Origin of the sequence: Fluviicola sp. (assembly GCF_039596395.1) — a bacterium.
GTDB lineage: Bacteria > Bacteroidota > Bacteroidia > Flavobacteriales_D > Crocinitomicaceae > Fluviicola.
Window position 1 is genome coordinate 980,414 of the sequence record NZ_JBCNJT010000001.1, and the last position, 57,671, is coordinate 1,038,084.

Annotated in this window: 55 protein-coding genes and 1 riboswitch (2 of these 56 running past the window's edge); of the genes, 33 read left to right on the plus strand and 22 right to left on the minus strand. The window is 43.1% G+C overall.

The window, feature by feature from the left end:
- Positions 1-348 carry the start of an exonuclease domain-containing protein gene (locus tag ABDW02_RS04065; protein WP_343632355.1) on the minus strand. The gene continues 1,029 nt to the left of window position 1, outside the view, so only the first 348 of its 1,377 coding nucleotides appear in the window; it begins with the start codon at positions 346-348; its stop codon lies beyond the left edge, outside the window.
- 112 nt (positions 349-460) lie between these two features.
- Between ABDW02_RS04065 and ABDW02_RS04070 the strand changes: the two genes are divergently transcribed.
- Positions 461-718 carry a hypothetical protein gene (locus ABDW02_RS04070; protein WP_343632357.1) on the plus strand — a complete coding sequence of 86 codons (258 nt, stop codon included), beginning with the start codon at positions 461-463 and terminating at the stop codon, positions 716-718.
- A gap of 201 nt (positions 719-919) precedes the next feature.
- Here ABDW02_RS04070 and ABDW02_RS04075 read toward each other — a convergent pair whose 3' ends face one another.
- Positions 920-1,399 (minus strand): GNAT family N-acetyltransferase, encoded by a 480-nt coding sequence (locus ABDW02_RS04075; protein ID WP_343632359.1) that lies wholly within the window; start codon positions 1,397-1,399, stop codon positions 920-922.
- The gene (locus tag ABDW02_RS04080) at positions 1,396-2,511 is read right to left on the minus strand and encodes an acyltransferase (protein WP_343632361.1); all 1,116 of its coding nucleotides are present in this window, start codon (positions 2,509-2,511) and stop codon (positions 1,396-1,398) included. The genes ABDW02_RS04075 and ABDW02_RS04080 overlap by 4 nt, the downstream gene beginning before the upstream one ends.
- A gap of 94 nt (positions 2,512-2,605) precedes the next feature.
- Between ABDW02_RS04080 and lhgO the strand changes: the two genes are divergently transcribed.
- The 16 genes from lhgO to ABDW02_RS04160 all read left to right on the plus strand — a co-directional run bounded on the left by lhgO (position 2,606) and on the right by ABDW02_RS04160 (position 21,204).
- The gene (lhgO, locus tag ABDW02_RS04085; RefSeq protein ID WP_343632363.1) at positions 2,606-3,817 is read left to right on the plus strand and encodes an L-2-hydroxyglutarate oxidase; all 1,212 of its coding nucleotides are present in this window, start codon (positions 2,606-2,608) and stop codon (positions 3,815-3,817) included.
- Between the two features lie 429 nt (positions 3,818-4,246).
- Positions 4,247-4,669, plus strand: a complete 423-nt coding sequence (locus ABDW02_RS04090; RefSeq protein ID WP_343632365.1) for a hypothetical protein — start codon at positions 4,247-4,249, stop codon at positions 4,667-4,669.
- Between the two features lie 61 nt (positions 4,670-4,730).
- On the plus strand, positions 4,731-8,093 hold the full coding sequence (locus ABDW02_RS04095; protein WP_343632367.1) for a gliding motility-associated C-terminal domain-containing protein: 3,363 nt from the start codon (positions 4,731-4,733) through the stop codon (positions 8,091-8,093).
- Between the two features lie 127 nt (positions 8,094-8,220).
- The gene (gene yaaA / locus ABDW02_RS04100; RefSeq protein WP_343632369.1) at positions 8,221-8,985 is read left to right on the plus strand and encodes a peroxide stress protein YaaA; all 765 of its coding nucleotides are present in this window, start codon (positions 8,221-8,223) and stop codon (positions 8,983-8,985) included.
- Positions 8,986-9,122: 137 nt separating this feature from the next.
- A complete protein-coding gene (locus ABDW02_RS04105) occupies positions 9,123-10,547 on the plus strand; it encodes an L-serine ammonia-lyase (protein WP_343632371.1) in 1,425 nt (474 codons plus the stop codon).
- 175 nt (positions 10,548-10,722) lie between these two features.
- A riboswitch (SAM riboswitch) is annotated at positions 10,723-10,860 on the plus strand.
- A gap of 151 nt (positions 10,861-11,011) precedes the next feature.
- A complete protein-coding gene (gene metX / locus ABDW02_RS04110; protein ID WP_343632373.1) occupies positions 11,012-12,067 on the plus strand; it encodes a homoserine O-acetyltransferase in 1,056 nt (351 codons plus the stop codon).
- Position 12,068: 1 nt separating this feature from the next.
- Entirely contained in the window at positions 12,069-13,316 is a 1,248-nt protein-coding gene (locus ABDW02_RS04115) for a homoserine dehydrogenase (protein WP_343632375.1), read from the plus strand.
- The gene (locus tag ABDW02_RS04120; RefSeq protein WP_343632377.1) at positions 13,313-13,726 is read left to right on the plus strand and encodes an OsmC family protein; all 414 of its coding nucleotides are present in this window, start codon (positions 13,313-13,315) and stop codon (positions 13,724-13,726) included. Before ABDW02_RS04115 ends, ABDW02_RS04120 begins: the two co-directional genes overlap by 4 nt.
- Positions 13,723-14,892 (plus strand): O-succinylhomoserine sulfhydrylase, encoded by a 1,170-nt coding sequence (locus ABDW02_RS04125; protein ID WP_343632379.1) that lies wholly within the window; start codon positions 13,723-13,725, stop codon positions 14,890-14,892. The genes ABDW02_RS04120 and ABDW02_RS04125 overlap by 4 nt, the downstream gene beginning before the upstream one ends.
- A gap of 70 nt (positions 14,893-14,962) precedes the next feature.
- On the plus strand, positions 14,963-15,424 hold the full coding sequence (locus ABDW02_RS04130; protein WP_343632381.1) for a GNAT family N-acetyltransferase: 462 nt from the start codon (positions 14,963-14,965) through the stop codon (positions 15,422-15,424).
- Positions 15,425-15,480: 56 nt separating this feature from the next.
- On the plus strand, positions 15,481-16,272 hold the full coding sequence (locus ABDW02_RS04135) for a helix-turn-helix domain-containing protein (protein WP_343632383.1): 792 nt from the start codon (positions 15,481-15,483) through the stop codon (positions 16,270-16,272).
- A gap of 72 nt (positions 16,273-16,344) precedes the next feature.
- Positions 16,345-17,343, plus strand: a complete 999-nt coding sequence (locus ABDW02_RS04140; protein ID WP_343632385.1) for a DUF6624 domain-containing protein — start codon at positions 16,345-16,347, stop codon at positions 17,341-17,343.
- Positions 17,344-17,435: 92 nt separating this feature from the next.
- Positions 17,436-18,851, plus strand: a complete 1,416-nt coding sequence (locus tag ABDW02_RS04145) for a serine hydrolase domain-containing protein (protein ID WP_343632387.1) — start codon at positions 17,436-17,438, stop codon at positions 18,849-18,851.
- A gap of 162 nt (positions 18,852-19,013) precedes the next feature.
- Positions 19,014-19,637 (plus strand): FKBP-type peptidyl-prolyl cis-trans isomerase, encoded by a 624-nt coding sequence (locus tag ABDW02_RS04150; protein ID WP_343632389.1) that lies wholly within the window; start codon positions 19,014-19,016, stop codon positions 19,635-19,637.
- Position 19,638: 1 nt separating this feature from the next.
- Positions 19,639-20,556, plus strand: a complete 918-nt coding sequence (locus ABDW02_RS04155; protein ID WP_343632391.1) for an FKBP-type peptidyl-prolyl cis-trans isomerase — start codon at positions 19,639-19,641, stop codon at positions 20,554-20,556.
- Between the two features lie 81 nt (positions 20,557-20,637).
- Complete coding sequence (locus tag ABDW02_RS04160) at positions 20,638-21,204, plus strand: GNAT family protein (RefSeq protein ID WP_343632393.1); 567 nt, start codon at positions 20,638-20,640, stop codon at positions 21,202-21,204.
- 71 nt (positions 21,205-21,275) lie between these two features.
- Here ABDW02_RS04160 and ABDW02_RS04165 read toward each other — a convergent pair whose 3' ends face one another.
- The 6 genes from ABDW02_RS04165 to ABDW02_RS04190 form a co-directional block, all read right to left on the minus strand.
- On the minus strand, positions 21,276-21,902 hold the full coding sequence (locus tag ABDW02_RS04165) for a hypothetical protein (protein ID WP_343632395.1): 627 nt from the start codon (positions 21,900-21,902) through the stop codon (positions 21,276-21,278).
- The gene (locus ABDW02_RS04170; protein ID WP_343632397.1) at positions 21,899-22,525 is read right to left on the minus strand and encodes a dienelactone hydrolase family protein; all 627 of its coding nucleotides are present in this window, start codon (positions 22,523-22,525) and stop codon (positions 21,899-21,901) included. The genes ABDW02_RS04165 and ABDW02_RS04170 overlap by 4 nt, the downstream gene beginning before the upstream one ends.
- Positions 22,522-23,325, minus strand: a complete 804-nt coding sequence (locus ABDW02_RS04175) for a hypothetical protein (RefSeq protein WP_343632399.1) — start codon at positions 23,323-23,325, stop codon at positions 22,522-22,524. Before ABDW02_RS04175 ends, ABDW02_RS04170 begins: the two co-directional genes overlap by 4 nt.
- 4 nt (positions 23,326-23,329) lie before the next feature.
- Complete coding sequence (locus ABDW02_RS04180) at positions 23,330-23,827, minus strand: hypothetical protein (protein ID WP_343632401.1); 498 nt, start codon at positions 23,825-23,827, stop codon at positions 23,330-23,332.
- Positions 23,828-23,928: 101 nt separating this feature from the next.
- The gene (gene dnaX / locus ABDW02_RS04185; RefSeq protein ID WP_343632403.1) at positions 23,929-25,044 is read right to left on the minus strand and encodes a DNA polymerase III subunit gamma/tau; all 1,116 of its coding nucleotides are present in this window, start codon (positions 25,042-25,044) and stop codon (positions 23,929-23,931) included.
- A gap of 147 nt (positions 25,045-25,191) precedes the next feature.
- A complete protein-coding gene (locus ABDW02_RS04190) occupies positions 25,192-26,223 on the minus strand; it encodes a DUF6340 family protein (RefSeq protein WP_343632405.1) in 1,032 nt (343 codons plus the stop codon).
- 222 nt (positions 26,224-26,445) lie between these two features.
- Here ABDW02_RS04190 and ABDW02_RS04195 point away from each other — a divergent pair, with 222 nt between their 5' ends.
- From ABDW02_RS04195 to ABDW02_RS04205, 3 genes are read left to right on the plus strand one after another with little or no spacing between them, the layout of a single operon-like run.
- Positions 26,446-27,807, plus strand: coding sequence for a pyridoxal-phosphate dependent enzyme (locus tag ABDW02_RS04195; protein ID WP_343632407.1), 1,362 nt, complete (start codon positions 26,446-26,448; stop codon positions 27,805-27,807).
- A gap of 42 nt (positions 27,808-27,849) precedes the next feature.
- The gene (locus ABDW02_RS04200) at positions 27,850-28,635 is read left to right on the plus strand and encodes a helical backbone metal receptor (RefSeq protein ID WP_343632409.1); all 786 of its coding nucleotides are present in this window, start codon (positions 27,850-27,852) and stop codon (positions 28,633-28,635) included.
- A 54-nt stretch (positions 28,636-28,689) separates the two neighbouring features.
- Positions 28,690-29,133 carry a DUF2141 domain-containing protein gene (locus ABDW02_RS04205; RefSeq protein WP_343632412.1) on the plus strand — a complete coding sequence of 148 codons (444 nt, stop codon included), beginning with the start codon at positions 28,690-28,692 and terminating at the stop codon, positions 29,131-29,133.
- Here the strand turns inward: ABDW02_RS04205 and ABDW02_RS04210 are convergent, their stop codons facing one another.
- Positions 29,134-30,483: a hypothetical protein gene (locus tag ABDW02_RS04210; protein WP_343632414.1), complete on the minus strand. Its 1,350-nt coding sequence runs from the start codon at positions 30,481-30,483 to the stop codon at positions 29,134-29,136.
- A 41-nt stretch (positions 30,484-30,524) separates the two neighbouring features.
- On the opposite strand from ABDW02_RS04210, the gene ABDW02_RS04215 reads away from it, so the two are divergent.
- The 3 genes from ABDW02_RS04215 to ABDW02_RS04225 are packed head-to-tail and all read left to right on the plus strand — an operon-like array spanning position 30,525 to position 32,228.
- The gene (locus tag ABDW02_RS04215; protein ID WP_343632416.1) at positions 30,525-31,076 is read left to right on the plus strand and encodes a 1-acyl-sn-glycerol-3-phosphate acyltransferase; all 552 of its coding nucleotides are present in this window, start codon (positions 30,525-30,527) and stop codon (positions 31,074-31,076) included.
- Positions 31,077-31,078: 2 nt separating this feature from the next.
- Positions 31,079-31,867, plus strand: coding sequence for a HipA family kinase (locus ABDW02_RS04220; protein ID WP_343632418.1), 789 nt, complete (start codon positions 31,079-31,081; stop codon positions 31,865-31,867).
- Positions 31,845-32,228, plus strand: a complete 384-nt coding sequence (locus ABDW02_RS04225) for a DUF3037 domain-containing protein (protein WP_343632420.1) — start codon at positions 31,845-31,847, stop codon at positions 32,226-32,228. Before ABDW02_RS04220 ends, ABDW02_RS04225 begins: the two co-directional genes overlap by 23 nt.
- A gap of 81 nt (positions 32,229-32,309) precedes the next feature.
- Here ABDW02_RS04225 and ABDW02_RS04230 read toward each other — a convergent pair whose 3' ends face one another.
- A complete protein-coding gene (locus ABDW02_RS04230; RefSeq protein WP_294677044.1) occupies positions 32,310-32,495 on the minus strand; it encodes a DUF5522 domain-containing protein in 186 nt (61 codons plus the stop codon).
- 20 nt (positions 32,496-32,515) lie between these two features.
- Here ABDW02_RS04230 and ABDW02_RS04235 point away from each other — a divergent pair, with 20 nt between their 5' ends.
- A complete protein-coding gene (locus ABDW02_RS04235) occupies positions 32,516-33,418 on the plus strand; it encodes a pyridoxal-phosphate dependent enzyme (protein WP_343632425.1) in 903 nt (300 codons plus the stop codon).
- Positions 33,419-33,487: 69 nt separating this feature from the next.
- On the opposite strand, the gene ABDW02_RS04240 is transcribed toward ABDW02_RS04235, so the two are convergent.
- From ABDW02_RS04240 to ABDW02_RS04260, 5 genes are all read right to left on the minus strand, one after another.
- Entirely contained in the window at positions 33,488-34,066 is a 579-nt protein-coding gene (locus tag ABDW02_RS04240) for an NAD(P)H-dependent oxidoreductase (protein ID WP_343632427.1), read from the minus strand.
- 54 nt (positions 34,067-34,120) lie between these two features.
- On the minus strand, positions 34,121-34,690 hold the full coding sequence (locus ABDW02_RS04245; RefSeq protein WP_343632429.1) for a Crp/Fnr family transcriptional regulator: 570 nt from the start codon (positions 34,688-34,690) through the stop codon (positions 34,121-34,123).
- 36 nt (positions 34,691-34,726) lie between these two features.
- Positions 34,727-36,241: a T9SS type A sorting domain-containing protein gene (locus ABDW02_RS04250; RefSeq protein ID WP_343632431.1), complete on the minus strand. Its 1,515-nt coding sequence runs from the start codon at positions 36,239-36,241 to the stop codon at positions 34,727-34,729.
- A 104-nt stretch (positions 36,242-36,345) separates the two neighbouring features.
- Positions 36,346-38,427: a pitrilysin family protein gene (locus tag ABDW02_RS04255; protein WP_343632433.1), complete on the minus strand. Its 2,082-nt coding sequence runs from the start codon at positions 38,425-38,427 to the stop codon at positions 36,346-36,348.
- A 6-nt stretch (positions 38,428-38,433) separates the two neighbouring features.
- Entirely contained in the window at positions 38,434-39,906 is a 1,473-nt protein-coding gene (locus ABDW02_RS04260) for a pitrilysin family protein (RefSeq protein WP_343632435.1), read from the minus strand.
- Between the two features lie 181 nt (positions 39,907-40,087).
- On the opposite strand from ABDW02_RS04260, the gene ABDW02_RS04265 reads away from it, so the two are divergent.
- The 5 genes from ABDW02_RS04265 to ABDW02_RS04285 all read left to right on the plus strand — a co-directional run bounded on the left by ABDW02_RS04265 (position 40,088) and on the right by ABDW02_RS04285 (position 44,588).
- The gene (locus ABDW02_RS04265; protein ID WP_343632437.1) at positions 40,088-41,170 is read left to right on the plus strand and encodes a hypothetical protein; all 1,083 of its coding nucleotides are present in this window, start codon (positions 40,088-40,090) and stop codon (positions 41,168-41,170) included.
- A gap of 188 nt (positions 41,171-41,358) precedes the next feature.
- Positions 41,359-41,964 carry a DUF4494 domain-containing protein gene (locus ABDW02_RS04270; RefSeq protein WP_343632439.1) on the plus strand — a complete coding sequence of 202 codons (606 nt, stop codon included), beginning with the start codon at positions 41,359-41,361 and terminating at the stop codon, positions 41,962-41,964.
- Between the two features lie 3 nt (positions 41,965-41,967).
- Complete coding sequence (pdxH, locus tag ABDW02_RS04275; protein ID WP_343632442.1) at positions 41,968-42,615, plus strand: pyridoxamine 5'-phosphate oxidase; 648 nt, start codon at positions 41,968-41,970, stop codon at positions 42,613-42,615.
- Positions 42,616-42,618: 3 nt separating this feature from the next.
- Entirely contained in the window at positions 42,619-43,869 is a 1,251-nt protein-coding gene (locus tag ABDW02_RS04280) for a pitrilysin family protein (protein WP_343632444.1), read from the plus strand.
- A gap of 170 nt (positions 43,870-44,039) precedes the next feature.
- The gene (locus ABDW02_RS04285; RefSeq protein WP_343632446.1) at positions 44,040-44,588 is read left to right on the plus strand and encodes a thioredoxin family protein; all 549 of its coding nucleotides are present in this window, start codon (positions 44,040-44,042) and stop codon (positions 44,586-44,588) included.
- Between the two features lie 115 nt (positions 44,589-44,703).
- Here the strand turns inward: ABDW02_RS04285 and ABDW02_RS04290 are convergent, their stop codons facing one another.
- From ABDW02_RS04290 to ABDW02_RS04310, 5 genes are all read right to left on the minus strand, one after another.
- Complete coding sequence (locus ABDW02_RS04290; protein WP_343632448.1) at positions 44,704-45,687, minus strand: hypothetical protein; 984 nt, start codon at positions 45,685-45,687, stop codon at positions 44,704-44,706.
- A 68-nt stretch (positions 45,688-45,755) separates the two neighbouring features.
- A complete protein-coding gene (locus tag ABDW02_RS04295; protein WP_343632450.1) occupies positions 45,756-46,457 on the minus strand; it encodes a methyltransferase in 702 nt (233 codons plus the stop codon).
- Positions 46,457-46,987 carry a ribosome maturation factor RimM gene (gene rimM, locus ABDW02_RS04300; protein ID WP_343632452.1) on the minus strand — a complete coding sequence of 177 codons (531 nt, stop codon included), beginning with the start codon at positions 46,985-46,987 and terminating at the stop codon, positions 46,457-46,459. Before rimM ends, ABDW02_RS04295 begins: the two co-directional genes overlap by 1 nt.
- An 18-nt stretch (positions 46,988-47,005) precedes the next feature.
- Complete coding sequence (locus tag ABDW02_RS04305) at positions 47,006-47,590, minus strand: 30S ribosomal protein S16 (protein WP_343632454.1); 585 nt, start codon at positions 47,588-47,590, stop codon at positions 47,006-47,008.
- Positions 47,591-47,757: 167 nt separating this feature from the next.
- Entirely contained in the window at positions 47,758-48,588 is an 831-nt protein-coding gene (locus ABDW02_RS04310) for an outer membrane beta-barrel protein (protein WP_343632456.1), read from the minus strand.
- Positions 48,589-48,651: 63 nt separating this feature from the next.
- On the opposite strand from ABDW02_RS04310, the gene ABDW02_RS04315 reads away from it, so the two are divergent.
- From ABDW02_RS04315 to ABDW02_RS04330, 4 genes are all read left to right on the plus strand, one after another.
- Entirely contained in the window at positions 48,652-49,311 is a 660-nt protein-coding gene (locus ABDW02_RS04315; RefSeq protein ID WP_343632458.1) for an HD domain-containing protein, read from the plus strand.
- Positions 49,312-49,373: 62 nt separating this feature from the next.
- Positions 49,374-50,321, plus strand: a complete 948-nt coding sequence (locus ABDW02_RS04320; protein ID WP_343632461.1) for an ROK family protein — start codon at positions 49,374-49,376, stop codon at positions 50,319-50,321.
- A gap of 3 nt (positions 50,322-50,324) precedes the next feature.
- Complete coding sequence (locus tag ABDW02_RS04325) at positions 50,325-53,303, plus strand: GH92 family glycosyl hydrolase (RefSeq protein WP_343632463.1); 2,979 nt, start codon at positions 50,325-50,327, stop codon at positions 53,301-53,303.
- Between the two features lie 194 nt (positions 53,304-53,497).
- Positions 53,498-55,630 carry a S46 family peptidase gene (locus ABDW02_RS04330; RefSeq protein WP_343632465.1) on the plus strand — a complete coding sequence of 711 codons (2,133 nt, stop codon included), beginning with the start codon at positions 53,498-53,500 and terminating at the stop codon, positions 55,628-55,630.
- 82 nt (positions 55,631-55,712) lie between these two features.
- Here ABDW02_RS04330 and ABDW02_RS04335 read toward each other — a convergent pair whose 3' ends face one another.
- Positions 55,713-57,671: the 3' portion of an SIR2 family protein gene (locus ABDW02_RS04335; RefSeq protein ID WP_343632467.1), read on the minus strand. It continues 495 nt past the right edge of the window; 1,959 of the gene's 2,454 nt are visible here — the last part of the coding sequence; its start codon lies off the right edge, out of view — the gene reads right to left on this strand; its stop codon occupies positions 55,713-55,715.

The window sequence follows — 57,671 nt, forward strand, 5'->3', positions numbered from 1 at the left end:
TCTTACCGTGCACAAATGCGCTTTGCGGTAATCGTATCCCAGCAGTTTGAATTCGTGGCGGATAATCCCGTAATCAAAACCCACATTGTGAGCTACGAAAATACACCCTTCTGTAAATTCAATGATCTGTTTGGCAATTTCATAGAATTTAGGTGCATCTTCCACCATTTTATCGTGAATTCCGGTCAACCTGGAGATAAACTCAGGGATAGGCATTTCGGGATTCACCAGCGTAGCAAATGAGTCGATGATCTGGGTTCCATCGTGCTTGTATATAGCGATTTCCGTAATCTTGGAAGATTTAGTTGACCCACCGGTTGTTTCGATATCTACAATTGCGTAATTCACGCCACAAATTTACGGATTTTTTAGTGGGTGATTTGTCAAACAAATGTCGTGGCAACAGAAATTAACGAATAGTCCCTGAATATTCCTTAAATTTGTCGAAAATAGTATCAATATGGCAAATAAGAGAGTAATCAAGAAACAATTGAACGGGATGATCATCGACGTTTTGGATGAGTGTTTTTCAATCCAATTGTATAACGAATCTAAAACAGAAGCTACGGATAAACTGATTGAAGAAGCATTGAGTTTTGGAGATGACGTTTTGACGAAGATCCACGAAGCTAAAACGAAAAAAGATTTCCCTGCTATTCGTCAAATGATGGAAGATAAAGGTGTTTACTTCATCGAAGAGTTAAACGGTTTGCAATAAGATTTAATGATCAATAACGAATGAAACCCGGATGTCATGTCTGGGTTTTGTTGTTTTCGGGGAGTAGAGAAGTCAAAAATGTTCAAAGGTTCAAAATGTTCAAAAAGTTCAAAGGTTCAAAATGTTCAAAAAGTTCAAAGGTTCAAAGGGTTCAAAAGGGTTAAACTAAAATCTGTTTTGAACGTTTGAACAATTCAACATTTAAACTTTTTTGCTCATCCACAAATCACAGGCAAAATGCCCGGAATCTCCATACGGACGATCCAGGTACTCAAATCCCAGATGTTCGTATAAGCCTACTGCGATATGCAATTCCGGAAGCGTTTCCAGGTAAATTTCTCCAAAACCTTCGGAAATGGCCGCTGCAATGGATTTTTCCATGAGTTGTTTTCCCAAACCGGCACTGCGATGACTTTTAGCCACATAAAGTTTGACCAACTCAATGCATCCTTCGGGTAAGCCGGTTGTCGGGTAAATTCCACAACCACCTACAACAATCCCGTTTTCTTTAGCAATGAAATACTGTGAATGCGCTGCACGGAAGAGTTCGAACAAATGGTCTGTTGTCGGATCCGTAAAAACCGTTCCGGGTTTGTTGGCTCCGAATTCTGTCAGCACTTCACGAATCAACTGCGCAATTGCGGCGTTGTCTTCAGGTTGTATGTGGTCAATAGCAATCATGCTCTGAAATAACGTTTAAGTTTCAAAATGGGTTTTTCGAAATAGCGGTAGGAAAGGATAGATAGCAAACTATTCGAAAAAAGCAGCAGTACGAAATAAAGAATAAAATACCCGGCTTGCTGTGTCCAGTTCAGGAATTCGAATGTTTTACAGAGGTAGAAGATCAACAGGCAGTGGAAGAGGTAAAATCCGTAAGTGAGTTTTCCGGCCTGCTGAAACCAGGGAATCCGGTCGGCCTTGAAGAAAGAATGTTTTGCTTTCAATTGTTCGAGAAGGACAAAGACGAAGAACACGCCGGAGATGATTCTTTCCAGTGAAATCAGTCTTCCCGGAAGTACTTTATGGGAAGCAAACAGAAAGCTGGTTCCTACCAGGTAAATCACACCGATCTGCCACTTTTTCAAGTTTTCGACCCACTGAATGGATGGATTTTCAAAGACCAGTGTTGCCAGCAGACCTCCGATCGCCATATCTGAAATAACACTCAGCGTATGGTAGTAGAGAAGGTTCGGATCTGCGGCATGATAGAACCTGAAAGCGAAAGACCCGCTTATTACCGTTAAAAAGAAAATCCGGAAAGAACGGATCGTCTTCCATTGAAAAAATCCGATCACCAATGCCCCGCCGATGTAAAACTGTTCTTCAATGCTTACGCTCCAGGTGGCTGAGAGAAAGTTGATGGAATCCCTGCTGCCGTTGATCAGTTCGTCGAAATTTGACAGGAATAAACCGTATCGCCAGAATTCGTGCACGGTTTGTATCCCAAACGGAAGATGCGGGAAAATGAAAAATCCGAATAAAACAATGACGAAGTAAAGTGGCCAAAGTCGCAGGATACGCCTCACCAAAAAGAACCCGACATGGATTTTTCCCCGTTCCTTCAATTCTTTCAACAGCAGATAAGTGATCAAAAAACCGCTAAGGACAAAGAATAAATTGACCCCATAATGCCCGATGGAAGTCAGCTTTCGCACCCACAAAAAAGGAGCGGACTCGAAAAAATCGCCCCATACTTCCCGGTTTATGGTAAAAGTATGGAACAAAAACACCATGAAAGCACCGATGAACCGCAATCCATCCAGGTTTTCGAAGTGAATTTTTTCTTTTTGCATCCTTCCCTTAGTTTCCGTTTTTGTGAAGCTGTTCAAATGTAGTCATTATATACTATTGCTTTTTCTAGTACATTTGCAGAAAATTTACACATTCATGGCATACGACGTAGCAATTATCGGTGGTGGAATAGTAGGCGCAGCGACATTTTATAAAATGCAGAAGCGCTACCCGGATTTAGCGATTGTTTTGATTGAGAAAGAGCCACATCTGGCAGATCATCAAACGGGAAACAATTCCGGGGTAATTCACAGTGGATTGTACTATAAGCCGGGATCGCTGAAAGCGAAGAATTGCGTTTCGGGCCGACATGAACTGGTTGCTTTTGCCAAAGAGCACCACATTGCACACGATGTTTGCGGAAAAGTGGTTGTGGCGGTCGATCAGTCTGAATTGCCGAACATGGAAAAGATTTTTCAAAACGGATTGGCAAACAATACGGAGGGAATTGAAATGATCGATGCGAAGCGTGTAAAAGAAATCGAACCTTACGTGGAAAGCATCGGTGGTATCTGGGTTCCGTGTACGGGAATTATTGATTTCCGCGGAGCGACAGAAAAAATGGCGGAAATTGCCCTTTCCATGCAGCCGAAGAGTGCGATGAAACTGAACCACGAAGTGACCGGGATTGAGCGCTCAGCTGAAAAGACCATCATTGCTACCAATAAAGGGAATATTGAAGCGAAATACCTGGTTTTCTGCGGAGGTTTGCAGGCTGATCGTTTAGCGAAAAAAGACGGGGTGAAGCTCAAAGAAAAAGTGGTTGGTTTCCGGGGAGATTATTACGAATTGACCGAAGAAGCCAAACACAAGGTGAAAAACCTGATTTACCCGGTTCCAAACCCGGATTTCCCGTTCCTTGGGGTTCATTTCACAAGAATGACCAACGGAGAGATCGAATGCGGTCCGAATGCTGTGTTTACCTTTAAACGCGAAGGTTATGGAAAAACAGACTTCTCGCTGAAAGATACAGTAGATGCATTGACTTATAAAGGAACCTGGAAATTGTTTTTCAATAACATGAAATTCGGAATCGATGAATACCGCCGTGCGTTCTCCAAACGTTTGTTCCTGAAAACGCTGCAACGGATTATTCCTACGCTCACCATGGAAGATATTCATCCGGGAAGAGCAGGAGTGAGGGCTTTACTATTGGCAGAAGATGGTGATACCCGCGATGATTTCCGTTTCGAATTCCACGAAAATTCCATCCACGTATTGAATGCTCCGTCTCCTGCAGCAACAGCATCCCTGGCAATTGGGGGGCAGATCGTTGATGAAGCTGAGAAACATTTTGGCTGGAAATAACCAGGATAATCTTTTATAAAACGTAGGGGCGGAAAATTTTCCGCCCCTACGTTTTTGAATTCCATAACATTCGTTTTTTTTCGATAATACCCGCGTTACTTAAAGTTTTTCGAATAATAATTCCCGATTTACTTGTTTAAGAGCTAAATTCTTTTAAATTTGTTATAGTTCCTCTGGCGAACAAACTGAAACTACAATAGTTCAAATTATCGAACTATCTCTTCGGAGTCTTAATATTCGACTAAACTAGTAGAATTGTAATCGACTGTTGCGTTTTGAAAAAATTGACTGACTGTTTAGTCGTATAAGGAGTCTTGAAAATAGATGACTTGACTAAAATTACTGTTGACGGGTTATTGTAAAAAACACACATCTATTAACGAACCATTAGTCTACTGAAATAGACCAATGACTACTAACTGTTAGATTATGAAAAAGGATCTGTTCAAATGGACAAAAAGTATGGCAGCATGCGTTCTTTTTTGTTCGACAGCGTTTTCACAGGAGGAGCATTCGCTCATTACCACTCCACAATTAAAAGTTTCCTACGTGGAAGGCCTATGTGACGTTGAACCGGGAAAACAAGCTTATCAATTTGCTTTTTTAAAAATTGAGAACCTGACAAGTAATGCATTACATGTCGGATTTAATATCGTAACCGAATTTGCAGAAGGGTGTTCCGGATGCAATGGCAGTGACGAAAGCCTCTACTATGTTAGTTTGTCGCCAAATCAGGTATATGCCGCTTCCTGCGGATCTGATGACAAATCTAAAGTCTACTTACGTAATCCAAATTTTTCGGGAGCGTGGAACTTCCAGGAATTACGCATTGAAAATCTGGTAGTCGAATAACAGGAATCTCCCCTGAACGAGAATATTCGACTTAGAAACTATTAAAATTTACTGAACTACTATGAAAGCAACATTACTCATAATGTGCTTACTCGGTGTGCTTACCGGGTATGCTCAAACATGCGAAGTATCGATAACCAATCCGTCCCCGCTGACCGTTTGTCCGGGTGCCGTGATCACATTAACTGCTACCGGAACGGTAACGCAGGCCAATCAGTCTTTTAACTTCAATAACAACGCATTGCCTGCGGGCTGGTCTACTTCCGGAACAGCAAATTACGGGGTGTTGTGCGGGAACTCTCTGGACAATACGCCCTATTTCTGGGCTTCTACAGCAGCGGGAACTCCCCAGATCACGACCGATAATTTTGACGTGTGTTCGGGAGGAACACTGGATTTTGAAATGAGGTACGCGGTCCAGGGTGGGGCAGTTCCATGTGAAGGTCCGGATGAACAGGACGAAGGAGTTTCCATTCAATACAGTATTGATGGTGGTGCAACCTGGATCGAGTTTGTTTATTTCAGTCCATGGGGTTTCCAGCTTGGAACGAATCCGGGGGGAAATGCTTCTATTAACGGGGCAACAGCCTATACAAACTGGAGTCAATTTTCTATTCCTATTCCGGCAGCGGCAGCAACAACAAATACGATGTTCAGATGGATCCAGACCAATTCCTCCGGAGGATGTTGTGATAACTGGGGACTGGATAATATTTTTATCAATGCGGGACCATGTCTGACAACAAATATCGGTTGGGACATTCCCGGCTCCAACACACCGTCTTCGAATACCATTACGATTCCTGTTTATAGTGACACAGTGATTGTAGCGGGATTGTATGACAACAATGGAGTTTTATTGTGCCAGTCTTTGCCATTTACAGTAAATGTATTCACTCCTTCCATTAACGGTGGACCGGATCAAACCATTTGTGAAGGCCAGAATGTGACGCTAAACGGAGCAGGAGGAACTAATTTTGTCTGGGATAATGGCGTTACTAACGGAACACCGTTTGCGCCGACGACCACCACCACTTATACCGTAAACGGAACAGATGTAAACGGTTGTCCGGCAACAGATCAGGTTTTGATAACTGTAAATCCGTCGAATCCATATACCTTAACTTATCCGGATACGGATTATTGTATGGATGCGGCAGATCCGTCACCGGCGCTTTCAACTCCTTTGGCAGGAACCTACAGTGTGGCACCTGCTACCATTACAATCAATGCAAATACCGGGGTTTTGGATTTGTCATCCAGTACGACCACAACTTCACAGGTTTATACCGTCTCATTTACTCCGAGTGTACCTTGTTATGCAGTTACAACCACCCAGTTAACGGTTCACGCATTACCAACAGTAGATGCGGGTGCAGATGCTTCTGTTTGTGAAGGCGATCAAATGGCAATGGTTGCTACGGGAAATGCAGTGAGTTATTTTTGGGGAGCCAATACTCCTAACGGAACAGTCATAACGCCACCGGCAGGCTCGACCAGTTATACGGCCACAGGAACAAGTGCTGCTGGGTGTACGAATACCGATGTCAGAGTATTGACGGTAAATCCGATGCCGACAGCGGCTATTTCAGGAAGTACGACCGTTTGTCTCAACGACGCACAGCCGACAGTTACATTTACCGGATCGAATGCAACAGCACCTTATACATTTACCTATTCCTATAATAACGGAGCTCCTTTACAAGTTACGTCCAATGCGGCGGGAGTTGCAACCATTTCCATTCCTACCAATGTGGCAGGAACGCATCAATACAGTTTGATCAGCGTGGAAGATGCGAGCACAACGACTTGTTTGAACCAGCAGCAGGGAAATGTAGCCATTACCGTAAATGATCTCCCGACTGCATCCATTGCAGGAACTACAACAATCTGCCAGTTCTCCAATCAGCCGCAGGTAACTTTTACGGGAGGGAATACTGTGGGACCTTATACTTTTACGTATACACTGAATGGTGTTTCGCAAACCATAACAACTCCGAACGGTTCGAATGATGCGGTAATAAACGTACCTTCTACCACGGTGGGGAACTTTGTCTACAGTTTGGTAAGTGTTCAGGATGCTTCTGCCACGGCTTGTTCTGCAAACCAGGCCGGAACGGCAACAATCAGTGTGAATCCACTTCCGAGTGCTACGATTGCGGGAGATACAAGCTTGTGCCTGAATGAAAACCAGCCGATCGTTACTTTCCAGGGAACAAATGGCGTTTCACCGTTTACATTTACCTATTCCATCAATGGCGGTGCGCCTCAGACACTGGTTTCAGTTTCGGGACAATCTACTATTTCGGTTCCGACCAATGCTCCGGGGGATTTTACCTATGAATTGATCTCTGTTCAGGAAAGTTCGGTTTCTATGTGTACGAATCAGATTAATGACAGTGTACTGGTGAGAGTGTGGGATTTGCCGAATGTAGTTGCAGGGAATGATTATCCGATTTGTGACGGACAGTCCGTTACTTTAAACGGGCAGGGTGCAGTAACTTACGTTTGGGACAATAATGTCATAGACGGTGTTCCGTTTTCTCCGACAGCCACGCTGAGTTATACGGTAGAAGGCACGGACGCAAACGGATGTAAGAACACGGACGTGATCGAGGTAACGGTTGTCCCTATTCCGCAGGTTGACTTTTCAGCTACGCAGGTTGCAGGATGTTCTCCTTTGATTACAACACTTACAAACCAGTCAACCGGAAACCTGGTGGATTGTCAGTGGACTTTATCCAACGGCGATTCGTATACGGGTTGCGGATCTGTAGACATGGAATTAACGGAGCCTGGATGTTACGATGTCACTCTAACTGTTTCTACCCCGGAAGGTTGTACCAATACGGATACAAGACCTGCATTCCTGTGTGTATATCCGAATCCGGTGGCTGATTTTGAAATGACTCCGACCGAATTGGAAACATCCAATACCTTTGTGAACTTCTTCAATAATTCTTATGGGGCAACAACTTATTCCTGGGACTTCTCAGATGGAAGTTTAGGCAGTACGGCTGAGAACCCGACACATGTCTTCCCGGATGAAGAAGCATCGTATTACGACATTTACCTGGTGGCAATCAGCAGCGATGGTTGTACTGATACGACTTTCAAAACCGTTCACGTAGGAGAAGACCTGATTTACTATGTTCCGAATGCGTTTTCACCGGATGGAGATGAGTTTAACAATGTTTTCAAACCGGTTCTGACTTCCGGATTTGATGTGAACAGCTATCACCTGTCTATTTTCAACAGATGGGGAGAACTGATCTTCGAGTCGTTGAACTATGAAGAAGGGTGGGATGGAACCTATCACAATGAAAAATTGCTGGATGGCACTTACATCTGGAAAATCAAGGTAAAGAACAAATCGAACGATAAAAAAACAGAATTGGACGGCCATGTTACCTTGCTGAAATAAATAGCAGACACCTAAACACTATTCATAGCGTGAGAATCGCCTCGGTCCAGGGATTGAGGCGATTCTTCTTTTTCCGGAAAACCAGTTTGATTTTTTCGACGTATTTTTGGGCAAAGCAAAATCAATTATGAAGATTCTCATTTCTCCTGCAAAGTCGATCAACGAAAATTGCCAATTTCCCGCATTTGATTTCACACAACCCGCATTTTCCAAAGAGGCAAAATCACTCGTAGGAAAGCTGAAAAAGCTGAAAGCAAAAGACATCATGGAATTGATGCATGTTTCAAAAGACATTGCCGAGTTGAATATGAACAGAAATAAATCCTGGCATTTGTCGCCGGAACCAACCGAAGATGTGAAGCCGGCAGCTTTCCTGTTTACAGGGGAAGTTTATAAGGGATTGGATGCCGAGTCGCTTTCAGAGAAAGAATTGGAAAAAGCTCAGAAAAACCTGAGAATCTTATCCGGAATGTATGGTTTGCTGAAACCCATGGACCTGATCCATCCTTACAGGCTGGAAATGGGAACACGTTGGGAAATCAAGGAAGGAATTTCCAATTTGTACCAGTTTTGGGGAGATAAACTGACTAAATCCTTGTTGAAAGAAACCGAAAAAGGAGAAGCGATCATCAATTTGGCTTCTGCCGAGTACAACAAGGCTATTTTGTGGAAGAAGGTCAAAAATCCGGTGGTAACACCTGTCTTTAAAGAATTCAAGAATGGCGAATACAAAGTTGTTATGATTTTCGCAAAACATGCCCGCGGTGCTATGGCGCGTTACATCATTCAGAATGAATTAACTAACGCGGAAGACCTGAAAAGCTATAATGTAGACGGGTATTCTTTTGACGAAAAACAGTCTTCAGCTTCCGAATGGGTTTTTGTGAGGTAATTCTAAGAATCCAATAAAAACGTTTTATTTCGGGCTATTTAACTCAGAATTCTTAACAATTCCGTACTGAAAACTTACCTTTGCAGAGACTTGTCAAGTAATTTCTTTGCTTAATCTTGTCGCAGTAAACTCACCCAATGGAACAAATTAGTGTTTTTGATATTTTCAAGATCGGTGTAGGCCCTTCGAGCTCTCATACAATGGGACCCTGGAGAGCAGCACAGCAATTCATCAATTTATATAAGACCAATCCGGGAATCAGCGAAATCAAACGAATTCATGTGGATTTGTACGGATCCCTGGCTAAAACAGGTAAAGGACACGGAACGGATATCGCTGTTCTGTTGGGATTAATGGGGGAAGATCCCGTTACCATTGCTGTAAATACCATCGATCCGAAATTTGAACGGATCCATCTGACAAAAACACTGGAAATTTGCGGGGAGCACGTCATTACTTTTGACCCCGAAACAGACCTGATCTTTCATTTTGATAAATCATTACCCGGTCATCCGAACGCGCTGACATTAACCGTTTTTATGATGGACGGTTCGCAGGAATCGCACACGTATTACTCCGTTGGTGGCGGATTCGTGGTAAAAGAAGGCGAGGAAGAAACCCAATCGGCAGATGCCGTGCAATTACCTTTCCCGATTGAAACGGCTGCAGACCTGAAAAGGTATTGCGACGAGCAGGGAGTAAGTATTTCTGAAATCGTTTTGCGCAATGAATTGACCTGGAGATCCCAGGAAGAAACTTTTGCCGGGTGCCTGGAAATATGGAATGTGATGCGTGAATGTGTTTACAGAGGAGTAAACACGCAGGGAACACTTCCTGGAGGGTTGAATGTGAAAAGACGCGCTTATGAAATGAGCCGGCGCTTATTGAACGGAATTGCCTGTAAAGATTCAAAGGATTTCATCAAACAAATTCAGTCGACCAGTAATATTTTCCAAAATACCCTGAACTGGGTAAGCTGTTTTGCCCTTTCGGTAAACGAGGAAAACGCAGCATTCGGAAGAGTGGTAACAGCGCCTACAAATGGAGCTTCGGGCGTTATTCCAGCCGTATTGATGTATTACGTTTGTTTCGCAGGCGGAACAGAAGATAAAGATATTATCCGTTTCATGACAGTTGCTGCCGAGATCGGAAGTATTTTCAAAAAACGCTCCACCATATCCGCTGCAATGGGCGGTTGCCAGGCAGAGATCGGTGTTTCTTCCGCAATGGCTGCTGCAGCTTTGACAGAATGTTTGGGCGGTGATCCGGATCAGGCCATGATGGCTGCGGAAATCGCGATGGAACATCATTTGGGCTTGACTTGTGATCCTATCGGAGGATTGGTGCAGATTCCATGCATCGAACGGAATACGATGGGAGCAATCAAAGCAATTACGGCTTGCCAGTTGGCTTTACAGGGAAATCCGGATACAGCAAAAGTTTCGTTGGATGGGGTCATCAAAACCATGTGGGAAACCGCTTTGGATATGAATGAGAAATACAAGGAAACATCCGACGGCGGATTGGCGACGAACATCCCGGTGAATATTTCGGAGTGCTAAAATACGGATAGACATGTGTCTATTTGGTAAGTGTGGATGTGGGTTTGAGATGGATTTGACGACCCGTCAATTTCCATTCAGATTACCATTTTTTTATTTTTTCTTGCATTAGCATTTGCTTTTATCAATTTCTTTTAAGAATCTTTGTGCCGTAATTCTAAGCGAGAATACAAGTAGTTTATACAGAAGAGGCGAGAGACGGACTTTTTGACCCTCTGGCAACCAACTTTAAGTCACGACACTAACAGTCGGGATTGGAAAACCGGTGCCAACTTCCGAGTTTGATACAAAGTGTATCCGACGAATATAAATAGTGTGTTATGAAAAGAGCAAAAATTTACAAGCCTTATTTTCATCTGCCGCGGCAGATAACTTCTTTCAATTTTATTTCCGGTCAAATGTGTTGTTGTTGCTGTTGTTAATTCTTCGGTCAACTTTATTTTTCATTTACAACATATTTTATCATGTCAACAACGTATTTAGTTCGTGAAAGCGAACAGGCTTTGCAGCCAATCCAGCATATCTATTCTTCAAACGCCGCATTCTTTTTGGAATCCGGAAAGAAATTATCGAACCTTTCGCTGGCTTACCAAACCTGGGGAACACTGAATGAAGACCGTTCGAATGTGGTTTGGGTGTGTCATGCACTCACGGGGAATCACCGGGTACAGGAATGGTGGGGCGATTTATTCGGAACGGGAAAATGTTTTGATCCGGAAGACTATTTCATTGTAGCCGTAAATGTTCCCGGAAGTGCTTATGGTTCTACCGGGCCTTTGAGCGAAGAGCTTCCCGAAGAGGAAAAATTCGATGCATTTCCCGTACTGACTATCCGTGATATGGCAGCAGCATTGGAATTGGTTCGCAAAGAATTAACGATCGAACGGATCCATGTGTTGATCGGGGCATCTTTAGGCGGACAGCAACTATTGGAATGGTCATTAATCATCCCGGATAAAATAGAGCACATTATTCCCATTGCAACCAACCTGAAACATTCACCCTTTGGAATTGCTTTCAACGAAGCACAGCGCATGGCAATCCAGGCCGATCAGACATTTTATTCGAAAAAACACGATGGAGGAGAGGAAGGCCTGAAAGCTGCGCGCGCAATCGGGATGTTGAGTTACCGCACTTACGAAGGTTACCGGATTACTCAAAGCGAAGAAGACCATTCCGGGTTTGACGGTTTCAAAGCAAGTTCCTACCAGCAATACCAGGGAGAAAAGCTGGCAAAACGCTTCAATGCATTCAGTTACTGGTATTTATCCAAAGCAATGGATTCACACAATGTGTTCCGGAACCGGGATGAAAACGTGTTGGAACGATGTCGCATGCCTGCTTTGGTGATCGGTATTGATTCGGATCTTTTATTCCCGGTCGCAGAGCAGGAAGAACTCGCAAATCAGTTACAAAATGCCAGGCTGGTCCGCTTACAATCAGACTTTGGCCACGACGGATTTCTGGTAGAAACGGAAACCTTAACGAACCACATTAAACAATTTTTAAAGATTAACTAAGATGAAAAAACAACTCACAATAGGATTATTCGGTTTCGGATGTGTAGGAACCGGATTATACGAAGTATTGAACAAAACCACTCTTTTACAGGCTTCGATCAAACACATCGTAATTAAGGATTTAAGCAAGAAACGCATCATTGATCCGGGTTATTTCAGTACGGATGCAGACCGCATTCTGAACGACGAAGAAATCAATGTAGTGGTGGAATTGATCAACGATTACGAAGCCGCATACGAGATCGTGACGCGTGCATTGAAATCCGGGAAACACGTGGTTTCAGCGAATAAAAAACTGATCGCTTATTACCTGGACGAATTGGTTTCACTGGCGAAAGAGAACAACGTTTCCTTCCTGTATGAAGCATCTGTAGGCGGTTCCATTCCGATTATCCGTAACCTGGAGGAATATTACAACAACGATTCACTTTCCAATATCAACGGAATTGTAAATGGGACCACGAATTATATTCTCACGAAAACAAGCGAAGGAGAATCTTTTGATGGAGCGCTTAAAAATGCACAGGACCTGGGCTTTGCCGAATTGGATCCGACTTCGGATGTGGATGGATTCGATGCCAAATACAAATTAGTGTTACTGTTGAAACATGCCTTCGGATTTACTGCGAAACAGGAGGCCGTTTGGAATTATGGAATCCGTCACCTGAAAGATTGGGATGCGACTTATGCCCGTGAAAAAGGATTGAAAATCAAGTTGCTGGCGTTCGGAACGCGAATCAATAACCAGGTAATCGGTTTTGTGGCTCCGCACCTGATTCCGAACAATCATTTTGCATTCAATGTAGAAAATGAGTTCAATGCGGTAGTAGTGGAAGCGTTATTTTCCGATAAACAGTTATTCCTTGGAAAAGGTGCGGGAAGCCACCCGACAGCGAGTGCGGTACTTTCGGATATTTCCGCATTGCAGTTTGATTATGCCTACGAGTACAAAAAATCCAAAACGGAAGAAATCCTGCATTTCGAGCACGATTTTTCCCTGAAAGTCTATTTGAGTGCTACAACCCAGGAAAAACTGGACCAAGTGGAGTTTGTTGAGACACTGGAAACCTATTCAGGACAATCTCACAGTTACAAGATCGGAAGAGTGACGTACGAAGAATTACAAAAACAAAACTGGAACGATGCTTCCGATTATTTCCTGGCGGTCATTCCAGATAGTGTTGAGTTGAACAATGGAGCCATACTTTCCGCATCGGAATCCACCCGATTAATCGAAGAATTGTCATGAAATTAGCATTGAAACTGGTAGAAGCTCCTTTCGTTTTGGAAGCGAGCAATGAATCGGGAGCTTCCCTGAAAATGGATGCAACGGAGAAAATCGGAGGACAAAACAAGGGAATGCGACCGATGGAAGTACTTGCAAGTTCGCTGGCAGGTTGCATGTCGATAGATGTGTTGCTGATTCTTCAAAAACAGCGTCAGGAAGTTTCTTTTTACGAAGTGAACATTGATGCTAACCGTAAAGATGCTGTTCCGGCGGCATTTGAGACCATTCACCTGGTATTTGCATTCAACAAGGAAGTAGATCTTGAAAAAGCGGCAGCCGCAGTAAAACTAAGCCATGAAAAATATTGCTCGGTTTCTGCATCCCTGCGCCCGGAAATAAGTATTCAAACAGAAGTCAGACATCAATCATGAATCATTACAGAAACGAAACTTTAGCGATCCGCATTCAGAATGAGCGTTCGCAGGAAGCAGAACACAGTGTTCCTTTATACCTCACATCCAGTTATGTGTTTGACGATGCGGAGCAGATGCGTGCAGCCTTTTCCGATGAAATCGAAGCCAATATTTATTCCCGGTATTCCAATCCGAATGTGGATGAATTACTGGAAAAAGTAGCGCGTTTGGAAGCCGGAGAAGCAGCCTGGGCAACAGCTACGGGAATGGCAGCAGTGTTTACCACTTTTGCGGCTTTGCTTCAGAGTGGCGATCACATTGTTTCTTCCAAGTCGGTTTTCGGGTCTACGCACCAGTTATTCGTGAATATTCTTCCGAAATGGGGAATTACAACCACTTATGTCGATGCAATCGATTACGAGGGCTACGAAAAAGCCATTCAGCCGGAAACGAAAATCGTTTACATTGAAACACCTTCCAATCCGGGTTTGGACATTATTGACATCCAAAAACTGGCAGCAATCTGCAAAGCGAAAAAGGTATTGCTGGTGGTCGACAATTGTTTCGCTACGCCGGTTTTACAGCAACCGTTAAAGCTCGGCGCGGATATTGTCATTCATTCCGCAACGAAATACATGGACGGGCAAGGCCGTGTGCTGGGAGGACTGATCGTTTCGACCAAAGAAATCATAACCCAAATTCAGGGATTTGCGCGTCACAGTGGGCCGGCATTATCACCGTTCAATGCGTGGGTGCTTTCCAAATCACTGGAAACCCTGCATCTGAGAATGGAAAAACATTGTGCTCAGGCTTATGAAATTGCGAAGCGCCTGGAATCAAACAAGCAGGTTGCGTGGGTGAAATATCCGTTCCTGGATTCGCATCCGCAGCGTGATACCGCAAAAAGCCAGATGCAATATGGTGGTGGAATTGTCACTTTCCAGGTCAAAGGAGGATTGGAAGCCGGAAGAAAATTCCTGGACCGCCTGAATTTGTTCTCGCTGACTCCAAACCTGGGCGACAGCCGAAGTATTGCCACACATCCGGCATCGACCACCCACAGCAAGTTGAAACCGGAAGAACGCGAAGCAGTGGGCATTTCCGACGGATTGGTGCGCTTGAGCATCGGTTTGGAACACCTGGAGGATATTTGGGAAGATATTGAACAGGCGTTGAATAATTGAAAAACAGTAGGGACGCGACGCATCGCGTCCCTACTGTTTGCACCGTCCATACATTTTTTAATTTTGCAGCATGCAAATTGAAATCATCCCGTATTCCCCGGAACTGAAAGAATACATCAAAGTCCTGAATTACGAATGGCTGGAGGAATATTTTCACGTCGAAGAAGGAGATCGGATTTCGCTTTCCAATCCGCAGGAACAGATCATCGATAAAGGCGGATTGATCTTCTTTGCAAAATACGGAAATGAAATAGTGGGTACCGCATCGCTTCTGAAGAAAACCGATTCCATTTTTGAATTGGGTAAAATGGCCGTTTCCAAAAATGTCCGCGGATTGGGAATCGGGAAGGTATTGATGGAACACTGCCTGAAAGTTGCCCGGGAACGGAACATTGAAAAATTGATCCTGTATTCCAATACCATTCTGACGCCCGCCATTCAGCTGTACCGCCAATACGGTTTCGAAGAAATCGAGCTGGAACAGGGAGTGTATGAGCGTGGAAATATCAAAATGGAAAAGAAGCTTTTTTAACGGTCATATACGGATGTGAGAATGGCAGTTAAAACGCAAAAAGCTAATTTTAGCCCATGGAGCGTTTTGTAACAGTTAAACCGAAGAACGAACTAATTGCAACATACATTTCCTACTATTATTTTCATGAAGCAGATGAAGCGGACCCGAATCGCGGTTTTGTCTTTTATCCGCATTTTAAACACGGTTTCACGGCTTACAAAACCGAAAACTCCATCATTACCCGGTATACGATGAATTACGACCGGCAAATCCGCGTCGAACTGCCTGAACCTTTTCAGAAACTGGGTGTGGCATTCCATCCTTTGGGAATCAATCATTTTATTTCGGAACCGGTACAAAAGCTGCATCATAAGGAAACGCTGGAATTCTCCCACTGGAACCCCGATATTTACCCGGAACTGGATGAGATATTCCAGGCAGGTAATCCGGAACAAAAAAGAGATTTACTGGACCAATTGTTTGAAAAACGTTTCCGGATAAATCCCGATCTGAACATTACACAGCAGGCAATCGGGCATATTTTCAGCAGTTTTGGCACGATTCAGGTCGATGAATTGGCTGAAAAGATCGGTGTGAACCGCAAAACCTTGCTTCGCCATTTCCGCAAACACCTCGATTGTTCGATCGAAGAATATAAAAAAGTGGTCAAGTTCCGAACCAGTATCCAGGCAGCCATCAATATGGGAATGAAAAACCTGACAGAGGTTTCCCTTTACAGTTTGTATTACGATCAGTCGGACTTTACGAACCGGTTCAAAGAACTGACCGGACAAACTCCCGGAAACTTTTTCAGTTCCGTTCAAAAAATGGGCGAAGAAGACATTTTTTGGAAATTTGACGGGTGAGTCCCAATTCTACAAGTATTTGGCTTGTTAAGGAACTACTTTTGTCCCATAACAAAGCCCAATAATTATCAAATGATCAGAACCACATTTATATTCAGTTTATTAGTGAGTTGTTTTTTCTGGGTGCGAAACGCCAATGCACAGCAGAAACAACTTTACGATTCGCTGGTAACTCAGGCATTTGGTTTTTATGAAATTAAAGAGTACAAGGCTTCCGCAGAAAAGTATGCGGAAGCTTTTGTTGCTTTTGGCGGAAAAGGGCATACCGGAGATCGCTACAATGCGGCCTGCTCGTGGGCATTAGCGGGTAATCCGGATTCTGCTTTCGTGCAGTTGTTTAAGATCACGCAAAACGGAAGTTACACCAACCTGGAACACATTACTTCCGATACCGATCTGAATTCCCTGCACCAGGATAAGCGCTGGAAGAAAATCATCAGCCAGGTTCAAAAAAACAAAGAAAAAGCCGAAGCAAATTTCGATAAGCCATTGGTTGCTAAGTTGAATAAGATTTATGAAGATGACCAATCGCATCGGATGCAAATTAACGCTATCCAGGAAAAATACGGTTGGGAATCCACGCAAATGGATTCTATCTGGGAAGTGATCAGCCTGAAAGACTCCCTCAATCTGATAGAAGTCAAAAAGATTTTGGACACACGAGGCTGGCTTGGTGCCGACATTGTGGGCGGAAAAGGAAATTCTACCCTGTTCCTGGTGATCCAGCATGCTGATCAGAAAACACAGGAACAGTATTTGCCGATGATGCGTGAAGCAGTTGCAAAAGGAAACGCAGCTGCTTCCAGTCTGGCTTTATTGGAAGACCGTGTAGCTTTGGGGCAGGGAAAAAAACAGATTTACGGAAGCCAGATCGGGATGTTCCGGGAAAGCGGTGAGAATTATGTACTTCCGCTGGAAGATCCGGACAATGTTGACAAACGCCGGGCAAGTGTGGGCCTTGGAAAACTCCAGGATTACGTCAATTACTGGGGAATGACCTGGAACGTGGAAGAATACAAGAAGAACCTTCCTCGCTATGAAGAAGAACAAAGGAAATACCACCGGGATTAAATTGTTTCAGGAGAATTATTGTGAATTAAAATGATTGGATATTGTTTCGTACGAAATGTTTCGTACCTTTGAAAAATCGATTTCAAAACAATATGAACATTCAAACCATTTTAACAGCTGCGTTTCTCGCTACAAGCCTTTTATCTTTCGGACAAAAATCACGCACGGAAAAACGATTGGATTCGTTATTCACTGCTCTGGCAGCGCAAAATCAATTCAGCGGAAGTGTATTGATAGCTGAAAAAGGAAAGGTCATTTACAAAGGAGGAAAAGGATATAGCAATGAGCTTTCACAAGAATGGAATAACGCTCAGACTATTTTCGAACTGGCCTCCTGCAGCAAGCAGTTTACAGGTGTTTCGATTGCATTGCTTCACAGAGATAAAAAGCTGGATTATACAGACGATATTACGAAGTATCTTCCGGAATTGAGCAGCTTTAAAGGAGTCAGCATTTATGATTTGCTGCATCACACGAGCGGCATCCCTGAATTCCTGTTCGGAAACTTTACCAACAATTGGAAGAATGAACGCATAGCAACCCCGCAGGATGTGGTGGCTTATTATGCAGAACGAAAAGATACACTGGAGTTTCCACCGCATTCACAGGAAAGATATACCAACACGAATTATGTGCTTTTAGCGGTAATCATCGAACGGGTTTCCGGACAAAAGCTGGATACGTACCTGGCTGAAAAGATCTTCCGTCCGTTGAAAATGGACCGCACCTTTATTTATTGCAGAAGGGAAGCTCCGCGCAAACTGAAAAATTATGCTTTCGGCTACGAATGGATTAAAAATTCTTTTGAAAAAGCAACACCGGACGATCCACGGATTGGAAAAATGGCATTTCGTTACATGGACGGTATTTATGGTGCTGCAAAGGTGAATTCTACCGTGGAAGATCTGTATAAATGGATGAATGCCATTAAAAATAACCAATTACTTACGGCACAGGAGTTTGAAGAGGTGATGGCAATTACGAAAACTTCAGCGAATAAAGAAGTGAAGTACGGTTTTGGTTTTGATGTGCGAAAAGGAAGCAATTCGATCTCTTACGGGCATACGGGAAGCTGGGACGGGTACATTACCCTAATGCATTACAGTTCCGGGAATGACCGCACAATTATTATCCTGAACAACTTCAAAAACGGTACTTGCCCGTATGAAACAATCACGGAGATCCTGGATCGAAAACCGGCTTCCAATGAGTTCGTGAAGAAGGTCAATCAGAAAGAAGAAGTTCTCAGGCAGTATGTGGGTGAATATGCAAACCCGGAAAACCCGGATGAAAAGCATCTGATTACTTATCTCGACGGCCATTTGGTATATAATACGAATAAATCGGGTTGGGATATGCGTTTTTTCCCATCTTCCGCCACGGTTTTTCAGGCTATTCGCCAGGGAGGCACTAACGGTGTAATGGAATTCAAACCTCAGGAAGACGGAAGCATGCAGCTTGAAATGTCGATGTACGGACAGGTGATAGGTAGTGGAGTGAGAAAGTAAGCATTGGATTTTATAAGAATTGCGAATTGCGAATTGCGAATTTTTAAGATTAACAGATTCATGCAGCTATTCAGCGGTTTAAAATTAGTTCAGATCTTTAAATGACTTATTTTAACCATCATTCGCAATTCGTAATTCGGGATTTGTAATTAAGAGTTATCTTTGTCCCAAATTAAAACTATGTCACAAGATATTCAGGCAGTTAGCTACTGCATCGGTCTAAGCGTTGCAGACAGTTTGATGCAGCAGGATTTAGGAGGAATTGATCCTTCAGTAATGGCGGAAGCAATTTCGGATGTTTTCAACGGGAAAACAATGAAATACTCACCGGACCAGGCGAATGAAATTATCCAGAAATACATTCAGGAAATTACCACTTCAAAATTTGAAGTGTTCAAGAACGAAGGAGAAGCATTCCTGGCTGAAAATGCGAAGAAAGAGGGAGTTACAACAACTGCTTCCGGTTTGCAGTACGAGGTGGTTGAATTGGGTAACGGACCGAAACCGACGAGTACGGATACGGTAAATGTTCATTACCACGGAACGCTGATTGATGGAACGGTTTTCGACAGTTCGGTGACAAGAGGAATTCCGGCAACTTTCGGAGTGCACCAGGTTATTAAAGGCTGGACAGAAGCATTACAGTTAATGCCTGTAGGTTCGAAGTACCGTTTGTACATTCCGCAGGATTTGGCTTACGGAGCACATCCGCATCCGGGTGGAGCGATCAAACCGTTCATGGCCCTTATTTTTGACGTTGAATTATTAGGAATTGAAAACAATTAAGATGAGAAAAATCATTCTGGCTTCCCTGTTATTGGCAATCACCTTTGCATGCGGCGATGATAAAGAGAAAGGAAGAGTGCTTCCTTTGAATACACAGAAGCAGCAAATCTCCTATTTGATGGGGGCGGACAATGCAGGACAATTGCTTCAGGACCCGAATTTCGCGAAATACGATAAGGACCAAATCCTGAAAGGATTCGAGCAAGGACTGACTGATGAGAAATCATTTGATGCAGCTTGTCAGACAACGATCCAGAACTTATTGGGACCGACTCAGCAGGAATTCAACGAAAAATATGCGAAAGATGCTTCGTTATGTATCGGTAAATTCATCGGGGGAATGTTTAAATCCAGCTGGAAGCAAGCGAAATCCTACGATGAGTTTGACAAAGAATACCTGGTTTACGGTTTCGAATTGGGATTGAAAAAAGAAGATACGTTGATCGCAAAGGATGTGAAAGCAACCATGCTGAAAGACTTTATGACAAAGATCAACACACGTGTGATGGGTGAAGTGACCAAAAAGGAAACAGCATTCTTCAACAAAGTGAAGCAGATTGCATCCATTAAGGAATTGCCGAACGGATTGTATATGGAAACCATCCAGGCAGGAACAGGTGGAAGCCCGACAGCAACCAGCGACGTGAAAGCACATTACGTATTGATGAATACAGAAGGCGATACTTTGCAATCTTCCCTGAACGGACCGCAAATCCCGGTGTTTAACCTGGGAAGTGTAATTCCGGGATGGACGATCGGTATTCCATTCATGAAAAAAGGAGGGAAGTACAAATTATACGTTCCTCAAAACATGGCTTACGGAAAAGATTCTCCGGATCCGAATACCATTCCGCCATTCTCCACATTGGTTTTCTATGTGGAACTGGTTGATTTCGGACCAATGGGAACAGTAAAATAATAAGGGATAAATCCTCTTCGTATTCGGAGAGGATTTTTTTTTGAATGTGACTGAGTGGAGTCGAAGGTAACTTTTTAGCTTATGGAAATAAATCACAAGATTTTCGATCAGTTTCCGGTTCTTCAAACGGAAAGATTGCTCCTCAGAAAGATTGAACTGACGGACGCGCAGGAAATTATGCATATGCGTCAAAACAAGCGCGTGAACCAGTTTATTGCCAGAAATAGCATGGCCGGCCTAGAAGCTGCGGAAGAATTGGTCAAAAAGACTTCTGAAGCATACGACTCGAAAGCAGGTATCGGCTGGGCAGGAGTTCTAAGAGATGGTTCGGGAATTATTGGTACTTGTGGCTTTAATTGCATTGACCACCTGAATAACCGCGCAGAGATCGGCGGAGAGCTTTCTGTTGATTACTGGGGCAAGAACATTGCGCTGGAAGCTGTTCAAGCAATCGTTTCTTTCGGGTTTGGTCCAATGAACCTGCATGCCATCGAAGCGTTTGTTTCACCGGAAAACAGGGGAGCTATTTACCTATTGGAATCCCTCGGATTTGAAAAAGAAGCGCATTTCAAGGACCGGATTTTCTTCCAAGGAAACTATTCGGATATGGCGGTCTATACCGTTTTCAATAGTTCAATAGTTCAATAGTTCAATAGTTCAATAGTTCAATAGTTCAATTTGAACGGTTAAACCTTTTAAACGTTTGAACTTTCTTCAGGCTAAAGCTTGAAGAAAAACGCAATCCGGTAAATCAATGGAATAAGTGCACCCGGTTGGCCGTTCGCGGTTTGTTTTTTCATAAAATACCCGGCTCTGAACGGACTGTTCGGATTATCAATGAGATCATACATGATTCCTGCGTTCAATCGAAAGTTTTGCTCTTCTCCAAAAGCATGTGAAAATCCGCCACCAAGCAATCCGGTTGGTGCCCAGGCTCTTTTTGCTGAAATGATTCCGTTGGTGTAGCTGTAAGGATTGGACAACAATTCAAATTCGAATCCGACGAACAGGTAATTGAAAAACCGTCCGTGAACAAATGCACCGCCTCCGTAAACCGAATAAGATCCGGTAAGTCCGTAGTTTTTGTAATACGAATAGTGATAACGCACGGAAGGTCCGAAAGAAAGGTATTTATTGCGTACAATTCCGAATTTTAACCCGATTCCGCCCGTTCCACCGAAAGTACCCGCAGAGAAGTGCAAATCAGCCCCGATCTCATTATAAGGCGTAAACTTTTTTTCGGTCGTTTCCTCTTCTTCATCTTTCAGGTAAAGCTCCTTGTCTTCCTGTCCGAAACTGAAATGCGTACTTGCACTGAGAAGTAGGAGTATTAAGAACTGTTTCATAGAATGCTTATAAGTGTTTCCGGATGAATGTCGTGCGTTCCTTCGAAACGGGCGATGTGAATTCCGCGCGACTGGTAATCCTCGATGAGTATTTCCTGGTCTGCTTTCGGGAAGAATTCATCTTCCGTTCCCAAAACGAAAGTGTTTTTGACAGCCAAACCGGTGTGTTCTTCAACAGCCAGATCAGGTGGGTAAACACTGGCCCAGGAAATGAAATGATCGCAGTGTATGTTTCCGTTTGCCAGCCAGCGTGCAGCAGTTGCTCCGCCTTGTGAAAAACCGATAACGGTTATTTTTTCGGGAGCATAACTCTTGAGTATTTCTGTGTGAAGGAGGTCTAAACTCAGTATATTCAGCCGGATATCTTCTTCCCGCCATTCTTTGGTCATCCAGGAAGCGCCCACTCTTCCTGAAGTTCCCCGGAGGTAAAAACGATGCCTTCCTTCCGGAAAAACGAATAAAACGTCTGTTGCAGGAATACCTTCGAATTTTTTACTGAAATATTCCACCAATTGCCCGTATCCGTGCAGGACATATACCAGGTGCTTCACTGGGTCTCCGGATTGGATCTTCCGGTAACGGAGCGAAGACGGAATTGCTATTTTCCCTTCCACGGAACTCATACTTTCTTCGGTAAGTTTTTGGCAAATTCCGGGTAAAGACGGTACTTTTTCGCTACAGGGTCCAGGAAGAATTTCAGTTTCAACGCTTTTTTCTTCGTGATGGAAGGAATGTACTTGTAAACGTCCCCGATGTTTTTCGTGTAAGAATCGATCTCACTTTCATAAATCGCGATATCCATCGGTACCTGGTTCGGATTTTCCTCATAGGAGTGAACCAAAGCTTCCGGGTGATCCTCGCCAGCAAAGTCAAAGGATTTCCACTGGAAAACCATCATCAGGTCGTGCTCGTTGAATACGGAGAAATAACTTTTCCAGCCTGAATTCCGGATTCGGTAACCCACAATCACATCTTTCCGGGTAGGAGCAACGATGGAGCGGAACTCAATGTCCAATTCTCTTCCCGGGCTGGAAGGAGCAAAGATCGGGTTTGAAATGCGGTCAATTGCACCGTCGTAATAGAACATGTAGTTGTAATTCCCGGTGAACCCGATTTCTGCAGCTTTCGCTTCGCGGTTATTTTTGATCGCTTCGTCCATCGCATATTCCAGGCGATTAACAGTAATAATGGCATCCTCGATGGTATCTGCATTGATGTATTCCTTGTAGATCCTCAGAGTGAATTTTTCATTCACCGGAATAGCCAGGGATGCCATGATTTCTCTTTTAGCCCGTGCGTCAAAGCTTTCATTGCTTTTTCCGTCGGTTTTTTCTGTTGTGATGTCCGAATCTGTGGTAGTTTCATCACTACAGGAACTTGCCATAAGCAGCAGGCAAAGCATGCTGATTTCAACTAATTTCATATGTTTAATAATCGATGTCTAAGTTAAAACGGTTCTTGAGGTCGAAAAGGTTTGAATTTTTCTTCGCTAATTTTTCAAAACGGTCCGGACCGTTCAGGTATTTCACTTCTTCCGGGGCGTCTTTGACCATTTCCAATTGGATAACCAGGTCGTAGTTTTGGATTTCCTTGCGGATGTATGCCATTACTTCTCCGAGCGCTGCTTCCAGGCGTGTCATCTGGATGGTATTGTCCACTTCAAACTGGAAAGTTGTTTCATCCAGCTGAACAGGTTCGCGTTTGATCATCACGTGATAGACCTGGTCTTGCCCGTTCAGTTTTTGCGTATGCGCCATGGTTTTCCAAAGGCGTACCACATCATCCCGGTGGAATTCCTTCTTCGGCAAATCACTTTGAGGAACCTGCGCTTTGGCTTTTTGCTGCTCGATCAGTTGATTGATCGATAAGTTATTGGAGTTTAAATTCCCGGTTGGAGCCGATAGTACTTTTGCTTCCGGCTTCATCGAAAAAGCAGTTCTTTCGGGAGTTACGGAAGGTTTGTTTACAGGCTTGGATTCATTTCTCAGGCTTTGCCCGACAAACGGAATGATGGGAACCGGATCAGTTAAGGATTTTTTTTTTCGAGCTCAGATTTAACCGAACAGATTTGCATCAGGGTCAATTCGACCAGCAAGCGTTGGTTCTTTGCGGATTTGTAATCCACATCTGCTTTGCTGAGCACTCCCAAACAACGCAGGGCGAAGGCTCCGTCGATTTTCTTGGCCTGGTCCACAAACAGTTTTTCCGTTGCTTCACCGACTTCCAGCAGGTTTGCCGTTCGGGGATCTTTGCAGATCAACAGGTTCCTGAAATGTTCTGCCAGTCCTACCAGGAAATGATGTCCGTCAAATCCTTTTTCCATCACATCGTTGAACAACAGTAAACACGCAGGAATATCCTCATTCAATGCATTTTCCACGACTTTGAAATAATAATCGTGATCCAATACATTCAAATTGTCTAAAACCGCTTTATGGGTAATGGTTGTTCCGCAGAAGCTGACGATCTGGTCGAAAATAGACAAGGCATCACGCAGTGCTCCGTCTGCTTTCTGAGCAATCAGGTGCAGGGCATCCGGATCAGCAGAAATGGCTTCCTGTGTAGCAACGTGTGCCAAATGATCGGCAATGTCTTTGACTTTGATGCGTTGAAAATCAAAAATCTGGCAGCGCGACAAAATCGTCGGTAAGATCTTGTGTTTTTCAGTGGTTGCCAAAATGAAGATCGCGTGAGCAGGCGGTTCTTCCAAAGTCTTCAAAAAAGCGTTGAAAGCCGCTGTAGACAACATGTGAACCTCGTCGATGATATACACCTTGTGAGTTCCCAATTGCGGAGCGATACGAACCTGGTCGATCAATCCGCGGATATCGTCTACGGAGTTGTTGGATGCCGCATCTAATTCGTAAACGTTCAGGGAAGCACCTTCGTTGAAGGAAAGGCAGCTTTCACACTGATCACAAGCTTCTACAGCTTCTGTTCTGTTAAAACAGTTGATTGTTTTCGCTAAAATACGTGCAGTAGTTGTTTTACCAACTCCACGCGAACCACAAAACAAGAAAGCCTGCGCTAAATGCTGGTTTTTGATTGCGTTCTTAAGTGTGTTGGTAATTGCCTTTTGCCCAACAACCGTATCAAAGGTCTGGGGTCTGTATTTTCGGGCAGAAACAACGAAATCCGACATGGATACAAAGTTAGGGAAACTTTCTCAAACAATTGAAAATTGAAAATGGTAAAATTGAAAAGTTTTGAAAAGAGTTAAGACGAATTAGTCGTTACCGGGATATTTTTCTGTCTGACGCTAAAAGTCTTGTCTCATGACTCTTTAAATTCAATTGGTTTGATTTTCCAGCCTTTGTGAATCCCGGATCCGTTTTTCAAGAATGTTGGAATACTGTAAAGCTTCGTCCTGGCCACCTTCCACGTAAGATTTCTGTATCCAGGATTTCGCACTTTGCAAGTCGTTCAGTACTTCATAAGCCAGCGCCATGTTGTATGCCGCACGTGCCCTGATCTTGGATTTCGGATTCGAATCATACTCTTCTTTCCAGGTATTCAGCGCTCCTTCCCAGTCCCTGGTAAGTGCCTGCCGGGCACCGATACTCATCCGTCCTTTTTTACTGACATACATCATACGCTGTTCCCAGAAGTAAAGCGGAACCAGGTCGTGTGCAAAAGATTGGCCGGTATAATAACTTACTTCGGTCAAGGCTTCGTTTCGTTTGATCAGGCGGCCAATAGCTTCTACCGGATTTGCAGAGCGCTGTACCCATGTTTTTCCCTGTTTGTATGCATCCTGGTAAACGATGGTTCTTTTAGCCGGATAATACAGTATAAAGCCCGCCCTTGCAGTAGCTTTCCCGGTTATTTCGACTTCTGCACCGCTTCCGTTCAACATGTTTTGAACCGTATTGACCGCTGTTGCCGCCGGATTGATCACATTAAAATCGGTATCGAAGAATTCCAGGCTTAAAACAGCATCCGTTCCGTATTTTTTACAAATACTATCAACCTGGTCCCAATTCATGGGCGCACCAAAATCAATGCTTGCGGGTTTGGAAGCCATCATGGAACTGTCGCATTGTTTGATTTCAAATCTTGGACTTGTTCGAAGCAGTTGATCGATGCCCCTGATACATTCATTCGATAATTCTTTGTCCTGCTTCGGAGTTTCCAATGTCAAAGTCCCTTCCAGCAATCCTTCTTTTCCGGGAATGGAATGATTGAGCAGGGCTAAAGATTTAATAGAGTTGTCGACAGAAATATTCGCAGGTCTCTGAACCTCTATCTGCATACCTTGTGTGGTTCTGCAGGAACTGAAAATCAGCATGCCGGCGGTGCTGAGTAAAAGTAGTTGTTTCATATAGTCATCGTTCGGTGCAAATATATCTGATTCTCTGAATGGATATATCGGCAAGTTTAAAAGTTGAAGCCGGTACTTCTAAAACTGTGCCGGATTTTGAAGGATTATAATTTTAACTTTTATACCTGTGTGGCTTTTAAAATTTAACCTTTCTTCCCGCTCTCTTTTGCATTTTACATTTGAATTAAGATTAGTCTTCTATCTTTGTGTAAAATTCGATAAATGAAAGTTTATAACAACATATTGGAAACCATCGGGAATACGCCTTTGGTGAGATTGAACAAGCTGACCAAAAACTGTAAAGCAACCGTTTTAGCGAAAGTTGAAACAACCAACCCTGGCAACTCCGTGAAAGACCGCATGGCGGTAAAAATGATCGAGGACGCCGAGAAAAACGGATTGTTGAAACCGGGAGGAACCATCATCGAAGGAACTTCCGGGAATACAGGAATGGGACTGGCCCTGGCTGCTATCGTAAAAGGTTATAAGCTGATTTGTGTATTGAATGACAAACAGTCCAAAGAGAAAATGGATATTTTGCGTGCTGTTGGAGCTGAAGTAGTGGTTTGTCCTACTGCTGTTGAGCCTTCAGACCCGCGTTCCTATTATTCCGTTTCCAAAAGACTGGCAAAAGAAATCCCGAATTCCTGGTACGTAAACCAATACGATAACTTATCGAACCGTGTGGCTCATTACGAGCAAACAGGTCCTGAGATCTGGGAACAGACCGATGGAAAAGTAACGCACTTCATCGTTGGAGTAGGAACAGGAGGAACGATTTCCGGAGTTGGAAAATATCTGAAAGAGAAAAACCCGAACATCAAGATTTGGGGAATTGATACGTACGGTTCTGTTTTCAAGAAATACAAGGAAACAGGGATTTTTGACGAAAACGAGATCTATCCGTATATCACCGAAGGAATCGGGGAGGACATTCTTCCGGCAAACGTGGATTTCGATGTGATCGATTTATTCGAAAAAGTAACCGATAAAGATGCAGCAATTTATACGCGCCGCCTGGCTCGTGAGGAAGGAATTTTCGTTGGAAACTCGGCAGGAGCAGCTATCGGTGGATTGTTGCAGTTGCAAGACCAGCTAACGGAAGATGATGTGGTAGTAGTTTTATTCCACGACCACGGAAGCCGTTATGTAGGTAAAATCTTCAACGACGACTGGATGCGTGAACGTGGATTCCTGGAAGAAGAATTCAAAACGGCAGAAGATGTGATCGCGCGCCACGCGGATTTACCGTTGGTAACACTGTATTCGGAAGAATTGGTTTCACATGCGATCATGAAAATGCGTAAGTACAACATTTCTCAGATTCCTGTATTGAGAGACGGGGAATTAGTAGGTTCATTGAACGATTCCCAGGTTTACCAGTTGCTGGTTGATAATCCGGCGTTGAGAGACACACCGATTTCGAAGATCATGCAGAAGCCTTTCCCGGTTGTTGCAGGGACAGCTAAACTGGAAGATGTGGCGAAACTGATCAATGAGCAGACGCCTGCTGTGATTGTTGAGCGTGCAAACGGAGATAAGAAAATTCTTACTCGTCAGGACGTGATTGCTTCTCTTGCTTAAGCAAGTCCTCGATTCTCACTCTCAAACTCACACTGTGAAAGAATGAGTAAAAAGAACTATACAGATCAAATGCAGCGAACGGTGGAGATTACTTCCACCGTTTCGCGTATTATTTCATTGGTTCCTTCCCAAACGGAATTATTGGTGGATTTGGGCCTGCGCGAAAAGCTGGTTGGAATCACGAAGTTTTGTGTGCATCCCAAAGGGCTGAAAAAAGAAGTGCAGCTGATCGGCGGAACCAAGAATGTGAAGATTGACCTGGTACGTTCGTTGAATCCGGATTTGGTGATCGGGAACAAGGAAGAAAACAACCAGGCGGATATCGAAGCACTGGAAGAAATCCTTCCGACCTGGATGAGCGATATTTTCAATCTGGAAGATGCATTGGAAATGATCGGGAGAGTAGGAGAGATCACCGGTACCACTGAAAAAGCGGAAGAAATTATTTCGACGATCCGCATGAATTTTTCCCGCCTGGAAAAGCATAAAAGCAGCGGAAAAAGCGTGTTGTACCTCATTTGGAAGAATCCTTACATTGCAGCCGGTCCGAATACGTTCATCGATGCGATGCTGACGACTTTGGGCTTTCAAAATGCGATGCAAACGGAACGCTACCCGGAAGTGGAAATGACCGGTTTGAATCCGGATCTTATTTTCCTGAGTTCGGAACCTTATCCGTTTAAAGAAAAACACATTGCGGAACTGCAAAATCAATTTCCGGAAAGCAAAGTCGTTCTTGTCGACGGAGAATATTTTTCCTGGTACGGTTCCAGACTAATTGAAGCTCCTGCTTATTTTGCGAATTTGTTAAATCAGATCGAAGCCTGAAAAGATTGAGAAGGAAGTATTAAATTTATGCTTGCATATCTATTTTTACTTACCATGAAAAGATCATTCTTTACCTTCATTTTCTTTGCCCTAGTGTCTTTGGTTTCTGTTTCGTTCAAAGCACCGTCATACCATACAATTACCATTAAAGTGACCAATATCCGGAATAGCAAAGGAAATATGCAGCTTCAAATCTTCCGCAATGCAGAAAATTACAACAAAGGATTGGCTTGGAAAGTAAAGATTGTGGATAAGGGTGAGATGAAAAACAATACGCTTACCTGCACTTTTACCGGAATTGAAGAAGGAGAGTATGGAATAGCTCTGCTGGATGATGAAAACAAGAACAAGGAAATGGATTACACCATGTTCATGCCTGATGAAGGATTCGGATTCGCTGATTATTATCACAGTGGCTGGAGCAAACCCAAATTTGACCAATTCAAGTTTACCTTAAAGGACGATAAATCGATGACGGCAAAACTGCGTTACGTGTAATTACTGCTCGAAAAACGGCATTCCGCTTATCATCTTGGTCATTTCGTGAAGCGGGTGCTTGTCTTTCTTGAAATTGATCTTGCCTTTAATCTTATACAGATTACCTTTTTTAGGTTTGATCTCAATGTCGATAGATTCTGAGCTTTTCAGGAAATCATTGAACGCTTTAACCGGCCCCATATTCTCGATAAACGCAGTCACAAAAGTACTCCCGTAAATCTTGGTGGATTTTTCCAAATGACCTTTGATGAAGAACACATCATTTCCGGAATAAGGAATCACAGCATCCGGATTCACACCGATGAAATAAGTCGTTGCAGAAAGCTGCTTCAAATGAAAAATCGTATTCCCGAAGTTTAGCGTCAGGTTTGGCCTGCGCACCGATTCCGGAAATGCCTGCCACAGGTCTTCAACCTTACAGGCGTGTTTCGACTGGATGATCAGGTCCATGACGGGAGTCGGTAAAAAACCGATGATGCTCGGAAGACTGTCTTTCGGATCTTCCAGGTAAGTTCCTTTGAAATCTACCGCATAAGCTTCAATATCCTTGAAATGCGGAAGTCCTTCCGGTAAGAAATTCAATAGCGTATCCGGCAATGCTTCAGGGATAAACCGGGAGTAGATGTATACACCTTCCGATTTCAGGCCGAACTTCAGATTGGCATGCAGGTTTTTCGGATAGGTAATTTCACCTTCCAGGTTGATCGATTTATCCTGGTGCTGAATCGATAAATTCATCGAGGAAAAACCGCTTTTGGCAGGGAGTTTTTTGACATTCAATGCAATGAATTCATTCTTTTCAGAAGCTGCTTTTTCAAGTTCCCGGAACGGTTGATTCAGAATGTCTGCAAGTACTTTTTCCAGTGCTGCGCGGTCTTTCTTTCCCTTGATCTGCTGGATAAATACTCCGCAATGACCCAAAGCTTTTCCGGCCTGGTTGGCTTTGCAGTAAGCAGGAATGTTATTGTTGAATGCTTCGGCATCACGTGTTTGTACGGCAATCAATAAATAGGTTTTGTGATCCCGTTCGATGCTGTAAAGCACAATGTCTTCCTGTGGATCAATACGCAGCGATTTTTTATCGGAATCACTGTTTAAATTCCTGTTGATCAGTTCGCGCACTTTTGTAATGAAAGCATCGTCCTTTTCCGTAAACAGCGTATTGTAAACTTCGGTCTTTACAAAAGATTCGGCATCCAGTCTCAGCACCCAACCGGCATCATCCGGGATAGGAACAAGCGGATTGTCCTGGTGATTGGAAAGAATGTTCAGGCAAATAAAAATCAGTAAACTGGAGGCTGTAAGCAGCACTACAAGGAAGGCAGCATAAAAGCGTTTTTTTATTTGCATGGCATAAAGGTAATTTTTTATTGAAATTGTAACTTTGTTTCATGGGAAAATTCTTTTTCTGGATACTTAAGCTATTCGGTTGGAAAATAGATAGTCATAGTCCGGATGGTATTAACAAGGCCGTTGTAGTTGTTGGACCGCATACTTCCAACTGGGATTTTGTGATAGGTAAGATGGCCTTTGCGCACTACAAAGTGAATGCGAAATTTTTGATCAAAAAGGATTTGTTCTTCTTTCCGCTGGGCCCGATCCTGAAGGCGATGGGAGGAATTCCGGTCGACCGGAAGAAAAACAACAACATCACGGAGCAGGCGGTGAATATCTTCAAAAACAACGAAAAATGCTTTTTGGTATTTACCCCGGAAGGAACAAGAAGCTATCAGCCTCACTGGAAAAAAGGGTTTTATTACATCGCACAGAACGCCGGTGTTCCGATCTACATTGCTTACATCGATTACAAACGCAAAATCGGAGGTTTCCATTCCCTGTTTATTCCAACAGGAGATGTGGATGCAGATATCAAGTACATCAAGAATATTTTATCGGAATACACGGGGAAAGTTCCCGAAAACGGTATTCGAAAACAGGACTGAGCATGTCAGAATTTTTAAGAACGGTAAACGTAACCCGCTATATTTCTCCGCTGAGAGAAGGAGGGTCGCTTCCTGCATTGGTAGATGCCGATGACGATTTCAAGTACGTGTTGAAATTCCGGGGAGCCGGACATGGTGTAAAAGCATTGATTTCCGAGTTTTTGGGCGGTGAAATTGCCCGCATGCTCGGATTCAAAGTTCCGGAGCTGGTTTTTGTAAACCTGGACGAAGATTTCGGTCGTTCGGAAGCGGATGAGGAAATCCAGGATTTACTGCGTGCCAGCCACGGACTGAATTTGGGGCTTCATTTCCTGACTGGAGCAATCACCTTTGACCCGGTAGTGACAAAAGTCGACGAAGAAACAGCTTCACGCATTGTTTGGCTGGATGCTTTTATTACGAACATCGACCGTACTTTCCGCAATACCAATATGCTGATCTGGAAGAAAGAGTTGTGGCTGATCGATCACGGAGCCTCTTTTTATTTTCACCATACCTGGGAAAATTGGGAGAAAACCGCCCAAAGTAACTTCCTGTATGTGAAAGACCATGTATTGCTGCCACAAGCTTCCAAAATGGACGAAGCGGACGCATTCGCACATACCAGGCTGAATGAGGAAAAGTTGCATGCCTTGGTTGACGCACTTCCGGAATCCTGGCTGATCTGGGAAGACCTCGACGCCACACCGGAAGAAATCAAGCAAGTGTATAAGAAGTTCTTAAGCATCCGCCTGAAGAACTCCGTGAATTTTGTAAACGAAGCTAAAAATGCCCGAAATGTTCTTATATGAATATGCTGTAATTCGCCTGGTACCGCAGGTAGAGCGCGAAGAATTCATCAACGTGGGCATCATTTTGTTCTCGAAAAAACAAAAGTTCATCCGGACAAAGATTGTACTTCCCGAAGAACGGTTGAAGCTGTTTAAATGCGAAATGGATCTGGACCAGATCAAAGCAAACCTGCAGGCTTTTGAGCTGATCAGTGCCGGTTCGAAAGCCGGTGGGCCGATTGCCTGCGAAGAATTGCCGGAACGTTTTCGCTGGCTGACAGCTGTGAGAAGTTCGATTATCCAGACATCGCGCCCGCATCCGGGAAAAACGACTGATCTGGAGAGAGAGGTGGAGCGGTTGTTTTTGGAATACGTAGATTAATGATCAATGATCAATAGAATAATTATCAAGAAGAGGATTTATCTTGATAATTGATCATTAAGGAATTGATAGTTTGCTCAATTATTTCCGAAAAGAATCCGTTTTCTTATCATACCCGTAAGGGCAATGCCTGCAGCCGCTTTTGCAGCAATGGCCACGTTTCAAATGGTACTTTTCCGTAAAAACAATGTAACCTTCCGGGGTATAATAAAAGTCTTCCGGATCTAAACCATTATTTTTGGGGAGCGGACGAAAATCATCATTCATAACACAAAATTACGCATTTCATGGAGCTCTTCGATACATCCCTTTCCATTTTACAGGAAATCAAACTGGACCCTCAGCAATTCAGGAACGTGCGCCTGCTTGTAAAGCGTGATGATCTGATCCATCCGGAAGTATCGGGGAACAAGTGGCGAAAACTGAAGTATAACCTGGAATTGGCCATGTATCAGAAAAAAGATGGGATTCTGACTTTTGGCGGTGCTTATTCGAATCATTTACTGGCGGTGGCTGCGGCTTGTCAGTTGGCGGGATTGCAGTCTATAGGTGTCGTACGGGGAGAAGAACTGACTGCCGATAGCAATGAAAACCTGAAGCGCTGTGCGGCCCTGGGAATGGAATTACTCTTTGTTTCGCGGGAATCTTACGACGAACGCAACGAGAAAAGTTGCCAGGAAGGCTGGAAAGAAGCACATCCTCATTTTTTACTCGTTCCGGAAGGCGGTTCCAATTATTACGGAATCGTGGGCTGCCAGGAAATAGGGAAAGAGCTTCCGGCTGAAACCGACCATTTGTTTGTAGCGCAAGGGACAACGACAACCAGTTGTGGTTTGCTGCTGGGATCGGATGAAAAAACAAAATTGCACGTAGTTCCTGCATTGAAAGGATTTGATGCAATTGCTGAAATGCGAAAACAGCTTTATCCGGTACTGCTCGACGAAGAAACAATGAACGAATACATGGACCGGGTAGTGGTGCATCCGGAAGCACATTTCGGAGGTTATGGAAAATGGACCCCGGAACTGCTTGATTTTATGGAGATGTGCCGGAAAGAATACGGTCTGCCGCTGGATAAGATTTATACGGGAAAAGCGTTTCATGCACTGATGGAATGGCTGAAAGCACAGGATTTCCAAACACTGCAAACGGTTGTTTTCCTGCATACGGGCGGGCTGCAAAATGGGTGACTTCGACTCCGCTCAGCCACCCTGAAAAATTGTAACTTATGTGACGAAGGTGGCTGAGCGGAGTCGAAGTCACTGACGTCTTCCCCAATTTTCTGTTTTTTGAAGCCACTTTTCCCGCATTTCAGGCTTCGAGTTCCGGATAATCCCGATGTAACTCACTTTGACCGGTTTGATTCCGCAAAATTTCAGGACAGAACGTTTTAACTGGTTCACACTTGGTCTTCGGAATACTAACCGATAAAATAGTGCAGGCTGATCCAACGTGGTGATAATATGGGCTGTTTTTCCCTTTAAAAGTTTATCCCAGAACGGAGAATTCTCCCGGTATTGAAAAGCAAAACCCGGTAGGAACAACCGATCAATGAATCCTTTGGTAATGGCAGGAAGTCCGCCCCACCACACAGGGTGGATCCAAACCAAGTGTTCCGCCCATTGAATTTTCTCCCACGCTTCCAGCAGGTCCGGTTCCAGTTCCGTGCGTTTCTGATAACCGAATTGCAGGTTCGGATTAAAATCCAGGTCGGCGATGACGATTTCTTTCACTTCTGCTCCCGAACTCAAAGCTCCTTTCCGGTAAGCTTCTGCAATTCCGAAATTGAAAGAATGGGTATTCGGATGTCCGTTTATGATTAAAATTTTTTGGCTCATACTTGTTTTTTAAGCAAAGCTACAAGCAAGCGAAACTCAAAAAAAGGACATTTGTCACAAAACCACTGCTTTCCGGATCCGGCTTAAATGTCGTTGTGTAATTCCCAGGTAGGAAGCCAGGTGTTGCACGGAAATCTGCCGGATATATTCCGGTTGTTCTTCGATGAGGTTTTGGTAGCGTTCATGTGCCGAATCGCGTTGCAATTGAAATACGCGGCCTTCCAGTTCCAGGTATTGCTGCTCGGCCATTATCTTCAGAAAATGGATCCAGGCCGGATTTTTAGCAAGTAATCCGTCGATTTGATCTTTGGGAATAATCAACAGTTCCGCATCCGAAAGTGCCTGGATGTATTCCACGCTTCCTTTTCCGGTAATGAATGCGGAATAGGCAGCCATCATATCACCCGGAAAGCGAAAGCAATAAGTCATTTCGTTGCCGCTCGGAGTGACATAAAAAGAACGGAAGACGCCTTTTTCAATAAAAGCGACTTCCGAACATTTTTCTCCTTCGTGCACGAAGTAGCTTCCCTTTTTCACAGGACGTTTTGAAAATAAGCTCACGGCATCTTCAATTTCAGCTGCTGTGAAAAGATTGAAATGTGCTAAAAATGATTGCAATTGCATGCGTTAAAATTACGAATTGCAGGTGCGAATTGCATGTTATTCTTTGATCAGTTTTTGCACATGGATTTCTTTCCCGTTGTTGTCTGTGAAAATGAGTTGGTATGCTCCCGAGGCCAGAGAATTCAATGACAGGACTGTAAGTTTGTTTACGGGATATGCTTCGATGAACCTTCCAGCGGCATCTACCAATCGAACGGATGTTACGGATTCGTTTTCAATGGAAAGAGTCAATTTGTCCGAAAAAGGATTCGGGTAAAGAACTATTCCGGAGGAGTTTTCTTCCGAAAGTCCTAAACTCTGACTGATGTCAATATCAGCAAGCATGAAATTGGCTTCATTGTTCGAGTAGCGGGACGATCCTCCGACGATAATGTGTCCGTTCGTTTTTAGTTCGATTGTTTGCAGATAATCGTGATCCGGTGACACATCTACCGTAAATGTTCCTGTTCCGTTAAAACTGTTGTCTGTGCTGCCATTGCTGTTCAGGCGTGTGATGGAAAAACCGGCGTTGTATAAACTGACTTCCTGCGTTCCGCCGATGAGGAATTTCCCGTCGGGTTGAACAGCGAAATCGACATAAGGATAGGAATGTGTCACGACTCCGTTGGTACCGAAACCCGTGTCGAACGTTCCATCCGGGTTTATTTTTGCCAGGATAGCTCCCATGGCTTGTCCGCCCATCACGATCTGGCCATTCGGAAGTTCAACGGCTTTTTGCAGAAACTCGTCCACTTCAGGACTTCCGCTAAACGGATACAGATCTGCAATGACCTTTCCGTTTGTTCCGAAACTAGTAACAAAATTGCCGTTCAGGTCCAGTTTGCAATACGCCACTTTCATATTGTTTTGATCAGTGATGTCGTAACCCACGCAAAGAATGGTATTGTCGGAAAGTAAAATGGCATCCCAGAGAATAAACGTGAAATTGGCATCTGACAAGAATTTCGAACCGCTATTCCCGAAATTCGGGTCGAGTACTCCGCTGGAGTTGATCTTGCTCACAACTCCTGTGCCGTAGCTGTTTCCCGCCAATAAAACGGAACCATTGCCCGGTACGATCATTTTTGCAATGTGACTGTTCGGATGGGAAAGTTTGAAAATACCATTGTTCCCGAAAGTATTGTCTAAACTTCCGGTGGTGGTATAGCGGACAACAAAAGAGTTGTAATCGCCCGGGCCGCTTGGAGTCGGACCTAAATAAGAGGAACCTGCTACTAGGATTTTTCCGTCGTTTTGTAACCGGATATCCAATGGAAATTCGGAATAATCGATGGTGGTTTTGACCATTCCATTCGTGCCGAAATTGGAAAGCAGGATGCCGTTGTGCGAATGTTTGGTCACTGTCAGGTGATAAATGCCCGAAGATCCTGGTTCCATGCTATATCCTGCACTGAAAATCGTTCCGCCGGCATCCGTAGCAATACGGTTTATTTCCGTCGTATTCGGAGTGATGGCAATTCCGTTATTCCCGAAAATGGGATTTAAATGAACCGGTTGGGCAAATGCTGAAACTCCTGCGATGGAGATGAAAAGAGTAGAAAATAATTTCATAATGAACGTTTGTGTCTACTCAATACCATTGAAAAAATGAAAGGTTGTCAAAAAAGTAGGGGCGGAAAATTTTCCGCCCCTACTTTTTCTATTTTAGTTAAATATTACTCAAACAATGCCTTGTCAACCGTTCCGTTGAATTCGATAGATTTTACAGCACCTGAAAGCGTCATTTCGCCCATTACCTGGGTTAATTTGTGCGCAAAAAGGAATCCGTTCACATCTTTGTAATCATCGTACATCGTTGTTGCTTCCACTGTTTCTTCACCTTGTTTGGTGATGGAAACTGTTTTGAATTTCAGGTTGGTTGCTGCATCGAAGTAATCGTAAGACTCTTTCTGACCGTCGTTTGTCATCAACACGTAGTAATCTTTTCCGGCAATGGTCTCGATTCCTTTGATCTCGTATTTCATTCCGGAAGTCTTGTAAGTTGCTTCAGGGAATAAACCTTCGCCTTTCTTTTTCGCAGCGATTTCTTCCGCAGACATGGCTTCTTTTCCGGTTTGCATGCTCATTTCAGAACCTTTTGTTCCATCGTAATAAGAGCTTTGGAAAACCATTCCCTGTGCTTCGATTTTCATTGCTTCCTTGTTCGGAGCAACAAAAGCATCCGTCATGGTGATCACTACCGGAATCTGAGGAGAAGAAAGTTCGATTTTCTTAACTACCGACTTTACTTTCTTCATTTTCTTTTCCAAATCCTTTGCAGAAGCTGTTTTCGTTACGGTATTGATGTAACGCTCGATCAATTGGTCGGCAGTGATGTCGGACTTCTTCATTTCCTTCACCGGATTTCCGAACGGATCCAGTTTTTCGATCACACCGTCGCTGTCAAATGCTTTCAACTTCGGCAAGATATCTTCGTTTCCGACAACTACGATGTTGAACCCGTTTTTGAAGTATTTCTGGGCAACTGTCAGTACGTCGTCTTTAGTGATCGCATCCAAACGCTTCAAATAAGTCTGGTAGTAATCTGCCGGCAGGTTATCGCGAATGATACTCAATGCGAAACGTGCAATAGTCTGAGGTCTTTCCAATGAACGTGCAAAGCTTCCCGCCATTGCTGACTTCGCTAAGTTTAATTCATCATCAGTCACATAGCTGTCGCTGATTTTTGTAATCTCAGCCAACAATTCCGTGATGGCAGAATCCGTTACTTCGTTTCTGAAACTTCCGGATGTTCCGAACCAGCTTCCGTCTCTTGTTACTTCGAAAGAAGTATAAGCACCGTAAGTATAAGCTTTGTCCTCACGCAGGTTTTGCATGATGCGCGCTCCGAAAGAACCACCGCCCAAAATGCTGTTCATCACATTCAAAGCGATCTGGTCAGAAGCTCCCGGTTTCATTTCGATCGGGAAAGTGATAGAGATCACCGATTGTACCGCTCCCGGTTTGTTTACGAAAATCACGCGGTTTCCTTTCGCTTTCAATCCTGTTCCGAAATCTTCTTTATACGCTTGTCCGCCTTTCCATGCTCCGAAATACTTTTCGGCCATTTTTAGTGCGTTTTCTTTGTTGATATCACCTACGATTACCAGGTATGCCCCGTTCGGAGTAAATACCTGCTTGTAATTGTTTTTTACATCGTCCAGAGTGATTGCAGCCAGAGAAGCTTCATCCATCACTTCACCAAGCGGGTGATTCGGGAAATCGATCTTTGATTCTGCATTGGAAGCCATGGTGTTTGGGTCTGATTTCGCAGACAACAACCCGGATTCGTTTTGTTTTTTGATACGGTCGAACTCACTTTGCGGGAAAGCGGCGTTCATGGTTACATCCTGCATGATGTCCAATCCTGTTTCCATATGTTTGGTCAAACAAGAGAAATAAACGGAATGGCCGTCTGCACTCAGGTCAGCTCCCATGTTATCCACTTCCTTATCTAATACGTCTTTTGAACGTTTGGTGGTTCCGGAAGTCAGCAATTGCCCCATCATGTTGTTGGTTCCTGCTTTCGAACCTTCGATCATTGGCGAAGCTCCCATGGTAAGCGAGAAAGAAACACGCGGTAATTTATGGTTCTCAGAAAGGATTACGGTAATTCCGTTGCTCAATTTGAAAACTTCTGAGTTCTTGATATTAATAGTTGGTGCCGCAGCTGCAGCCGGTCTTACAGAACGATCAATTTGTTGTCCGTAAACCCCTGTAAATGCTGTTAAAGCAACCAGTGTAATTAACTTTTTCATGATTCGTTACTGTTTTTGTTCTTTGGGTAAATAATAAAGAATGATTCGGTTGTCCTGAGTCAGATATTTTTTAGCAACGCGCTGAATATCTTCACGGGTAATGCTCATGTAGATTTCCATTTGCTTATTGATCAGTTCCGTACTTCCGAAATACATTTTGTTTTGAGCCAAATTCTCAGCAATACCAGCTACTGTGGAGTTGGAGCTTACGATCTGGTTCTCGAACTGGTTGCGAACAGCCTGGAATTCTTCTTCGGAAATCAGGTTGTCCTGGATCGATTTGATCTCTTCGTCCAATGATTTTTCCAGGTCTTCCACTTTTGTTCCGTTAGCAGCAATTGCAGCAACGATCCCCAATCCCGGATCTTCCATGTTGAAAGCGAAGGAGAAAGCAGCAACCGCCTGTTGTTTTTTCTCCACGATGTCTTTATTCATGCGGGAAGAGTTACTTCCTGACAAAACAGCGTTCAGCATTTCAATGGCAGCGAAATCCTTGTCTGTTTCTTTCGGGAACTTGTATCCCATGAATACTGCAGGCAATTGGATATTGTCGTAAACCGTTTCTCTCTGAATCCCGGAAATAGGTTCGAAAGCAGGATTTGGTTTTGGAATCTCACAGGCCATTGCCGTGTATTTCTTCAACAATTCTTTTGCTTTCGCATCCGTCGGGTTATTGAAGTTTTTCGGGTCGAAAGATAATTTCTCCACTCCGTATTTTGTTTTGAATTCGCCTTCACCCAGGTTCTCGAAATCACGGAACAGGTTAATTGCCTGTCCTTTCGGAACAGAAGCAAAGTATTTGTCGATCCATTTTTTCGTTTGCTCCACATTGATATCTCCCGCAATGGAAAGAATCGCATTGGAAGGAACGTAGAATGTGTGGTAGAAATTCACGTAATCGATTTCCTGTGCAGCATTCAGATCTTCCATACTTCCGATCGGTACCCAACGGTAAGGATGGTTTTTGTAAGCCATTTTGAACAGGTTTTCCATGAAAGTAGCGTAAGGCTGATTGTCTACACGCTGTCTTTTTTCTTCTTTCACAACTTCGCGCTGTGTTTCAACACCAGTTTGATCCACTTTTGCATGCAACAAACGCTCGCTTTCCAGCCATAATCCCAATTCCAATTGGTTGGAAGGAAGGATTTCGTAGTAATAGGTTCTGTCCTGGCTGGTATTTGCATTCAGTGCTCCACCGTTTTTCTCCACCAATTCGGAGTATTCTCCGCGTTTGATGTTGGTAGAACCTTCAAATAATAAGTGTTCGAAGAAGTGGGCAAATCCTGTTCTGGAAGGATTTTCGTTTTTAGAACCTACGTGGTACATAACTGAAACAGCTACTATCGGAGTAGCATGTTCCTCATGTAAAATGACATGCATTCCGTTTGCCAGGTCGTATTCGATGTACTTTACCTTCTCCTGGGAGAATCCGGTGATCGAAGACGAAAGCAACAATGCTGTAAAAAGACTTTTTTTCATGTTGAATTTTTCGACTTGTTTGCACGAAAATAACAACAAAAATTGCTTTACAACTAATTAGGTGAATTTCGGACAGAAAACTGGACGAACGGTTTTTATCTGCTTTCAGTAAGGCCAAAAAAATTTTCGGCCTTACTGAGCTTAACAATTAGTTAGCATGGTTTTTGTTATATTCGGGACTATGAAATTTTTGACTTTTGGCTTTTTGCTGCTTACATCCGGTCTTTTTGCACAGAAACAGACTGTTTTCGCCTATATGGACTACAACAATTTTTTTCACTCTTTCAAGGACGGCTATTTCAACCAGGTTGATCACCAGGCTGTAACGGGAATTGCCTACGGAGACGAAGTGATCGCTTATTACAACAACCAGCGGGATTTCAAGATCTACGACGGAACATTTTCCAGGGTTATGACCAATCAGCCGGCTACTTTTAAAATCTCAGATCACCTGGCAGCCTGGAATATCGGGCAATTGCTGTTTTACTACGAGAACGGAAAACCACACAATATGACTTCTTTCGGCGGCGATTATTGGGTGACGGATTCATTGATTACTTTCCAGGATACGCGCTACAATTCATTGAATGTGGTTTACCAGGGGAAAATTTCCACATTGATGCAAAGTACCACAGACCTTCCTGCACCGGTCGTACAGGGCGATAACCTGGTTGTGTTCAAGGACAACGGGGATATTTTCAAAGTGTTTTACCGCGGACAGATTTACGACATCGGTACATACAATGGAACGGACTTTGAATTTTTCGCAGGAACAGATATCCTGGGCTTCAACGATCCGCAGACACGCACATTTGCAGTTTTCCAGGACGGTGAGTTTTTGGATGTGGAAGAATTCAGAGCACCGAAAGTAAAAGCCGGAAGAGGATTCCTGGCTTACGAAGATTTGCAGGGAAACCTGAAGTTCTACGGAAAAGGCAAGTATGAAACTTTGAGTTCTTTTGCCCAGTTCTGGGATGCCAAAGATGATTTGGTTGTTTGGGGCGATGCAAATACAACTTACCAATATTACAAAGGAGAAAAGAAAAACCTGGCCAATTTCGTAGTGAAAGAATGGCAGATGAAAAACGATGTGGTGGCTTTCAGGACCCTTATGGGCGGAGTAGGAGCTTCCGTAGCGGGTGTATACAAGGAAGTGACTTCGATCAACGATACGGATTTCATCATCAACGGTCATGGTGTGATGGTACAAATGAAGAACCGCGCGGTGATTGTTTTGTACAACGGACAGATCTACCGCGACTAATTCCAATTGCAAATTGCGAATGTCGGATCAAAGAAATTGAAAATGAACAATTGAAAAGAATTGGCGCTTTCAGATAGCTCCATGTAATTTGTCAATGATACTTTCTCTTTTTTAACGTATTACTTTTTCAATTTTACATTTTACATTTTCAATTAGTCTTATCTTTGTTATTCTTAAAAAATTGATAAATGAATAGTTGGTTTACCGTAAAGGTTAAATATACAAAACAGTTGGAAGACGGTACTTTCAAGCGTGTTTCAGAGCCGTATCTGGTAGCTGCAATGACTTTCACAGATGCGGAAGCCCGCATTTACGAAGAATTGGGAAGCCTGATCCGCGGTGAGTTCGTTGTAACGGGAATTACACGCACGGATTTCCACGATATTTTCCACTACGAAGACGCAGATGTCTGGTACAAATGCAAAATCACATATGAAGCCGGAGGTGACGGTGGTGAAGAAGGAGCGAAAGCGAAAAAAGTTTCTCAGAACTTCATCGTAACGGCTCATTCGGTAAAAGATGCCTACGAACGTTTGAAAGAAAGTTTGGGCGGAATGATGATCGATTATGTCATTCCTTCCATTACCATTTCACCGATCGTTGATGTATTCCCTTTCGGAGATGAATCGGAAGACCGTGTTGCGGTAGATTTTGAAAAGCAGGTGAAAGCAGAAGTTGCTGAGCACGCTATGGGAACGAAAACGGTATTTTCAGCACCGGGATCGGATGTTGACGAGTTCGAAGATGACGAAGATTCTGTTATTGACGACCAATTCGGAGAAGAAGAAGAATAAAAAATGGACGATTTCCTCGATGTAATTCGAAACGATCATCATCAATTTGACAAAGGGAAACTGGAAGATCATTTTGGTGATGAACCTTTTACTTTATTGGCCAAATGGCTGAGAGAAGCAATTGAGAAACCCGCAACAGAACCCAATGCGATGACAGTTTCGACCCTGGGACTGGACGGATTTCCGAGAGCCCGCGTGGTGTATTGGAAAGAATTGCTCGAAGAAGGAATTGTTTTTTATACCAACTATTCCAGTGATAAAGGAAAAGCGATCGAAGCCAATCCGCAGGTAAATGCCTTGTTGTATTGGCCGGAGTTGGAGCGCCAGATCAGTATTACCGGTTTCGCTGAAAAAGTTCCGGCTGAAATGAGCGATGCTTATTTTGAATCACGTCCAAGGGGAAGTAAGCTCGGAGCCTGGGCATCCCACCAAAGTGAAGTGCTGGATTCCAGGGATGAACTGGAAAAAAGAGTAGCCGAATACGCTGAAAAGTTCCCGGATTATGTTCCAAGGCCGGAACATTGGGGAGGTTACCTGATTCGTCCGATCAACGTGGAATTCTGGCAGGGACGCCCTTCGCGTTTGCACGACCGCATTGTTTTTAATCTGAAACCGGATAATTCTTGGGAACTTCATCGCAAGAATCCTTAATGAATGATAGAACTATTACCTCATATTTATACGCTTTCAAACGGGCTTAGATTGGTTTACCTGCATGCGGGTTCACCGGTTGCTCATTTGGGAGTTACCGTGCTTGCCGGTTCCAGGTTTGAAGAAGATCACGAGGTCGGGCTGGCTCACTTCTTAGAGCACAGTATTTTCAAAGGAACGGAAAAACGCAAAGCCTTTCACATTCTCTCCCGCCTGGATTCGGTTGGTGGAGAATTGAATGCCTATACCACGAAAGAAGAAATCTGTTTGTATGCTTCTTTTGTTAAAACGCACTTGAATCGCGCAGCCGAATTGCTTTCGGATATTGCGATCAACAGTAATTTCCCGGAGAAAGAAATCCAAAAGGAAAAGGAAATTGTGCTGGATGAATTGAATTCTTACCTGGACAATCCGAGCGACAAGATTTTCGACGATTACGAAGCATTGATTTTCCCGAACCATCCGCTGGGAAATAACATCCTGGGAACACCCGAATCGGTGCAGTCTTTCGGAAGGGAATCGCTGAAACAATACGTTGATAAGTTCTTTTTTACTGAAAACACGGTTATTTCCTTTGTCGGGGATATTCCTTTGAATACGCTGGTGAAATGCCTGGAAAAGCACTTTCATTCCATGCCATCGGGGAAAGCGAAGGCAATTCCCAGAACTTTTGAGAATTATATTCCTGTTAAAAAGCGGGTAGAAGAGGGGAATTACCAGGCGCATGCCATCATCGGTGGAATTGCTCCGGGATACAACAGCGAACACCGCAGGGGAATGACTTTACTGACAAATGTACTCGGTGGCCCGGCTATGAATTCCCGCCTTATTCTATCCGTTCGTGAGAAGTACGGATACACCTATAACATCGAAGCGCAATATTCCCCTTATCTGGATTTGGGTTATTGGTCGATCTATTTCGGAACGGACCAGAAATACCTGGCAAAAACGATGAAGATCATTTATGCTGAGTTGAAGAAGCTCCGGGAAGTTCCGCTTACTGCGAAGCAATTGCTGCAGGCAAAAGAGCAATTGAAAGGTCACATTGCTTTGTCCCTGGACTCGAATTTGGGCTTGATGCAAGGTTTGGGAAAATCCCTGTTGCTGTTCAACCAGATTGATACCATCCAGGAGATGTATGCGAGTATTGATAAGCTGACGAGTGAAGAATTGCAGGAAATTGCCCGGACTTATTTCAAGGAAGAAACTATCTCTGAATTGATCTACGATGTAAAACCTGACTCAGGAAATTAATACGACAACTTTTCAACTTCTCGAATTCTCGAATTTGCAACATTGCGATATTGCAATGAAGATTTCTTTATTCTTGAAACCCTATTTGTTAAAGCCAGGAATTAATTTATCATTTTTTAGATTAACTTCCCCTGAATTGAAATTAACTTTGAATCCTCAAATTTACAGACATGGACTTTCAAACTTACCTCGAACAATTCGAACAAATCCTAAACGCTTCCAACCGGCAAGCTCCTTACGATAAAGAAGACTATCTTAATTACACCAAGCTGAACTGGTCGCGGATGAACCGTTGGCTGAAAAAAGGAGAAATTCTGCCTCACGTAAAAGAGAAGATCGAATCAATCAACGAAAAACAAGAATGGGTTGTCATTACCGAACCCTGGTGTGGCGATGCTTCACACATTGTTCCGTTCATTCAGATGATGGCGGAATTGAACCCATTGATCCATGTAGATTACGAATTACGTGATTCAGAACCTTTCCGCATCAATGATTACCTGACAAACGGCGGAAAAGCAATTCCGAAAGTGATTATCAAAAACGAACAAGGAGAGGATTTGGCAACCTGGGGTCCAAGACCTGCGGAATGTCAATTGCTGTACAAAGAAATGCACGACAGTAAAGCGCCATTTGAAGAAGTGAAAATCCGCTTGCAAAACTGGTACAACGAACATCAGGGAGTAGAGATCCAGGAAGAAATCATTGCCTTGATTTAAGCTTTTAGAAGAAATAAATAAAACCTGCAGGACTTCAGTGTTCCAGCAGGTTTTTTTGTTTGAAACGGGATTATTTCAATTCGAAAAAATCCCGCTTTTGCAAATCATCTGTTTTTTAAGAGTTTGTAGTAGATTTCCCTCTTCTTAAACGTTCCATATTACATTCAGGACACCAGGAATGGGAATAAATAACGTGATGAGATTTTGTTTCCCAAACATGTCCTTTTGAACATTCGAATCGTAGCATCGTGGATAAATTCTGATACGTTTTAGAAAGGCATTTCCCTCCTTTTTGAGCAGCGAATTGATTGATTTCTTCCAATCTTTTTAGTTCTCTTTTAGCATTGCGTTTTTTAGTATTGCATTCAGGGCACCAATCTGAACTTGTAAGTTGTTTAATTTGATCTCGGCTCTTTTTGAATTGGTGTTTATTTTTGCATTCCCATTCTAAAGGGATTTCTGTATTGATATAAATTTTAGAAAGAAGTTTTCCATCACGTTCCTGTGCCCATTTTTTCATGAGTTCCAATGCTTCTTGCTGTTCAATTTGCTTCATACATTTTACGCACCAACTTCCACGTTGTACCATTCTTGGCGAATGCTCGAATTGGTGACCGGAGGCACATTCCCAAAGGTGTTTGGTTTCTCTTCCGAGAAATTCGGAAGTCAAACATTTTCCGCCTCTTTCTAAAGCCCAATTTTTCAAATCCTCCAGGTTAAGAGGGGCTAAGCCTGAACATTTTTTACACCAGGTTTGATCGTAAAATATGGTTGTAGGAAGTAATTCCCAGCGATGTCCCTGCCCGCATTCAAATGTTACATTGGTTTTTCGATCTATAAACTCATTGGAAAGACATTTTCCTCCTCTTTCGGCTGCATAATTACGAAGCCATTCCAAATGTTGTTCCGGAGTTTTTCTTTTATTGCATTGCGGACACCAGGCACCTTTTGAGACGAAATATGGACTTAGATCAAAAGTATGTCCTTTTTTACAACGCCAGGAATGGTCTGACATCTGATCAGTGAATTCGGTACTTAAGCATGTTCCTTCGCGTTCTGATGCTAAAGCTGTCAAATCATTTATAGAGCTAATGCGCATAGTGGCTTATTAATAATTGGTTAAGTTAATACTATTATGATTATTCTTATAAGAAGAATGATTTTTGATTATAAAATCCGGTCGTGAAATTCCCTTGTAAGCGTTTTATACGCTTCCGTGTATGCTCCGCTTTCCGTCCGGATGCATAAAGAAGAAGTTTTTATTTTCTGTTCCTGTTTTCCCAAAGAAAGGATCATCCGGGTGGGCTTTTCCGGTTTACCGAAAAGGGTGATCAGTTCCAAAGCATACAATTGATGCTCTTTTGCCAGTTGAACAATGTTCCAGGTGCTTTCAAACGGAACAATGATCCAGGCTTTCCCGTTTGGAGTCAGCAAGCGTGAAATAGCCGCGATCAATTCCGTAAAAGAAAGGCTTTCCGTATGACGTGCGAGTGATTTGTGTACATCCGGGTTTTTCTGACTGTTCTCAAAAAAGGGCGGATTGCTGATAATCGCATCGAACAGTTCCGCAGCCTGGTATTCCTGGATGGGTTGATGAACGATCGAAATGGGAGACGGGAACGGATTGTTCTGTGCATTTGTGCGGGCGTCAAGTACTGCCTGCTCGGAAATTTCCAGCCCGGTAATTTCCCGGAAAGCAAACCGCTGGGCACACATGAGTGAAAGAACACCGGTTCCGGTTCCGATATCGAGTAAACGTGCGGGATTTCCCCAATGACATAATGAACCGAGGATCATTGAGTCTGTGCCGACTTTCAGCGCAGCATGTTCCTGGGAAATTTGAAAGTGTTTGAATTTAAAAACACTCATTATTCGCCCATGTACATTTCAATCAGGCCTTCCGGAGAAGTGACGTGTAATGTTTTGGATTGGCGGTCAACTTGTTGGATCAGTCCCTCCACAAAAGGGATCAGGATTTCTTTTTCGCCGTTCATGACCACGATCAGCGGGTTTACACTATTATCTACGACTTCTTCGATAATTCCGGCTTCACCATAACGGGTGTCAATCAGTTTGAATCCGATAATCTCGTGATCGTAGAAGTGTTTATCGTCCAGTTCAGGGAGAATGGACAAGGGAAGATAACAGCTTTTTCTAAGAATGACTTTCGCATCGTTTTCCGAATCAACACCTTCCAGTTTTACGGAAGCAAATCCTTTGTTCTTCAATTGGAACGACTGAACAAAGAACGGGGTCAATTGCCCGTTGATATCAATAAAAAATGCGTCAAGTGTTTTGTAATCTTCCGGATTGGTTACATCCAAAAAAAGCGAAACTTCACCTTTGTATCCGTGAAGTTTCGCAATATAACCAAGTTGAAAGCAATCAGAATGTTGCATGGATCAACTTTAAATGAATTAAGCCTCAGCTTCTCCTTCAGCAGCCGGAGCATCCTCTGCAGGAGCTTCAGTTGTTTCTTCAGCAGCAGCCTCTTCTGTTGTAGCTTCAGTTTCCTCAGCAGGAGCCTCTACTTCTTCAACAGCCGGCGTGTTTTTAGCTTCAATAGCTTTTGCTTTAGCCTCGTTAGCTTCAGCTTCCGCTTTCAAACGTGCAGCTTTATCAGCTACAGCATCTTTTCCAAGACCTTCAATTTTACCCTGGATTTTAGCAGCTTTTTCAGCTTCCCAAGCAGCAAACTTAGTTTCTACCTGCTCAGCAGTTAAAGCTCCTTTTGTTACACCTTTCAACAGGTGGTTTTTGTACAATACCCCTTTGTAAGAAAGGATTGCACGTGCAGTATCAGACATTTCAGCACCTGTACCAACCCATTTTAAAGTTGATTCGAAGTTGATGTCGATTGTAGCCGGGTTCGTGTTCGGGTTGTAAACTCCCAATTTCTCGATGAACTTACCATCACGCTTAGCGCGGGAATCAGCTACTACTACGTGGAAAATTGCTTTCCCTTTTTTACCGTGTCTTTGCAAACGAATACGTGTTGCCATAATGTTAATTGTTTGAGGTACGAAACCTCGTTTAAAATGAATATTAACTTCTGTTTAGCGAATAAACAGGGTGCAAAGATAGTAAAAGCTTCAGAATCTGCAAATAAAAAAGGGAACGATATTTCTACCGTTCCCCTTCAACCAATAATATTCTTTAAGAATTCCGATTAGTCTTTTGTAAAAGTAAATTTAACACCAACCTGTAAGAAGAAGTTACTGAAGTTTGCAACTTGTCTCAAATCTTCTTTTGCAACGCCCACATTTGTTCCCGTTGGGTTTGTTCCCGCGTTGTTGGAAGTATTTGTCAATTCGTCAACATACTTGGTTTCTTTACTGTAGGTAGGAATATTACCCAATTGGTCTGTTCCGTTTACGTTATACATTTTCATCGTTGTTTCTTTCGATTTCACACGTAAGCTGTTTGCTCCGACTTCAGCGAAGAATCCGAATTTTTTACCGAAATGTACGTTCAATCCGACAGCTCCGGTGTATCCCAAACTCACTTTCCCGGAAGTTTTCAATTGTATCAGCGTTTGAGCGGCCGGGTTTGTATTGTCAATGATCTCGGATTTAACCGATCCCATCAACGGGAAAATTAATCCTGTACGCGCATAAACCGATAATTTCTCACCTCCTGATTTTACGATGAAAGCTGGTGTGATACGGAATTGGTTGGAAGATTGCGTGTGTTGGTAATCACCCGTTGGTAATGTAGCCTCGTCGATTGTTGTTTTGGCTCCGAAGAATCCGTTCAGGCCTAATTCAATTCCAAAATGTTCTCCGAACATGTATCCCGGAATAATATTCGCTTGCACACCGCTTCCCAATGTTCCGTAAATGTTCTTTTCGCTGTAAGAGCTTCCGCTGGCAGTTGTGCTTGTTCCCATCACATGCCCCGGTGATCCTAAACCGTAACCTGCAGAAATGCCAAGGTTAAATTGTGCGGATGCAGTGCCCATAGCCATTACTGCCAATACAGGTAGAATTAATTTTTTCATAAGAGAGATTTTAGATTTTTTTGCAATTTAGAATGTTTTAATTAATTAGGCAAGCATAATAACATGAAAAATCACACGAATTTGTTTGAGGAAGTTAAATCGGTAGTGGAAGAGAAATTCAGGAGGGAAAGCGCTGATCACGATTGGTATCACATTGAACGGGTGCTGAAACTTGCTGAATATATTCAAAATCAGGAAGGTGGCGATTTGATGGTGGTTCGCCTGGCCGCTTTGCTGCACGACATTTCAGATCACAAATTGAACGGCGGGATCAAGAACGATTGCGGAAGAGTGTCGCGGGAAATCCTGACAGCATTGGATGCCGATGAGTTCTTGATCGAAAAAGTATGCGCAATCGTAGATAAGGTTTCGTTCAAAGGCTCTGGAGTAGAAGACGAAGTGGAAAGCCTGGAACTGGATATCGTGAGAGATGCCGACCGGCTGGATGCAATAGGGGCGATCGGGATTGCACGGGCATTTCATTACGGCGGAAAAAATAACCGCTCTTTCTACGAACCCGATTTGGCGCCGTCGCTCCACACGGATTTTGAAGCTTATTCTTCCGATAAGTCCCATACATTGAATCATTTTTATGAGAAACTCTTATTGATAAAAGACAGGCTACGCACCAAAACGGCTCAAAAAATAGGAGAGGAGCGGCACCGGATCATGGCCGGTTTTGTGGCCGATTTTTTGAAAGAATGGAACGTTAAATTATCATGAAGCGCCGGGCTAAAACAATTTACTAAAAGTTAATTCTCGAAAAAAAATCCCATTTTTACAGCATGATTGAACATGTTGCGTTAGGCATAGACATCGGTGGAACCAATACTGCATATGGGTTGGTGAATCGACATGGAGAGGTGTTATTTGAAGAATCCGTTATGACAACTGATTATCCGACTCCCGAAGATTTAGTGGAAAAGATATACGGAGACATTAAAAACAATGGGTTCATGGATAATCTGTTGGGATTGGGTGTCGGTGCTCCGAATGGAAATGTATTTACCGGGAATATTGAATTTGCTCCGAACCTGAGATGGAAAGGAGTGATCCCGATTGCGGAACTGTTCGAACAGCGGTTTCACCGGCCCACTTTATTGGCCAATGATGCAAACGCTGCTGCTATCGGCGAGCACTTGTTCGGAAACGCGAAAGACCTGAATGATTTTGTACTGATTACACTTGGAACCGGGCTCGGATCAGGAGTTTTTATCAACGGTGAATTGATTGTCGGGTCACAGGGATTTGCGGGTGAATACGGGCATATTCGTGTGGTACATAACGGACGTTCCTGCGGATGCGGAAGAAATGGCTGCCTGGAAACCTATGTTTCAAGCACAGGAGTCGTGAGGAGTGTGGAGGAATTGGATAGTGTACATAAAGCCGGTTCAACACTGAACGGATTGGCTAAGATCACGGCAAAAGAAGTTTTCCAGGCTGCTGCTGCGGGAGATCAGTTTGCCATAGAGATCGTCGATTATACGGCGGAAATGCTGGGGGTTGCCCTGGCGGATTTCGCGGCCTTTTCAAACCCGAAAGCGTACATCCTTTTTGGTGGCCTGGCGCAAAGCGGTGCTTATTTCTCCGAAAAAGTAAAAAAACACATGGAAGAAAACCTGCTGAAGATCTACCAGGGACATATTGAAATTCGAAATTCTGCACTTCACGATATGAATGCGGCCGTATTGGGTACTGCTGCTTCCATGTTCTGGAAAGCAATTAAAAAGTAAAACATGAAAAATACCATTCTGGCAACTGCACTGATTTGTTCTTCTGCGGTTTTTTCGCAGGTTCAGGAGTTGAAAAACAATTCCGATGCTGCAAGAGATAAGGTTTTTCAAAAAACAGCCGGTAAACCGATGGTCAAACCGTCGCAATATGTAAACCCTTTTGTGGGAACGGGCGGGCACGGACATACATTCCCGGGAGCGGTGTTGCCGTTCGGGATGGTGCAGGTTGGACCCGACACACGCTATGAAGGATGGGATGGCTGTGGCGGTTATCACTACTCGGATTCGGTGATTTACGGATTCAGTCATACGCATTTGAGCGGAACGGGAATCCCGGATTATTCCGATGTGCTTTTAGTACCGCAGCAGGGAAAACTGAATACGGTTCCGGGTTATAAAAAAGCCGGTGGATTCGGTTCGGCATTCAAACATTCGAAAGAAAAAGCACTTCCCGGCTATTATCATGTGGAACTGGAAAACGGGATTACAGCAGATTTGACAGCTACTGCTCATTGTGCCGTTCACCGTTACACCTTCAACGCTCCGAAAGGAAAGCGTTACATCATCATCGATTTGGGTTACCGTGATCGCGTGCTGGAAGTTTTTGCGAAAAAGACCTCGTCGAAAACCGTTGAAGGAAGACGTGTTTCCGAAGCGTGGGCGCCTCACCAGCACCTGGCGTTTAGTTTGGAAACTTCCGTTCCGTTTACCAAAACCAAATGGATCGAAGACAAGGAAGACGGCAATTATTTGTTCGTACTGGAATTCCCGGATGGAATCAAGGAAATCTCCGTTTGGGTTGGAATTTCCGGAACGGATGAAACCGGCGCCGGCAACAATCTGAAATCGGAATTGTTGAGTATGGATCATGACTTCGATTTTGTGCGTTTGCGTGCAGCAGGAGCGTGGGATCAACAGCTGGGAAAAATCCAGGTTGAAACGAAAAATGAAACGATACTAAATAACTTTTACACAGCACTTTATCACACTTTTATTCATCCTTCACTTTGGACGGATGTAGACGGAAGATACCGCGATTATAACGACCAGGTGCAAACTTCCGACAAGGCTTTGTATTCCGTTTTCTCTTTGTGGGATACGTATCGCGGGGCGAATCCTTTGTATACCATCGTGCAGCCTGAAAAAGTGTCTGATTTTGTAGGTTCATTTTACCAGCAGTACAAGAATACCGGTTTACTTCCTGTCTGGACCTTGTCCAATAACGAAACGGATTGCATGATCGGTTACCATTCGGTATCGGTGATTACGGATGCGTATTTGAAAGGAATTCCGCTGGAAAACCCGGAAGGATTGCTGGAAGCGATGATAGCTTCGAGTACTGCAGACCAATTCGGGAAGAAACAATACGAAGAAACGGGCTTTATTTCTGCCAATTCACTGGCTGAATCTGTGTCCAGAACCCTGGAATACGCTTATGATGACTGGTGTATTTCCAAATTTGCAGAGAAATTGGGGAAAGCTGATATTGCGAAGAAATACCAGATCCGTTCGGCAAATTGGATGAACCTGGTTCACCCCGAAACGCGTTTCTTCCAGCCTCGTAAAGACGGAATTTTCTTACCGTTCTTCAAACCGAATGAAGTCAATCACCACTTCACGGAGGCAAACGGCTGGCAATATTCCCTGGCTGCACCGCATCACATTCAGGCATTGATCGATATACACGGCGGAAACGAAGGAATGATCCATTTCCTGGATACTTTGTTCCTGGGATCGTCTTCCATGTCGGGGCGTGAGCAGGCGGACATTACCGGTTTGATCGGGCAATATGCGCACGGAAACGAGCCTTCGCACCACATGGCGTATACCTACAATTACTGCGGAGCTCCGGATAAAACACAGTTTTTTGTCGATTCGATCCTGAAAACATTTTACACCAATACACCGGATGGACTTTCCGGAAACGAGGATTGCGGACAAATGTCGGCGTGGTACGTATTGAGTGCCATGGGCTTTTACCCGGTTTCGCCCGGAAGCCCTACGTACACGATCGGTCGCCCGCTGATGGATCACGTAACGATCCAGGGAGAAAAAATGCCTTTTGAGATCAAAGTGCTTCACAACTCCGCGGAAAATAAATACGTACAAGCTGTTCAGTGGAACGGCAAGGCTTACCAGAAATTATACATTACCCACCAGATGATCAAAGAGGGTGGCGTATTGGAAATCACGATGGGTGACAAACCGAATAAGCAAGTGGCGAATTACGAACTGGATCTGAGACACGAGATTCCTGCTGCATTTGTTCCGGTGCCGTTTTTCACCACTACCCAAACCATGTTCGATTCGGATATGGATCTGGGGATCGATGTGCTTTTCTTTGAGAAAGGGAAAATATACTACAGCCTGGACGGGGAGAAATTCCAGCCGTTTTACAAGCAGGGAGGAAAGAATATCCAACTGAAAGAAACCACCACGGTTTATGCCAAAGTAGTGCGCGAAGACGGAACGGAAAGTAAAGTGATCCGGAGCTTGTTTACGAAATATGTGCGGGATAAAAAGATTACGGTGACAACTCCGTATGCGAACCAATATTCAGGTGGTGGCACACAGGCTTTGGTCGACGGACAGCGGGGAACGGAAGAATACCGCGGAACGGAATGGCAGGGAACTTTCGGGAAAAACGTGCAGGGAACCATTGAACTGAATGAAACCAGGGAAATTTCCATGATCGAATTCTCGTACCTGCAGGACCAGAAATCCTGGATTTTCCCTCCGAAAAGTGTAAGCATTGAAGTTTCTACGGATGGCGTGAATTTCCGCAAATTGGGGAAAGTACAATCCGGGGCAACGGTGAAGGAAGGTGATAAATTGAAACTGGGAACAGTGAACGTAGAAATCGCCCCGACAACCTGTAAGTTTATTCGTTTCAGTGTGGAAAATTACGGGCCATGTCCCGACTGGCATTTAGGAAAAGGAAACCAAACCTGGTTGTTCCTGGATGAAATCACTGTGAAATAACACTTCGACTCCGCTCAGTGTCCTTCATACTATTTAATCAAAAGGTGGCTGAGCGGAGTCGAAGTCACCTTTTTTCTTTATGTATAATACATTTTACATTTCACTTTCCCACTTTTCACTTTAAAATACATAAACGGTCAATTATTCGTCTTAAAAGTTGTTAACTTTAGCGCTCTTTTAAACTAAACTAAAGAATGAAAAAAATAGTATTCGCTTTGGTCTTATTGACCTATTCATTGGGTAATATTGCTCGTGCTGATGAGGGGATGTGGCTTCCGTTTTTGATCGGAAGAAACTACGAGGACATGAAAAAACATGGACTGAAACTGACTCAGGAGCAAATTTATTCCATCAATAAATCTTCTTTGAAAGATGCAGTTATCTCTTTCGGAGGATTTTGTACAGGTGAGATTATCTCCAACCAGGGATTGATCTTAACCAACCACCACTGTGGTTACGATGCAATTGCAGCAAATTCAACGAAAGAGCACAATTACCTGGACAATGGTTTTTGGGCTAAGAATTTCAAAGAAGAGATTGCAGTTCCCGGGTTGACAGCTACGTTCATGATCCGCATGGAAGACGTAACTTCCCAGGTTGCAAAGGAATTGAATTCCAAAATGACGCCGGAAGAACGCGCTAAGAAAATCAAAGAAGTAACGGATATCCTGGTAGCCGACGCTACAAAAGGAACAAACTACGAAGCTTTCGTACGTGATTTCTACGATGGAAACGAATTCTATTTGTTCGTTCAGGAAGTGTTCAAAGACATTCGTCTGGTAGGAACTCCTCCGCAATCTGCCGGTAAATTCGGTGGTGATACGGACAACTGGGAGTGGCCACGCCATACTGCCGATTTCTCCATGTTCCGTATTTACGCAGGATCTGATAACAAACCGGCTGAATTCAGCGAATCAAATGTTCCGTTGAAACCGAAGCATTCTTTGCCGATCTCTTTGAAAGGTGTGAAGCAGGGCGATTACGCAATGATCATGGGATTCCCGGGAAGAACGAACCGTTACCTGACTTCTTACGGTGTAGACCAGGCAATTTCTTTGGAGCAACCTAAAATTGTGGATATCCGTGCGAAGAAACTGGAGATCATGAAAAAGTACATGGATAAAGACGTTGAAGTGCGTTTGCATTATTCTTCCAAGTACGCACAGGTAGCAAACTACTGGAAATACTTCATTGGTCAGACCAAACAATTGAAAGCGAATCACGTGGCTGACAAGAAACGCAAAGTAGAAGAGGAGTTTACGAAATACGCTGCCGGAAAAGCAGAATACAACAACGTACTTTCCGATATCGAATCTTCGTTCAAAGCAACAAACAGCGTGATTTACCTGAAAGTTTACAACAGTGAATTCGTTCGCCAGGTTGGAATCAACGCATTGGTGCACATGTACAAGCAAATGTGGGACGCGAAAAGAAACGGGAACGACAAAATGTACAATGCAATCGATGCTGCTGTGAAACCAACTGCAGAAGAATTCTACGCAGAAAGTTCCATGGAAATCGAATTGGAAACGTTGGAAGAAGTATTGAGAATGTACGTTCGCGATATCCCGATGGAACAGCGAGTAGGAATTACCCGTTCATTCGGAGCGGACGGAAGCGGTATTGATGCGTTCATGAGCCGTGTAAAAACAAACTCTGTGTTCATTTCCAAAGAGCGTTACGAAGAAGCTATGAAGAACTTTGACCTGGAAAAAATCAGCCAGGATCCGTTGTTCATTTTGGTGAAAGACTTGGCAAATGCTTATTCAGCTGCAATGGGCCAGGATGCGGTGAAAAGTGCGAACGCGAAATTGGCTGCTGCTAACCGTGCGTTTGTAAAAGGAGTGCGTGAAATGCAGCCGAACAAGAAATTCTACCCGAATGCAAACTCAACGATGCGTTTGACTTACGGAAATGTATTGGCATATGATCCGCGTGACGGAGCTCATTACGATTACTTCACTACTCTGGACGGAGTAATGCAGAAAGAAGATCCTACAAACCCGGAATTCGTTGTTGATCCGCGCATCAAGGAATTGTGGGCGAAAAAAGACTACGGCCAATACGGAGTAAACGGGAAATTACCTGTAAACTTCCTGTCAAACAACGATATCACGGGAGGTAACTCCGGTTCACCGGTAATCAACGCAAACGGGGAATTGATCGGAACGGCATTCGATGGAAACTGGGAAGCAATGTCCGGCGACATCTACTTCGAGCCGAACATCCAGCGCACGATCTCTTTGGACGTTCGTTACACGCTTTGGTTAATCGACAAGTGCTACGGTGCTACGAATTTGATTAATGAGATGAAGTTGGTGAAATAATTTAACCGATATGAAATAGAAAAGCCGCTGGTCAGATGATCAGCGGCTTTTTTTGATTGAGCCCATAAAATCCACGAATTAGCTATTGCAATAAAGCGCTTTCTTTTAAAAGAATTGATGATAAAGCTTCAAAACAATCTTTTACGACTCTATTTCTATTTCGTTCTTCAACGGCGCTATTATATTCATCTATTCTTCTTAAGATTTCTTGACAAGAGATCAAAAATATTTTTTTGTCCTGTTCAGGTAAATCCTTAAAAAATGAATCGTAAAATTTAGAATAATTACGTGCTACTTTAAATGGGTAATGACGATTGTTATTTTGATCGTTACGGTTGTTTAATATTGCATGAGCTTTTAGAAATTGTGGCATACATGATTCTAAATCACCGTTAAAGATTTCATTTTCCAACAAAAATCTTGAATAGTGATTATCTAATTGAAAAGTGTCAAAATTTGCTCGTTTTTGAGCGAAAGCGTATGCCGAGTTAAAAAATTGATCAGCTACTTTATAGTCTCTAATTTCTAATCTGGCCATGGCATATTGTAACCAGAAAAATGGATTTGTCGTACAATATTCCAGATTTTTAATTTCCTCAAAAAACTTAATAACGAGTTTTCTAAAGTCATTATGTTCAGTCGTATTAAAAAGCTTTTGTAATCTTGAGTGTGATATTATTGATTTAAGTATGTTGTGATGATTTTTATTTGCTCTGGTTTGATTTAATTTCTTTACGAGATTAACTAATAAGGGAATTAAATCATGATGATATTTGTTTGAATGTAAAATACTCTCAGCTAGAATTGAGGAATTGATTTTGATGGTTCTATTTTTAAAATCTATTAATTCGTTTAATTGTGAATTGTTATAAAATGAAGGGTTATTTAGGAGTTCTTCATCTAATAAATAAACTAACTCTTCAAGAGTTAAACTGAAGTCTAAGATATTACTTGAAAGAATAAGTAAACTTGCATGATAAAAAGGTTTATTGGATTTTAGAGGATCAATAAGGTTCGTTAATCTGGAACGTATATCGGGAGATTTTAAAACATCTAATAAAGTCAAACGAATTGTGGCGTGAAAATCATCATTAATTCTTCTTCTTTTACTTTCTAGACTTAATCCGGCATCTTTTCCCCATAGTCCATAAGAAGTTAACAATTTTGAAAACTCTAAAACTTCTGAATTATGTAAATGATTAAGATTAAATGATGTATAATTATTACCGATTTTTTCTTCTAATGCATCGTAGATTGTATCATTGACAATGCTACGTTCTGCAATTAAGAGAATTGTATTACTTTTTCTGAAACGTTCAACCGTCTCAATCAGGTCTAAATCATTGCTATATCCATCAATAATAATAAGATTTTTACCTTTTAAATTACAAATTCTCTCTACTTCAGCATTTGTAATATCAAAATACTGCTCAAACTTGAATACATTGTACCTTTGATGTAAGGCTGTTAAGGCTACGCAATGTAAGTAACAAGTTTTACCGTTTCCTAAATTTGAATGAACAACAAAATTTAGTTGTCCTCCATTTACTTTTTCGAAGAATGTATCAACTTCCTCTCTTTTTAGAATGTAAGGATATTTATTGAAGTCAATCAGAGATTGGTGCGCTAAAGTGGAATTTAGATTGCCTTTTAACATCAATTCATAAAAATCGTCATCCTTTAAAGAATGTAATTCATCTGATAAAGAAAATTGCTTGAATGATTTGAATATATATGTTATTTCTTCAGGAGGAGTGAAAGTTTTTTGCTTTTCTTTGATTTCATTAACGAAACCGTTTAGTCCAATTTTATATACTTCCCCGAACTTTTCAAGTCTTTTTATATTGAGTGATGATTCTTGTGGTCCGACAATGAATAAACATTTTTCTTTAATGGAAGTTATTTTTTCAGCAATTATTCTACTAATATCTAAATCTGAAGTGGTTGAAAAACCAATAAATATGATCTCGTCACAAGTCTGAATGTCACTTCTAAATAAATCCACCCATTGTGAATTGATAAAATCAGTAGTTAAATAACT

What these genes read in the sequence shown, in the direction of transcription:
- ABDW02_RS04070 (WP_343632357.1), top strand. Translation starts at nt 461, where the DNA reads ATGGCAAATAAGAGAGTAATCAAGAAACAATTGAACGGGATGATCATC.
- ABDW02_RS04075 (WP_343632359.1), bottom strand. Translation starts at nt 1,399, where the DNA reads ATGATTGCTATTGACCACATACAACCTGAAGACAACGCCGCAATTGCG.
- ABDW02_RS04080 (WP_343632361.1), bottom strand. Translation starts at nt 2,511, where the DNA reads ATGCAAAAAGAAAAAATTCACTTCGAAAACCTGGATGGATTGCGGTTC.
- lhgO (WP_343632363.1), top strand. Translation starts at nt 2,606, where the DNA reads ATGGCATACGACGTAGCAATTATCGGTGGTGGAATAGTAGGCGCAGCG.
- ABDW02_RS04090 (WP_343632365.1), top strand. Translation starts at nt 4,247, where the DNA reads ATGAAAAAGGATCTGTTCAAATGGACAAAAAGTATGGCAGCATGCGTT.
- ABDW02_RS04095 (WP_343632367.1), top strand. Translation starts at nt 4,731, where the DNA reads ATGAAAGCAACATTACTCATAATGTGCTTACTCGGTGTGCTTACCGGG.
- yaaA (WP_343632369.1), top strand. Translation starts at nt 8,221, where the DNA reads ATGAAGATTCTCATTTCTCCTGCAAAGTCGATCAACGAAAATTGCCAA.
- ABDW02_RS04105 (WP_343632371.1), top strand. Translation starts at nt 9,123, where the DNA reads ATGGAACAAATTAGTGTTTTTGATATTTTCAAGATCGGTGTAGGCCCT.
- metX (WP_343632373.1), top strand. Translation starts at nt 11,012, where the DNA reads ATGTCAACAACGTATTTAGTTCGTGAAAGCGAACAGGCTTTGCAGCCA.
- ABDW02_RS04115 (WP_343632375.1), top strand. Translation starts at nt 12,069, where the DNA reads ATGAAAAAACAACTCACAATAGGATTATTCGGTTTCGGATGTGTAGGA.
- ABDW02_RS04120 (WP_343632377.1), top strand. Translation starts at nt 13,313, where the DNA reads ATGAAATTAGCATTGAAACTGGTAGAAGCTCCTTTCGTTTTGGAAGCG.
- ABDW02_RS04125 (WP_343632379.1), top strand. Translation starts at nt 13,723, where the DNA reads ATGAATCATTACAGAAACGAAACTTTAGCGATCCGCATTCAGAATGAG.
- ABDW02_RS04130 (WP_343632381.1), top strand. Translation starts at nt 14,963, where the DNA reads ATGCAAATTGAAATCATCCCGTATTCCCCGGAACTGAAAGAATACATC.
- ABDW02_RS04135 (WP_343632383.1), top strand. Translation starts at nt 15,481, where the DNA reads ATGGAGCGTTTTGTAACAGTTAAACCGAAGAACGAACTAATTGCAACA.
- ABDW02_RS04140 (WP_343632385.1), top strand. Translation starts at nt 16,345, where the DNA reads ATGATCAGAACCACATTTATATTCAGTTTATTAGTGAGTTGTTTTTTC.
- ABDW02_RS04145 (WP_343632387.1), top strand. Translation starts at nt 17,436, where the DNA reads ATGAACATTCAAACCATTTTAACAGCTGCGTTTCTCGCTACAAGCCTT.
- ABDW02_RS04155 (WP_343632391.1), top strand. Translation starts at nt 19,639, where the DNA reads ATGAGAAAAATCATTCTGGCTTCCCTGTTATTGGCAATCACCTTTGCA.
- ABDW02_RS04160 (WP_343632393.1), top strand. Translation starts at nt 20,638, where the DNA reads ATGGAAATAAATCACAAGATTTTCGATCAGTTTCCGGTTCTTCAAACG.
- ABDW02_RS04165 (WP_343632395.1), bottom strand. Translation starts at nt 21,902, where the DNA reads ATGAAACAGTTCTTAATACTCCTACTTCTCAGTGCAAGTACGCATTTC.
- ABDW02_RS04170 (WP_343632397.1), bottom strand. Translation starts at nt 22,525, where the DNA reads ATGAGTTCCGTGGAAGGGAAAATAGCAATTCCGTCTTCGCTCCGTTAC.
- ABDW02_RS04175 (WP_343632399.1), bottom strand. Translation starts at nt 23,325, where the DNA reads ATGAAATTAGTTGAAATCAGCATGCTTTGCCTGCTGCTTATGGCAAGT.
- ABDW02_RS04180 (WP_343632401.1), bottom strand. Translation starts at nt 23,827, where the DNA reads ATGAAGCCGGAAGCAAAAGTACTATCGGCTCCAACCGGGAATTTAAAC.
- dnaX (WP_343632403.1), bottom strand. Translation starts at nt 25,044, where the DNA reads ATGTCGGATTTCGTTGTTTCTGCCCGAAAATACAGACCCCAGACCTTT.
- ABDW02_RS04190 (WP_343632405.1), bottom strand. Translation starts at nt 26,223, where the DNA reads ATGAAACAACTACTTTTACTCAGCACCGCCGGCATGCTGATTTTCAGT.
- ABDW02_RS04195 (WP_343632407.1), top strand. Translation starts at nt 26,446, where the DNA reads ATGAAAGTTTATAACAACATATTGGAAACCATCGGGAATACGCCTTTG.
- ABDW02_RS04200 (WP_343632409.1), top strand. Translation starts at nt 27,850, where the DNA reads ATGAGTAAAAAGAACTATACAGATCAAATGCAGCGAACGGTGGAGATT.
- ABDW02_RS04205 (WP_343632412.1), top strand. Translation starts at nt 28,690, where the DNA reads ATGAAAAGATCATTCTTTACCTTCATTTTCTTTGCCCTAGTGTCTTTG.
- ABDW02_RS04210 (WP_343632414.1), bottom strand. Translation starts at nt 30,483, where the DNA reads ATGCAAATAAAAAAACGCTTTTATGCTGCCTTCCTTGTAGTGCTGCTT.
- ABDW02_RS04215 (WP_343632416.1), top strand. Translation starts at nt 30,525, where the DNA reads ATGGGAAAATTCTTTTTCTGGATACTTAAGCTATTCGGTTGGAAAATA.
- ABDW02_RS04220 (WP_343632418.1), top strand. Translation starts at nt 31,079, where the DNA reads ATGTCAGAATTTTTAAGAACGGTAAACGTAACCCGCTATATTTCTCCG.
- ABDW02_RS04225 (WP_343632420.1), top strand. Translation starts at nt 31,845, where the DNA reads ATGCCCGAAATGTTCTTATATGAATATGCTGTAATTCGCCTGGTACCG.
- ABDW02_RS04230 (WP_294677044.1), bottom strand. Translation starts at nt 32,495, where the DNA reads ATGAATGATGATTTTCGTCCGCTCCCCAAAAATAATGGTTTAGATCCG.
- ABDW02_RS04235 (WP_343632425.1), top strand. Translation starts at nt 32,516, where the DNA reads ATGGAGCTCTTCGATACATCCCTTTCCATTTTACAGGAAATCAAACTG.
- ABDW02_RS04240 (WP_343632427.1), bottom strand. Translation starts at nt 34,066, where the DNA reads ATGAGCCAAAAAATTTTAATCATAAACGGACATCCGAATACCCATTCT.
- ABDW02_RS04245 (WP_343632429.1), bottom strand. Translation starts at nt 34,690, where the DNA reads ATGCAATTGCAATCATTTTTAGCACATTTCAATCTTTTCACAGCAGCT.
- ABDW02_RS04250 (WP_343632431.1), bottom strand. Translation starts at nt 36,241, where the DNA reads ATGAAATTATTTTCTACTCTTTTCATCTCCATCGCAGGAGTTTCAGCA.
- ABDW02_RS04255 (WP_343632433.1), bottom strand. Translation starts at nt 38,427, where the DNA reads ATGAAAAAGTTAATTACACTGGTTGCTTTAACAGCATTTACAGGGGTT.
- ABDW02_RS04260 (WP_343632435.1), bottom strand. Translation starts at nt 39,906, where the DNA reads ATGAAAAAAAGTCTTTTTACAGCATTGTTGCTTTCGTCTTCGATCACC.
- ABDW02_RS04265 (WP_343632437.1), top strand. Translation starts at nt 40,088, where the DNA reads ATGAAATTTTTGACTTTTGGCTTTTTGCTGCTTACATCCGGTCTTTTT.
- ABDW02_RS04270 (WP_343632439.1), top strand. Translation starts at nt 41,359, where the DNA reads ATGAATAGTTGGTTTACCGTAAAGGTTAAATATACAAAACAGTTGGAA.
- pdxH (WP_343632442.1), top strand. Translation starts at nt 41,968, where the DNA reads ATGGACGATTTCCTCGATGTAATTCGAAACGATCATCATCAATTTGAC.
- ABDW02_RS04280 (WP_343632444.1), top strand. Translation starts at nt 42,619, where the DNA reads ATGATAGAACTATTACCTCATATTTATACGCTTTCAAACGGGCTTAGA.
- ABDW02_RS04285 (WP_343632446.1), top strand. Translation starts at nt 44,040, where the DNA reads ATGGACTTTCAAACTTACCTCGAACAATTCGAACAAATCCTAAACGCT.
- ABDW02_RS04290 (WP_343632448.1), bottom strand. Translation starts at nt 45,687, where the DNA reads ATGCGCATTAGCTCTATAAATGATTTGACAGCTTTAGCATCAGAACGC.
- ABDW02_RS04295 (WP_343632450.1), bottom strand. Translation starts at nt 46,457, where the DNA reads ATGAGTGTTTTTAAATTCAAACACTTTCAAATTTCCCAGGAACATGCT.
- rimM (WP_343632452.1), bottom strand. Translation starts at nt 46,987, where the DNA reads ATGCAACATTCTGATTGCTTTCAACTTGGTTATATTGCGAAACTTCAC.
- ABDW02_RS04305 (WP_343632454.1), bottom strand. Translation starts at nt 47,590, where the DNA reads ATGGCAACACGTATTCGTTTGCAAAGACACGGTAAAAAAGGGAAAGCA.
- ABDW02_RS04310 (WP_343632456.1), bottom strand. Translation starts at nt 48,588, where the DNA reads ATGAAAAAATTAATTCTACCTGTATTGGCAGTAATGGCTATGGGCACT.
- ABDW02_RS04315 (WP_343632458.1), top strand. Translation starts at nt 48,652, where the DNA reads ATGAAAAATCACACGAATTTGTTTGAGGAAGTTAAATCGGTAGTGGAA.
- ABDW02_RS04320 (WP_343632461.1), top strand. Translation starts at nt 49,374, where the DNA reads ATGATTGAACATGTTGCGTTAGGCATAGACATCGGTGGAACCAATACT.
- ABDW02_RS04325 (WP_343632463.1), top strand. Translation starts at nt 50,325, where the DNA reads ATGAAAAATACCATTCTGGCAACTGCACTGATTTGTTCTTCTGCGGTT.
- ABDW02_RS04330 (WP_343632465.1), top strand. Translation starts at nt 53,498, where the DNA reads ATGAAAAAAATAGTATTCGCTTTGGTCTTATTGACCTATTCATTGGGT.